The sequence below is a fragment of the Paenibacillus agaridevorans genome (assembly GCF_018604145.1).
Lineage (GTDB): Bacteria > Bacillota > Bacilli > Paenibacillales > Paenibacillaceae > Pristimantibacillus > Pristimantibacillus agaridevorans.
The window spans coordinates 611,372-669,042 of record NZ_CP075889.1; the positions used below are offsets into that span (position 1 = coordinate 611,372).

Below are 57,671 nucleotides of genomic sequence, written 5' to 3' on the forward strand. Positions count from 1 at the left end.
CAATTCGAGTATTCATAGCTCCCACAAGCATTCCTCCCGTTCACTGGTAATGTGTCCATCTTATCAAAGCGGCAAGCCCAATGGAAGGCAAGGGGCTATCAAACTTTTTGACCGTGAAGCCAAATATTCCTGATAAATCTTATGTATAAAATAATAGACCCGGAGCACTGCGGCAGGAATCGAAAGCTGCGCGCGGCTCCGGGTAAATGGTGTTTAGTGCTGTTAGGTAACGACCAGCTTCGCTTTCATCTTGGCATGTCCGCCGCCGCATGGCAAGTTGCAAATGATATCGTAAGTGCCAGGCTTGTCGAACTGAAGCGTAACGGATTCGTTGTTGCCTATCGTATGTTTGGTCTTCAAAATTTGCACGCCGTGAACGCCGCCAACGGACTTCAGTGTCAGCGCAACCGGTTCTCCTGCTTTGACTTGATATTCCTGCTGATCAAATTTCCAATCGGTTGCGGTCACAACGACTTCGGAAGTCGGTTTTACGGCAGCGTCGACGGCAACCACATCCCCGCTATTTCCGCCGTTGCTTCCCCCGCTATTGGCTCCGCAAGCCGCGATGACCAGAGCCAATGTTAGAATGGATGCGAATACGATCCATTTTTTCATCAATGATATCCCCTTTCAGCCTTAAATTGAGAGTTCAAAAAGTTCGGTTTTCAGCACCGAGAAGCGGACTTTTTGAACAACCTCTTGAATGGCTATAAATATTCTTACCCTTTCATTGTATCCTAATATTGGACATGATAAAGGAGAACAGGTGACAACTCCTTGACAAAGGATTGACAAAATTGTTAGCAAGGTGAAACGGCTCCGCGTCCTCTTCCTATATAATAAAAAAGAAAACAAACCTTTGCCCCTTTTTCTGGCAGGCAAAGGTTTGTCATCCGGCAGCGATCTTGCTGTCCATTGCGTTGCGGCGATCATCGCGATCGGCGCGGGCGAAGCTCTGATTAATCGTGGCGATTGCGACCGGCTTCATAAGGCGTGCTTACCGGGATAAACAAATCGATAATCCCGATAACAAGCGCGGCCAGAATCGCGCCGAGCCAAGTGACAGTGACGCCTCCGACGATGAACTGGGCGAGCCAGATGACGACCGCGCTGGCTATGAAGCCGACGATGCCGCGACCGAAAGGCGTAACCTTTTTGCCGAAGATGCCTTCGATAATCCAGCCCAATGCTGCGATGACAAGCGCCAGGAAGAAGGCGCTCCAGAAGCCTCCCACGCTGAACTGCGGCACGATAAACCCTACGAGCATCAAGACAAGCGCGGAAACGATAAACCTAACGACATGGCCTAGAAAAGTCACATGCATTACCTCCTTCGTGGAATGGTGAAGCTGCAGGCGAAGCCATATAAAGTCTGCCCTGAAACAGGAGATGGAACGGTTGCTGCTGTACTTAGTATGGTCATAATTTCATCAATTCATGTGAAGGCGGCAATACCCGTATTCAAAGATGCGCCGAATCGTGCATCGCGTTCAAGGTTCGGCTATAATAAAAGGGCGAGAGGAGTGTTATTTGTTGGATTCCAAAATATTGACAACGCTTGAGTATCCCAAAATTATAGATAAATTAACGAAGCATGCCAGCACGTCGCTGGGCAAAAGCATCGCGGAGGCGCTGCAGCCGGAAACGAAGCTCGAGTCCGTGAAGGCGCTGCTGCAGGTAACGGACGAAGCTTATGCGGCCGACAGACTTAAGGGCAGCGCGCCGTTCGGCGGCATCGTCGATATCCGTCCGTCCTTGCTTCGCGCTAGAATCGGAGGCACCTTAAATCCCGGAGAGCTGCTCGATATCGCCTCGACTGCACGCGGCGGCCGCAGGGTGAAACGTCATATCGAGAGCATTCACGACGAGCATCCGCTTCCGATGTTGTCCATGACGGCATCCGGCCTTGCGGAGCATAAGCCGCTGGAAGACGCCATCCTGGACTGCATCGACGAGAACGGGGAAGTGCTGGATCATGCCAGCCCGGAGCTTGCTTCGATCCGAAGGGAGCTGCGGAGCGGCGAGGGGCGCATTCGCGAGAAACTCGAGAATATGATCCGCTCGTCAAGCGTGCAGAAGATGCTGCAAGACACGTTGATTACTTTGCGCAACGACCGTTATGTCATTCCGGTGAAGCAGGAATATCGCGGCAGCTTTGGAGGGATCGTACACGATCAATCCGGATCGGGCGCCACTCTCTTTATCGAGCCGGAAGCGATCGTAGCGATGAACAACAAGCTCAGAGAGACTCGGGCAGCCGAAATGCGCGAGATTGAGAAAATTTTGCAAAAATTGACGGCCCAAGCCGCCGATCATGGGGAAGAACTGCTGATCGATCTGGAGCTGCTGGCAGAGCTGGACTTCGCGTTCGCGAAAGCAAGAATGGCGCACGAGATGAAGGCAACCCAGCCTCGAATGAACGACAGAGGGTTTTTGAAGCTGAAGCGCGGCCGGCATCCTTTGATCGATAAGGATAAGGTCGTTCCGCTCGACGTCGAGCTTGGCAATAACTACACGGCTATTATCGTGACGGGTCCCAATACGGGGGGCAAGACGGTATCGCTCAAAACAGTGGGCCTGCTGAGCCTGATGGCAATGTCGGGATTGTTCGTGCCAGCCGAGGATGGCAGTCAGTTATGCGTATTTGATGCCATCTACGCGGATATCGGCGACGAGCAAAGTATCGAGCAGAGCCTCAGTACGTTCTCCAGCCATTTGACGAACATCATTCGCATTTTGGGCTCCATGACCGCCAAGAGCCTTGTGCTGCTCGACGAGTTGGGAGCAGGAACGGACCCCGCGGAAGGATCCGCTCTGGCGATTGCGATTTTGGAGCATATTCATGCTCGGGGCAGCCGTATTATCGCGACGACGCATTACAGCGAGCTCAAAGCTTATGCTTATAATCGCAAGTCGGTTATCAACGCCAGCATGGAGTTCGACATCGCAACCTTAAGTCCAACTTACCGGCTTTTGGTCGGCGTGCCGGGTCGAAGCAATGCGTTTGCGATCGCGGAGAGGCTGGGCTTGCAGCGTTCTATTATCGATCATGCGCGAGGCGAGGTCAGCGAAGAGGATCTGCGCGTGGAGAACATGATCGCGTCGCTGGAGGAGAACCGGATCAGCGCCGAATCGGAACGTCAGAGCGCGGAGGCGCTGCGGAAGCAGATGGAGGCGCAACGCGCGAAGCACGAGGAGGAGCGTCTCCGCTTCGAGGAACAGAAGGAGAAGCTGCTGCTGAAGGCGCAGGAAGAAGCAAGGGAAGCTGTCGCCAAGGCGAAGCGGGAGGCGGAGGTCATTATCGCCGACTTGCGCAAGCTGGCGATGGAGGAGGGCGCTTCTGTCAAGGAGCATAAGCTGATCGAAGCAAAGCGGAAGCTTGATGAGGCGTCTCCGCAGGTACAGACCAAGAAAGTCAAGTCGGCGGGCAAACAAGGCAAGATCGAGCCTGGCGACGAGGTAATGGTGTACAGCTTGAACCAGAAGGGCTCCGTGCTCGAGGTGCACGGCTCGGACGCCACCGTACAGCTTGGCATTCTAAAGATGAAGGTCGCGCTGGATGATATGGAGCTGCTCAAGCCGAAGGCGGCCGACGCTGCCAAAGCCGTTCAGCCTAAACAGTCAGGGGCGAGCTTGAACCGCACACGCGACGATAACGTCAAGATGGAGCTGGATCTGCGCGGCGAAAGCCTGGAGGAAGCCATCATGGAAGTGGACCGATTCCTGGACGAGTCGTTCCTGTCGGGATTCGGTCAGGTTTATATTATTCATGGCAAGGGGACGGGCATTCTTCGCACGGGCATCCAGCAGTATTTGCGCAAGCACTCCCATGTGAAGAGCTTCCGGAACGGCAATTACGGCGAAGGCGGCATAGGGGTTACAGTTGCCGAGCTGAAGTAGGAGGTTGGGGTAATGAAGGAATCGGAGATCGATAAGCTGTTGGACAATCCGTATGCGTCCTCGCTGGTATTCGTATCCGTCACCGTGCTGTCGCTGATCGTTTTTCTGTCGGTGTTCGAGCTGGTGACGAAGTACAAGTGCTGGGACGAGATCAAGCGAGGCAACGTGTCGGTGGCTATGGCAACCGGGGGCAAAATATTCGGTATATGCAACATCTTCCGCTTCTCCGTCGAAGCGAACGACAGCATCTACGAAAGTCTGATCTGGGGAGCGTACGGCTTTATTATTTTGCTCGTGGCGTACTTCCTGTTCGAGTTCCTGACCCCCGTCTTCCGGATCGACGAGGAGATCTCGCGCGACAACCGTGCGGTCGGGTTGATCGCCATGATCATCTCCGTATCGCTTTCCTACATCATCGGAGCCACCGTCATCGTGGATTAGAGCGGTAGTTCAAAAAGTCCGCTTTCCATTACGAAGTATTTCTAGAAGCTTATTCGACATCGAATATTGAACTCAGCCGAAACTTCCGGTACTCACGTAGCGCTGCTACGCTCCGTTCCTCAGTTTCTAGCTTCATTCAATCTTCTCGGTACTGAAAACCGAACTTTTTGAACCTTTATTTTAATTCTCAGGAGTTTAGAGGAGGTTTTTTAAAAGAGTGAAGTATCTTTGGATTACGCTGCTTGTCGTGGCGATATTGTTTTTTGTGGTCGGTATTATTTACGTTATGAATACATGATGGATGTTAGATGAGAAATGAAGGAGAACTGTAGCGATGGAAGAAAAGCAAATTTGTCCTTGGTGCCAAACGGAGATTACTTGGGATGAGGAGATTGGGCCGGAGTCTCATTGCCCGCATTGCGAGAACGAACTGAGCGGCTACCGTACGATGAACATCGGCATCGGAGACGGCGGGGAAAGTGACGACATAGATGAAGAGGACATGGATCTTCCGGAATGGAACGACACGGACGACGATAGCGAAGCGGATTGGGCCGCCGAGCAGGAAGGGTACATAGGAGCTACCAGAAGCACTTTAGCAGCGCAAGGCGTCATTCAGGAGATCACGGAGGCGCAGTATGAGGTTCCGGAATGTCCAAACTGCAGGGAATATATGTTGGAAGCGGGGACGCAAGTTCTGGGCGGAGAAGGTTTCGTGCCAACTGCGCCCGAGGTCATTGGAGAACCGTTTCTGCCATCGCCATTCCGTATCGTCTGGTACGTCTGTCCATCCTGCTTCGCAACATCTTCGCAGCTGAGTGCCGGCGATCGGGAGTATATGATGGGCAAGCTGTCCGAGCGGGAATAGAAGCCGTCAGGAGGGCAGCTTCCAAGATTGGACGGGCATAGTGGGCGGCAATCGGGGCATCTTACAAAACATATTTACGATGGCCGCAGGATAAAGCTGCGGCAGGAGGTTATGTTTTGGCGAAATTAGACAAACAAGCTGCCCTGCTACTGATCGTCCAAGCGATGTACGGCGTAGCGAACGCGCTCTCGGGAACGTTTGTGCCGGTCTATCTATGGAAGGCAAGCGAGTCGTATATGCTGATCGGCTGGTTTACCTTCGCCCAATTTGTACTCGGCGGACTTACCTTTTGGGTCGTGGGCAAGTGGGTAAAGGAGCACAACAAGATGAACAGCCTGAGGGTCGGCATCGCGCTCTCGGGCGTATTCTATTGCGCGGTGTTGCTGCTGGGCACGGCCGCCAAGACATGGGCAGTCCCGCTTGGCGCCCTTAACGGCATTGCGATGGGCATGTTCTGGATTGCCTGCAACGTCGTTTACTTTGAAGTAACAGAACCGGACACGCGGGATTCCTACAATGGATGGGCTGGTCTTCTTGGTTCCACGGCAGGCATACTGGCGCCATGGATATCGGGCTTGCTGATTACGACCATGCAGGGAGAGAAGGGATACCGTCTCATTTTTACCCTTTCGCTTGCCATCTTCGCGGCCAGCGTCGTGCTAAGCTTCTGGTTGAAGAAACGCAAGGCTGAAGGAACTTATGATTGGCTGTACGGCTTGAGGCAGCTCTCCTCGAAAGGAAATTCATGGAGGCGAATGTTTCCGGCCATCGTGGCGCAAGGCGTGCGGGAGGGCGTGTTTATGTTCCTCGTGGGTTTGACGGTCTATATTGCCACAAAGGATGAAAGCAAGCTCGGTACGTATTCGCTTATAACGTCCTTTGTTGCATTGATCAGCTTTTGGGCGGTGGGCAAATGGCTGAAGCCGCATCGGCGTTTGACGGGCATGCTGATCGGTGTCGTTATGATCAGCCTTGTCATCCTGCCGTTGTTCTGGCAGGTCTCGTATACGACCTTGCTGATGTTCGGTATCGGCACCTCCTTGTTCATGCCGCTGTACATTATCCCGATGACGTCCCGTGTTTTCGATCTAATCGGCGAATCCAGGGAAAGCGCAAGCCATAGAGAGGAATTCGTCGTGTTAAGGGAAGCGGGATTGACGCTGGGACGTATGGCAGGTTTGTCGGCATATCTCATTGTTTTGCCCATTACGGATTCGCCGAGAGCGATCACATGGCTGCTGTTGGGAGTCGGCGTCGTGCCGATCGCGGGCTGGTGGTTCATTCGTCCATTCCTGCAAGAACAGCATAGCGATGTGCGAGAAGGGAACAGGAGAAGCCGCATAAAAGGGAAGGCGAAGCCGAAAACGTCATAATCAAGTCGTGACCTGCAAGACTACAATTAAAAGGCATGTAAGCAAGGGAGAAGGTTGAAACAATGGCGAGAGCAGTAAGCGATATTACGAAATTAATCGGAGAAACGCCGATCGTCCGCTTAAACCGGATCATCGAGCCCGGAAATGCCGAAGTTTATGTGAAGCTGGAGAAATTAAACCCCAGCGGCAGTGTCAAGGACCGGGCGGCATTCGCGCTTATCGAAGCAGCCGAACGCGATGGCATGATCCATCCAGGTGCAACCCTAATCGAGCCTACGAGCGGCAACACTGGAATCGGTCTCGCGATGAATGCCGCGGCTAAAGGATATAAGCTGATTCTGGTCATGCCGGACAATATGTCGACGGAGCGAATCAAGCTTCTAAAGGCTTACGGCGCAAAGGTAGAGCTTACGCCGGCAGCCGAGCGGATGCCCGGCGCTATACGCAAAGCGGAGGAACTGCAGCTTCAACACCCGGGAAGCTTTATTCCGAATCAATTCAAGAATAGAGCAAATCCCGATATTCACCGCCGGACGACTGCGCTAGAAATTATGGAGCAAACCGGCGGCAGGCTGGATGCGTTCGTGGCAACGGCAGGTACGGGTGGTACGATAACCGGTACGGGCGAGAAGCTTAAGGAGCTGCTGCCGGAATTGTACGTCGCCGTTGTGGAGCCGCAGGGCTCGCCCGTCCTCTCCGGAGGGCAGCCAGGTCCCCATAAGCTGGTCGGCACGAGTCCTGGCTTTATTCCCGACATTCTGAATACTTCCGTTTACGACGAAATCATACAGGTTTCCGACGAGGATGCCATCAGCACGATGAGAGCGCTCGCGAGACAAGAGGGTCTGCTGCTTGGTCCATCCTCAGGCGCGTCGGTCTGGGCAGCGCTCGGAATCGCCCGGAAGCTGGACGAAGGACGGCGCGTCGTATGTATCGCCCCGGATACGGGCGAACGATATTTAAGCATGGGCCTATTCGAGTAGCTTACAGGCGAATATATTCACGACAGCCAGCCGGGGTCTACAGACCGGCTGGCTTCTTTCATATTACAGGAAATATTCCTCCATCGCATGCATTCAGGCTACACGTTCTGGGCAACCTTTGGTTGTAAGGAAGTGAATGCCATATGTCAATCAAGCCGTTCGGCATATTTCCGGCCGCATGCATGATGGTTTTATCCGTTGGTCTCGTCAATCACGTACTCGTCGTACCGCTGATCTTAAGCGCCGCACATAGAGACGCCTGGATGGCGGTCTTCGTCGCCCTGATCTTTATCCTGCCCTGGACGGCCATTCCTCTCTATAGAGCCTTGTCCAAGTTGCAGGGCATGCGGCTTGACCGCTGGATGAAGGATCGGCTCCCCTTGCCCGTCGCCTGGATATTCATTGGGTACATGATGCTGTTCGCGTTCACGACGGCAACGGAAACGCTAATCATAACAGTCTCTTGGGCGGAGACAACATATCTTAGCAGTACGCCTCCCATAGCGGTTCTAATGGTGTTTATCGGCTTATGCGTGTTTGCGGCGAGTCTGGGACTGCGAACGATTGCGTTCGTAAGTTGCTTGCTGCTTCCCGTTGTGGTCCTTGTTGGCGACTTCGTCATGTCGGCCAATATGCCGCACAAGAATTACCGCTATCTGCTCCCCATGCTCGAGAATGGCATGTCCCCAGTCTTGCAAGCTTCGTTATATTCTCTTACTGCGTTCGGAGAGCTGTTCCTGCTTCTGCTTATGCAGCATCACTTCAGGTCCTCCTTTAAGCGTTGGCATCTGATTGTGCTTATCGCCTTCCTGGCGCTGCTTGCAGTCGGACCGGTAACGGGGGCGATATCGGAATTCGGTCCCTTTGAAGCAGAGAAGATGAGGTATCCGGCCTTCTCGCAGTGGAGACTCGTCACGATCGGGCGTTATTTCGAGCACGTCGATTTTTTTGCTATCTACCAGTGGTTGTCCGGCTCGATGATTCGTATATCGCTCTGCATTTATTTGATCGCAGAGTTTAGTCCAATCGGGAGGATGAAGCGGAAAAGCATCGGCCTAGTCTTAATTGGGACGATGGTTGGCGGAGTGTCCCTGTACTGGGTCCATAATATGGTCGATTATGCTCGGGTGCTCAGATTTTCATATACCTATGGAGGCATCGTGTCTTGCACTATGGTACTCGTCGTATACGGGCTAACATTTGTTAAAGCAAGGAGGAGCGGCAATGGACGGACGGGAGCTGGATCAGCGGAATGAGACGAGCGGCAATGAGAGAAGCGAGCGAATAAGCAGAGAGAAATTCCGCGAGCTCATCAAACCCTGCAAGGACGTTTTTCAGCATGTCCTGCGCGTTCCCGACGTCGAAGACAAGTCGGGCATCCAATGCGAATTGTATTATTGCGACGGCATGGTTGACGGTCAAATGTTCCAGATGGGACTTATTCCTATGCTGGAAAATTGGAAGCAGCATACATCGACATTCCGTACGGGCAACGCGCACGGTTACGGATATAAGCAAACCGACGAAATCGAGGGGCGTACCGGGCATACCGTTCAATATGGCGAGTCCGCGGAATTTTGGAGCCGCCATCCAAGCGATATGTTCAACGAAACAGAAGGTGACGGAGACCGGCTGTTCGAGTGCCTGTTCGCCGGCACCGTTATCCTTCTATTTTCCGATCGGGAATCGTTTTACGAGTTCAACATCGCAAGCTTGCCTTCCCGCAATCCCGAAGAATCTACAATGGAGTTATCTCTTAAGGGACCGAGGGACGGCTTCGTAGAGAAGCTGTCGGTCAATATCGCCCTGATTCGCATGAGATTGAGGACGCCAAACCTGCACGTAGAGTATTTTATCATCGGGACGGAGACCAAGACGGAGATAGGGTTTCTCTACATGATCGATCAAGCCAAACCGGAATTGGTGGAGGAGGCGAAGCGACGGCTTCGTTCCATCCTGATCCCCAGTCTGCAAGGGGCTGGAGAGCTGGAGGAGCTCATCAGCGACAGGCCCAAATCCTTGTTTCCGCTTATGAATTACGTGGGCCGTCCCGACTTTGTCGTCCATTCTCTGATGAAAGGAAGGGTCGCGATCGTTGCGGATGGCACGCCGGCCGCCCTGATTGCTCCTGGCAACATGACATTGCTCATCAAATCGCCTGAAGACGCACACCTCCCTTATTATTACGTCACGATGGAGAGGCTGCTTCGCTTTATCGGCTTGTTTGTCGCCATGTTCCTGCCTGGCTTCTGGGTAGCGATTTGCTCCTTCAATACGGATCAAATGCCATTTACTCTGCTTGCTACCGTAACCATGTCGCGAATCGGACTGCCTATCTCCGCCACGATGGAGATGTTCCTCATGCTGGGTATGTTCGAACTGTTCCGGGAAGCCGGCGTTCGGCTGCCTCGTCCTGTAGGCCAGACCGTGTCTGTTGTCGGGGGACTGATCATCGGTGATGCCGCGATCCGAGCCGGGATGACATCGCCGACGATGTTGGTCGTCGCGGCTGTCTCTGCCGTGTCGACATTTACGCTGGTTAACCAATCGTTAGCCGGCTCCGTCAGCGTTATTCGGTTCTACGTGCTGATTCTGTCGTCCATCTTCGGCATGTACGGCTACTTCGTATCGATGTTCTCGGTTCTGTTATACATGTGCTCGCTGGAATCATTCGGTCAGCCGTATATGGCACCTCTGGCGCCTATTCGCTTTAAGGAAGTTGCAGCCGCCGTAATTAATAAACCTTGGTCCTCTTATAAGAAAGCGAGGCGGTCATGATTACGTTATCGCGTTTGATCCGCACCGGGATTACGGCAACTGCTCTTGCTTCTCTCACCATGCTTACAGGCTGTTGGGATGAAGTGAATCTGCAAGACGTTAGTTATGTGTCGGCTCTCGGGATCGATTATGTAGACGAGAAGATCGTCATCTACGGCCAGATCATCAATTTCGCTTCCGTGGCCAAGACGGAAGCTCCGGGATCAAGTCCGGCGGAGACGTGGGTAGGCACCGGCAAGGGGAATTCCACGCTGCTCGCCTTCTACGATTTGATGCGTTCTGGATATGCGACTCTTAATCTGGAGCATCTCAAGACCGTGCTCATCCATGAGCGGGCCGCGAATCAAATCGAAGATGTCTTGGATGCGCTGAATCGTCATAGGGCTTCGAGGTACACTTCGCTTATTTTTGGGACAACGGACGATATCAAGAATGTATTGAATACAGAGAACTTTTTTAACCAATCGCCGCTCTATAGCGTTCTCTACATGCCCCAGCCGCATGAAGAACAATACACGTTCATCGAACCGCTCCAGATGCAACTGGCTGTTCAGACCTTAAGGGAACCGAAGGAACTTACGCTTCTTCCCGTCATCAACAGCAGCAGAATTCCTTGGAGCAAGAGGGGAAAGCCTATCCCCACCCAGCTCATATCGGGGGTGTTGGTCTACAAGGACTTTAAGTACAAGGGGTACTTCCCGGAAAAGACCGTTATAGGGCTCCGTTGGTTGAATCCGGAGTTCAAGCAAGTGTTCGTGGAGGCGGGACAGGGGGGATCGAAGGGCGCCGTATCGGTCAGACATGCCAAGACCAGCCTTGAGGTCTCCAAGGCGGGAGGAGATCCACGATTTACGATTACACTTAATCTTTCGGGATCGCTAATAGAAATGGACAGCGAGATGACGAAGGAGGGAATCGAGAGTTCCATAGAAGAGCTTGTACGAGGACAGATCCAATCGCTGTTTGATACGGGAAGGGAAAGAGGAGTCGACTTTCTGGAGCTCGAGCATTATCTGTATCGTTACCATAATCGTTATTGGCACGAACACATCGAGAAGAAAGATTGGCTTCCGAATAAAGGAACGCTTGCGGAGATCAAGGTGGAATTCAGGCTGACCGACTCCGGCAAGTTTGTTTTGAGGAAGGGAGCATAATTTGGAGGATTTGGCTCATAATACGGAAGGTAAGATAAGATGTTTGCGCTCCGAGGGCTAAACATCTTCACCATTCAGGATAAGGGAGGCTTCACCTTGCTACAGCCAATGACAGCCAAAGAACTGGAATACGTAGCGGATTCCATGTCGAACGAGGACCTGCTGATGAAGCAATGCGCATCAGTCGTAGCGGCGTCCATGACGCCGGCAATCCGCAACTGCTGCACGCAGATGATCAGCATGCATCAACAACATTACGATTCGCTGATGCACGCCATCCAGCATCATCAGCAAGTGGCTCCTACGCAGCCGCAATAAGAGGTCGGAGTCAAGCAACCAATACTTGTGGAGGGATAATCAATGAACCATCAAGCCAACAAGCAACTTTTATCGGAAGAGGATTTGGCTTCCATCGTGCTGTCCGATCTCAAGCGGGTTGTTCGCGAATATGCAACGGCAGCAACGGAATCCACATGCCCGGACATGAGACAGCTGTTCACGAAGCTGCTTAACAACACGCTGAACGCGCAAGGCCAGCTGTTTACGGCCATGCAGCAGGCGAATATGTATAATACGGCATCTCCGGCGCTTCGTCAGGAACTGGACAAGCAGGCGCATCAGTATAAACAGACACAGCAGCAAACGAAGCAGTTCCTTCAGCAGAATCTGGGCGGTCAGCAGCAGTCCATGTATGTGCCGGCTGGCGGGCAGCAGCAGGGAAGCCAATCGCAGCATCAGTCTTATTTCAATTAGAGACCCCGTCGGGGTCTTTTCTTTTTTCCTTTGCAGGAACCGAGTATTTCTTGTAAAATATTCGTTATAACCTTGGATCGCGAGCCGGAAGGAGAAGTGGAATGACGGAACTGCAATTAAAAGTGTTGGAGCTGCTGAAGGAAGACGCCCGCAGAGACGCGGAGTTGATCGCGACGATGTTAGGCGTGCCCCTGGAGGACGTGAAGGAAGCCATCGCGGCGATGGAGGAAAACCATATCATCGTGAAATACGCCACCGTTGTCAATTGGAGCAAGGTAGACGACGAAAAGGTAACGGCCCTGATCGAGGTTCAAATTACGCCGGAGCGCGGCAGAGGGTTCGAGGGCATAGCCGAACGTATTTATCTATATCCGGAAGTGAAATCCGTGTACTTGATGTCCGGCGCTTACGACCTGCTTGTAGAGATCGAAGGCAAAAATTTAAAGGAGGTCGCCTCGTTCGTATCGAACAAGCTTTCGCCGATCGATGCGGTGCTGTCGACCAAGACATTTTTCATACTTAAAAAATACAAACAGGACGGCATTATCTTCGATGAGCACGAAGGTGACCATCGCTTGATGGTATCGCCGTAACATAAAAAGGTGGCGCGTATGATGAAAGAGGAGCTGGAGGTTTCCTCAGGGCTCGCCCGGCGGCAATCGATGAGCGATTATTTGTCCCCGCTGGTCAGGGGGATTAAACCGTCGGGCATCCGCCGTTTTTTTGATTTGGTAAGCACGCGCAAGGACGTCATTACGCTCGGCGTAGGAGAGCCCGACTTTGTCACTCCCTGGCACGTACGAGAGGCAGCCGTCTATGCGCTGGAGACAGGCAAGACCCAATACACGTCGAACGCCGGCATGCCCGAGCTTCGGGAAGCCATCTGCCAATATTTGGACGACTCGTTTGATATCGCGTATAACCCCGCGGACGAAGTGATCGTAACCGTCGGCGGCAGCGAGGCCATCGATCTTGCGCTTCGCGCGCTGATCGCGCCGGGGGACGAGATCCTTATTCCGGAGCCTTGCTATATTTCGTATTCGCCGATAACGGCGCTTAGCGGCGGCGTTCCCGTCGGTATCGAGACGTTCTCGGCCGACGCGTTCAAGCTGACGGCGGAGTCGCTCAAGAAGGCGATCACGCCGCGCTCCAAAGTTCTTATTCTCTGTTATCCCAGCAATCCGACCGGCGGCATCATGACGTACGAGGATTGGCTGCCGATCGCGAAGGTCGTCGAGGAGAACGATCTAATCGTCATCTCCGACGAGATCTACGCGGAGCTGACCTACGGTTCGAAGCACGTAAGCTTCGCGGCGGTTCCCGGCATGAAGGACCGCACGATTCTCGTTAGCGGCTTCTCCAAGGCGTTCGCGATGACGGGCTGGCGGATGGGTTATATGTGCGGACACTCCGAACTGCTGGCGGCCATGCTCAAGATTCATCAATATACGGTCATGTGCGCGCCGATCATGGCCCAATATGCGGCGCTTGAAGCTTTGCAGCACGGGCTGGAAGAAAAGGACCGCATGGTGGATTCGTACAATCAACGTCGCCGCCTTGTCGTTAAGGGCTTCCGGGACATCGGCCTGGATTGCCACGAGCCGCAAGGCGCGTTCTACGCGTTCCCGTCTGTAACCTCTACAGGGCTGAGCAGTGAAGTATTCGCGCAGCGGCTGCTTGAGGAAGCCGGAGTCGCTGCAGTTCCCGGCGATGTGTTCGGTCTGGGAGGCGAGGGCCACCTGCGCTGCTCCTATGCAACATCCGTCACTCAATTGACGGAGGCGATCGATCGGATCGGCAATTTCGTTCATAAGTTGAAGGGATAGGTTTCAGCAGGTCGGAGTGATGTCCGGCCTGCTGTTTGCTGTCATAGAGAGGAGCTGGGTATAAGAATGCAGCTGTATACAAAAACGGGAGACAAAGGCGAGACCTCCTTGATCGGCGGGCGAGTGCGGAAGGACGATGCCCGCGTCGAGGCTTACGGCACGATCGACGAGTTAAACAGCTTTGTCGGTTTGGCGGCGGCGGAAGCTGTTAAACACGAGCAGTTGCGCGAGCTGGCAGGCAGGCTGATCGATATTCAGCAGGAGCTGTTCGATTGCGGCTCCGATCTGGCGTATGCGCAGGAAGGAGCTCCGTTAAAGATGGACGGCGAGCCGGCCGTTCGTCTCGAACAATGGATGGACGGATATGTGGCGGAGTCGCCGGAGATCACGAAGTTTATTTTGCCTGGAGGCAGCAGCGCCTCGTCGGTCTTGCATGTCTGCCGGACGGTATGCCGAAGAGCGGAGCGCAGGGTGGTGACGCTGGCGGGCGAGCATGCCATTAACGAAGCTGTTCTCGTTTACTTGAACAGGCTGTCCGACTTTCTGTTCGCGGCGGCGCGTTACGCCAATGCCAAGCTCGGCGTGCCGGATACGGAATATGTGCGAAGCGCGAACGTGTTCCGCAAGGGCAAGGGCAAAGGCAAGGGAAATAGCGAAGGAACAACAAAAGGCAAGACCGAGGGTGAAACGGAATAGAAGAAATGAGTGTTGCGTCAAATGGACGAACGAAACGTGGACATTACGCATGGCAAAGTCGTTGGGGAGACTTGGCGTTTGGGAAAGGGGGACGAAGCGATGCCGGCTTCGACCATAAACTTGGACGATCGTTATTATCCGCCTCTTGAAGTGAAGGTCGACGCGCAAGACGCCGGGAAGGAAGTTCGCACGGTACTGGAGAGACGCCTCGGCGTCTCCCGCAAGCTCTTGTCGCAAGTAAAGCTGACGGAGCATGGACTGACCGTTAACGAGCTGCGAGCGTACACATCGGCCAAAGTAGCCGAAGGAGACGTCATTCGGCTGCGGATGGAGCGGGAAGAATCGGACGACATCCTGCCGGAAAACATTCCGTTCCAGATCGTCTTCGAGGACGAGAGTCTGCTCATCGTAAACAAACCGGCAGGCATGATCGTTCATCCTACGCATGGCCATTACACGGGCACGCTTGCGAATGCCGTCGTGTATCATTGGAAGTCGCTCGGCGAGAGGGTGCGCTTCCGTCCCATTCACCGGCTGGACGAAGAGACGTCGGGACTGGTCGCGATCGCGAAGACGGGGTACGTTCACCAGCAAATTTCGGAGCAGCTCCAGGCAGGTGAAGTGGATAAGCGATACCGCGCATATGTATACGGCTCGCCCGTTCCGTCTAGCGGGGTCGTAAACGAACCGATTGACAGAGATAGTGACCGGCCCCATCTGCGAGTCGTTCGACCCGACGGATATCCGTCCATTACGCATTATGAGACGGCGGAGATCTTCGGCGCGGAGCAAGAAGGGGTAGGGGCGGCGGCCTGCATCAAGCTGAAGCTTGAGACGGGCCGGACGCATCAGATCCGCGTACATATGCGCCATCTCGGCTGTCCGCTCATCGGGGACAAACTCTATGGGCCGGACGAGGGCGGCATTGAGCGCTGGGAGCAAGCCGTCGGCAGGCAAGCGTTGCATGCCGAGACGTTAAGTTTCGTTCATCCCTTGACGAAGCAGCGCATGGTTTGGCATGCGCCGCTGCCGCCCGAGTTGATCCAACTGGAGGCAGTGTTGCGCGGCAAGAGTTGACATCGCGGCAGGACCTCGCGTATATGAAAAATCATACACAATGAGCTCGAATTGGCGTCAACGCGGCACGCGAGTATAAAAACAAGCACAACGATCGTAGAAAGGAGCATCACGATGAGCACTGCTAACAAGATCACAATCATTCAATATCCCAAATGCAGCACCTGCAAGGCTGCGGTGAAGTCGCTGAAGGAGAAAGGCAACGAAGTTGTATTACGCGACATTAACGAGGATACCCCGACTGCTGCGGAGCTCAAAGCATTGCTGGAGCTGGGAGGCTTCGAGCTTAAGAAGCTGTTCAACACTTCAGGCGAGGTTTATCGGGAGCTTGGGCTAAAGGACAAGCTCGCCTCGATGAGCGAAGACGAGAAGCTCGAGCTGTTGTCTCAACATGGCATGTTGATTAAACGTCCAATAGCGACGGATGGCAGACAAGTGACAATCGGCTATAAGGAAGAGCAATACGCGGACGTATGGGGGAAATCATGAGCCAGGTAAAAAGTCGACGATTCCGCGCGAAACGTCTTTCCCAGCTGGGCTCCTCGATTTTCTCGGAGGTGGCGGCGTGGAAGCGCGAAGCGGCGGCAAATGGCCTTGATATTATTGATCTCGGCATCGGAAGTCCCGACCAGCCGCCTGCCGCAGCGATTCGCCAGTCGCTGGCAAATGCGGCGCTAAGAGAGGATATGTATGCTTATCCGGCCACGAGCAGCGGTTTGCCCTTCCGGGAAGCGGCGGCAGAGTGGATGAACTATCGCTTCGGCGTGAAGGTGGATCCCGCCGCGGAAATCGTCACGCTAATGGGCTCGCAGGATGGACTGGCCCACCTGGCAATGGCCGTCTGCGATCCTGGCGATGCCGCTTTCGTGCCGGATCCCGGTTATCCCATCTATGCGGCTTCGCTGGCATTGGCCGACGTGGAACCCATCTTCCTGCCGCTTCGCGAGGATAATAACTTCCTGCCCGATCTGGATGCCATATCGGAGAACGAATGGAATAGAGCATCCTTCATCCTGCTCAATTATCCTAATAATCCATTGTCTGCTGTTGCGAATCTGGATTTCTTCGAGAAGCTGATTGCTAAAGCGCGTAAGCACGATGTGCTTGTCGTTCACGACCTGGCCTACTCCGAGATGGGCTTCGACGGCGTGCTGCCTCCAAGCATTCTTCAAGTCCCGGGGGCGATTGAACAGGCGGTCGAGTTCCATTCCTTATCGAAAAGCTTCAACATGGCGGGCTGCCGAATCGGCTTCCTTGCTGGCAATCGAGATGCCGTCGCCGCATTGCGCGAATTGAAAGGCAACATCGATTATGGCGTATTCGATCCTGTACAAGAGGCTGGCATAACGGCGCTTCGAGCTGCGATGTCCAATGATCGCGAATCTTATATGTCGGCTGCGAGCGCAATCTACGAGCGGAGAAGAGATGCTTTTGTTCGTGCGCTCCGAGAGGCTGGTTGGGAAGTTGAAGCGCCTAAAGCGACTATGTTCGTATGGGCCAAGCTGCCCAAGCTGATGGGAAACGACGGAGAAGTATGGAGCTCAAGAACCATTTCCCAGGAAATGCTGAGGGCAACCGGCGTCGTCGTCATTCCCGGCGAAGCGTTCGGCGCAGAGGGAGAAGGTTATGTTCGTATCGCGCTGGTAGAAAACGAAGACCGATTATTGGAAGCGGCGGCAAGAATCGGAGTATTCATCCGTTCGTCCAATGTGGTAGGATATTGAGGAGAACACAGTCGCGAAATCAAGTGTTTCAATAACTTGCACATGCAAGCATAGCAGGAGCTGATTATTGATGAACGGTCAAAAGGTTTTGTTGGTGGATGGCATGGCTATCTTATTCCGCGCGTACTTCGCTACCTCGTTTACGGGAAGCATTCGCCGGACAAGCAGCGGCATGCCGGTCAACGCCGTGCACGGCTTCGTTCGCTACTTTATGGATGCCATATCGAAGTTCGACCCGACGCATGTCATCTGCTGCTGGGATATGGGAAGCAAGACGTTTCGGACGGAGCAATACGACGGTTACAAATCGAATCGGCCTGCCGCGCCCGAGGATCTGATCCCGCAATTCGATCTTGTCAAAGAGGTCGTTGCAAGCTTTGGCGTACCCAATGTCGGCATCGAAGGCTACGAAGCCGATGACTGCATCGGCACGCTGGCTTCGCGCTTTAAGCTTCACGCGGACGTAATTGTCGTGACCGGCGACCATGATTTGCTGCAATTGGTGGATGAACGGGTATCCATCGCGATCATGAAGAAGGGCATCGGCAATTACCTGGTTTATTCGCCGGCGGTGCTGCTGGAGGAGCGTGGATTGACGCCGCTGCAGGTCATTGATATCAAAGGGCTTATGGGCGATACAAGCGACAATTATCCCGGCGTTCGCGGCATTGGCGAGAAGACCGCGCTTAAGCTTATTCAGGAGCATGGCTCTATCGATGTTCTGCTAGCTAACCTGGAGGCCGTCTCGAAGACGATCCGCGCCAAGATCGAAGCCGATATCGAGATGCTGCATCTATCCCGCCAGCTGGCGACGATTCGCTGCGATGCTCCGCTGGATACGCAGATCGACAGCTGCGGCTGGCAATATGACCGCCAGCTCGTTCTCAGCAAATTCGAGGAGTTGGAGTTCAAAAGCCTCGTTGCTTTGATTAGCTAGACGATATGATTCATTCTGTTGTAATGCTGGATTTGTTCTGATACTTTGAAGAATCGGAAGCTGAAGGGTTTGTTAAGAAACCCGGCGGCGCAGTTCCATCAGACAACCGAGCGTTTGTCCAAGGCGGCAGTTACAGATGGCTATAAACAAACAGCTCGTAAAGGGAGACCTTTACGAGCTGTTTGTTTATAGCCTTTAGTATGCGACCGAAACATTAAAAATAGGAAATTAGGCGTTCCAATTCATGTAATTAATAAGCCGGATGGGATTTTGACGGGAGCAAGTATCGCTCGACCGATACCGTCGGCCAATATAAGTAACAAAGTACAGAGCAAGCTTGATTTACGATGGATTGCCGCGTGTTACGCCCGATTATGCTTCTAAACATATGAGGGACGAATCAATATTAATGGCGACATCAGTGAAATTATCATTGATCAGTAAGATGTAAACGAATTATAATAATAACATTTTATTACAAGTGCAGAGATTGTATTTTACGAAAGTGGCGATCAGCTTTCATCCCGAGATAACAGTAGAACATTATACTGACAAAGAGCTCATGATAAACAAATATACGCAGCCTAGACAAGGCAAGGAGGTTTCCCAGATGGGGATTCATCAATATTTTTGGTCGCTTAACGAGTTAGAGAGAATCTACAGATGCCCCGGCAAGTTTAAATTCGAGGAACACAGCGTCGCGGCCCATTCGTGGAAGGTCGTTCAATACGCCAAAACGCTTGCGGACATCGAGGAAAGAAACGGCGTTACCGTCGATTGGAAGAAGCTGTACGAAATTACGAGCAGTCACGATTACGGTGAAATATTTATCGGCGATATCAAGACGCCGGTCAAACACGCGTCAAGAGAGCTCAGAGCGTTGATTCAGCAAGTAGAGGAAGGGATGGTTGATCGTTTCATCGAAGAACATATTCCCGAGGAATTCAAGCCGATCTTCCGCAGACAGCTGCAGGAAGGGAAGGACAATTCGACGGAGGGTCTGATTCTGGAGGTGGCAGACAAGCTCGACCAGGTATACGAGGCGTTTGCGGAGCTCAAGCGCGGCAACACCGAGAAGGAATTTATCGAGATGTACCGTCATGCGTTAATCAAGATCAGTCATATCCGACTGCACTGCGTCGATTATTTTTTGGATCAAATATTGCCGGACATGGTGAACGACGAGATCGTCTCTCGGGTCGACATTCGCAGTATCACGGACGAAGCGCTTGGCGGCAGGCGAAACGGGATGGAGCAATGAAGGCTACTATGTTGTATCGGAACTAAAGCTGGTTACTCGAGCCTCCATGGCGGACGAGCAGCCAGCTTTTTTGGCGTTTTAAACTGCTGGGGAGGGGAGAGCGATGCTTGGAAGATGGGAGACTATAAAGGATTTATGCGAAGAGTCGCGAGCAGCGCAATGTTACAGCAAGTCTAGAGGCGAATGTGTATGAAATACCGAGTACAATGCGACGTTGGTGGGAGAACGAGGGCGAATGTGTATGAAAAACCGAATACAAATCGACGTTGACGGGAGAACGAGGGCGAATGTGTATGAAAAACCGAGTACAAATCGACGTTGACGGGAGAACGAGGGTAAATGTGTATGAAAAAACGAGCACAATGCGACGTTGGCGGGGATATGAGGACAAATGTGTATGAAAAACCGAGTACAGAGCTGCAAAGAGCGACAAAGTTAAGTTGTTCACTATAACGAATGATTATGAATCTTTTTTCATGAAAAGCCTATCATGTCGGGTATTGACCTGTTCTCTTTAAAGAACTACAATAAAGGAAATGTACGTTATAACGACTTCCCGATAACCGTTACGTTTGCTAAGGCCATCGATACGGATCTAATCTGATTGAAGGAGACGACTATGATTGGGGAACGGATCAAATCGCTAAGGGAAAAGAAAGGATATTCGATCACGAAACTCGCGGATCTGGCGGGCGTATCGAAATCGTATTTGAGCTACATCGAACGCAACGTGCAAAACAATCCTTCCCTTCAGGTGCTGGCCAAAATCGCCTATCATCTGGACACCAATATGGAATATCTGCTCGGCGAAGAGCTTGCTCCCAAAGTATCCGTGGAGGATGTGCTCGACGAGGAATGGCATTCGATATTGCGTGACGCGGTCGACGAGGGGATGAGCTCCGGGGATTTCCGCGCGCTGAAGGAGCTGGTGAGATCGCATAAGTGGAAGGACGAGGGGCTCGTGCCCGGCAAAAAGAAAACGTCGAACATTATTATTCTCCACATCGATCACTAAAAGTTCACAAAATTTTGAAGTTCAACCGTATTGACATGTTCTATATAAAGAACTACACTTGGGTTAGTGTTCTATATAACTAACGATATGAGTGGGTGTATGAATGGAAACCAGGGAAATCGACTTGAGAATTGTATTTCAGACGATAAAAAAGAGGTTATGGTTAATCGCGCTTATTACCGGCTTGCTCACAGTACTTGGCATTCTGTACAATTCTAGGCCGGAGCCGCAAGTCTTCGTATCGTCCACTCGCGTGATCATCTCCGCCAACAGCGAAATGATGACGACTGTCAGAGCGCTCGTACGCGAGCCGATCGTTCTGAACGGAGTCATCAACGAGCTCCAGCTTAATGCTACGCCGGGACAGCTCAGAAGCCAGATTCGCGTTGACAGCGTAGACTCCTCTCTGATTACGGTTATCAGCGTGCTCGACAGTCATCCCGAACGGGCGGCAGATGTTGCGAATGCGATCGTCGATCATTACCGGGAGGTAGCGATGGATACGCTTGGCGTTCATAACATCCGGCTGCTGACCGCCGCCGAGCCCAATCCCGTTCCGATAAATACGGCAAGCAATACGATTGTGTATATCGCCTTTATCGTCGGCCTGATTCTAAGCATAACGTTGGCCTTCTTGCTGGAGTCGCTGGACGATTCCGTCCGTACGGAACAGGATGTGGAGACGAGGCTGGGACTGAATATGCTGGGGCAGGTATCGGGGATCAAATCTCGTTCCGTAGCTCAGCAGATCAGGAAGCCGAAGTCCGCGATAATAAGGAGTGAGAGTATTGGTTCGTGAGAAAGCGAAAATCGCCAAAAAAATCGTTAACCGCAGTCTGATGACGTTTTTGCATCCGGGGCACCGAGTCTCCGAGCAATTCCGTTCCATCCGCAACAATATCCAATTCGCCTCGGAGGGCAAGAGCATTCGCACTCTGATCGTTACTTCCCCCTCGGAGGGAGACGGAAAGTCGACTGCCGCCGTTAATTTGGCCATCAGCATGACGCAAAGAGGGGAGCGTGTTCTTCTTATCGATGCGAGCTTTCGAAATCCCATTCTGCACAAGCTGTTCGGCATCCAGATGTCTCCCGGCTTGTCCAGCGTGCTTGGCAACCAGCTGACGTTAAAGGAAGCGGCTCAACCGACTGAGATTGAAGGTCTGGATCTGCTTACGAGCGGCGTTCAGCATACCTATTCCACCGATATGCTGGATTCTTATCGCATGAAGGAAGTGCTGGAGGCTGCAGCTTCCCTGTACGACCGGGTCGTTATTGATTGTCCGGCCGTGCTCTCGGCCCCTGATACCAATGCGCTCGTAAACAAGTGTGACGGAGTTGTTCTTCTTCTCCGCTTTGGAAGGACATCCAAAGCCAAGGCGCTGGAAGCGAAGCAGGCGTTGACATTCGCCGGAGCGAACATTATCGGAGCGATCCTGAATAAAAGAAGCGTTAGATGATCCCGATCGGATAACGCTTTTTTTGCGACGAGGCTTAAGAAAAAAGCGTTGACTCATGTCAACATGTTCTTAATAAAGAACAACTGGTGGTTGAAACAAGAAAGGTGAGGATGAAGATGACGTATCGACGAAGGCTGTCGCTGCTCGTTCTGCTGGATTCGGCCATTGTTGCCGCTGCCGTATGGTTAGGCCGTTTGCTCCTGGAGCCTGCATATGAGAATGGAGGGACGCCCTACTTATTCGTCGCGGCGGCGCTTCTGGCTGCTCATCACGGCTTCTTTACGGTCTATAAGCTCTACAAAAAAGCTTGGGAGTACGCAAGCATTGGCGAGCTTCTCATTATTCTTAGAGCGGTCACGCTGTCGGTTGCCGTCGTCGGGCTAGCGGGACTTGCGGTCTACCAACAGGCGGAGTGGCGGCTGCTGATCGCGATATGGCTTATCCATCTCATGCTCGTCTGCGGATCGAGGCTGCTATGGAGAATTGTCAGGGGCGGATTTAACCGGCATAGCGGCAAACGCAGGCGGACGCTGATCGTCGGAGCGGGTTCGGCAGGCACGATGCTCGTCAGGCAGCTTCTGGGCAACTCCGGAACCGAGCTGTATCCGGTCGCTTTCGTCGATGACGATCCGCACAAGCTGAATCTGGATATTATGGGCATTCCGGTATGCGGCAGCGTGAAAGAAATCGTGTCGAAGGCGAAGGCGTTCGAGATCGACAACATCGTTATCGCGATACCGTCGCTTAGCAAGAAGGGATTGTACGACATCTATACGGAATGCGCGAAGACATCGGCGAAGACGCAGACGATTCCCATGCTGGAGGATCTGGCAACAGGACGCATCTCCGTAACGCAATTCCGCGACGTGCAAGTCGAGGATCTGCTCGGACGCGAGCCCGTAGAACTCGACATCGACAGCATCTCCGGTTATGTAACGGGCAAGGTGGTGCTGGTGACGGGGGCCGGCGGATCGATCGGGTCTGAGGTGTGCAGGCAAATTTCGCGGTTCCTGCCGGAGAAGCTGGTGCTTCTGGGCCATGGCGAAAACAGCATCTACGCGGTAGAGCTGGAGCTCAAGGAGATGTTCAAGGATTCGAAAATCAAGTTTTATACGGAAATAGCAGACCTTCAGGATGCGGATAAAATGATGTCGGTCATGCTGCACCATCGTCCACAGGTTGTCTACCATGCGGCGGCTCACAAACATGTGCCTCTGATGGAGCGGAATCCGGAGGAAGCGTTCAAGAACAACGTGCTGGGCACGCTGAACACGGCAAAGGCGGCGGGCAAAGCCCGCGTCGAGACTTTCGTAATGATCTCCACCGACAAAGCCGTCAATCCTACCAGCGTCATGGGAGCCACCAAGCGGCTTGCCGAGATGATCATCCAGCATATGGATCGCGTCAGCTCGACGAAATTTGTCGCGGTACGGTTCGGCAACGTGCTTGGCAGCAGGGGCAGCGTCATCCCGCTCTTTCGGAAGCAGATCGAGCGGGGCGGTCCGGTCACCGTGACGCATCCGGATATGGTTCGTTATTTTATGACCATTCCGGAGGCATCAAGGCTTGTGATCCAGGCAGGCGCGCTGGCAAAGGGAGGAGAAATTTTCGTGCTCGACATGGGGGAGCCGGTACGGATTACGGAACTCGCTCAAAACGTCATCCGGATGTCGGGTTACGCCGTCGAAGAGATCGGAATCGTGTACACCGGCATCAGGCCAGGCGAGAAGCTGTTCGAAGAAATGCTGGGGGATAAGGAAGTTACGGAACAGCAGGTATATCCAAAGATCTACGTCGGCAAGGCGTCCGTCATTCTGTTCGAGGAGATCGAAGCAATCATTGCGGATTTCCCGGCCATGAACGGCGCGGAGCTGAAAGTCAGGCTGCTGGATCTGGCGAATCATGTCGTTCCGGATTCGCAGTCGAATCTGGCGACCATTACGGGATAGATGAGAAGGGAGCGGTATAAACATGAAGGTTAGAAAAGCGATCATCCCGGCAGCGGGTCTCGGGACCCGATTTTTGCCGGCGACGAAGGCGATGCCGAAGGAAATGCTGCCCATCGTCGACAAGCCGACGATTCAGTACATCGTCGAGGAGGCGATCCAGTCTGGCATCGAGGACATTATTATCGTGACGGGCAAAGGGAAACGCGCGATCGAGGATCACTTCGACAACTCCATGGAGCTGGAGCAAGTGCTGACGGCCAAAAGCAAGTTCGAGCTGCTGCAGGAGGTGCGGAAGTCGTCGGATATGGTCGACATCCATTATATCCGGCAGAAGGAGCCGCGCGGTCTCGGCCATGCCATCTGGTGCGCGCGCAAGTTCATTGGCGACGAACCGTTCGCGGTGCTGCTAGGCGACGATATTATCGACGCTCCCAAGCCGTGTTTGAGACAAATGATCGAGAAGTATGAACAATACGGATCGTCCATCATCGGCGTGCAGCGCGTCGCGGAGCAAGCCGTCTCCCGTTACGGCATAGTAGACGGGATGGAGATGGAGCCTTCGTTCCATCGCATCAATCATCTGGTCGAGAAGCCCAGCCGCGAGAAGGCGCCCTCCAATATGGCCATTATGGGCCGCTACATTCTGACGCCGGAAATCTTTGATATTCTCGGCGAACAGGCGCCAGGCTCCGGAGGGGAGATCCAGTTGACGGACGCCATCGCCGCCCTTAATCGGACTCGGGCCGTATTCGCCTACGAGTTCGACGGGAAACGATACGATGTCGGCGAAAAGATGGGATTCATTCAGACGACAATCGAATTCGCGCTGAAGCGGGAGGAGCTCCGATTCGAGCTGCTGGAGTATATGACCCGTACGCTGGAGAAGGAGACCGCGCCTCAATAGGGCGCGGAAGAAACCGCGATGTCCATGCGACCGAAAATATTGTTCTGCGCGACGGTGGACTATCACTTCAGAGCCTTCCATCTGCCTGTCATGGAGTGGTTTCAGGAAATGGGCTGGGAAGTGCATGTGGCCGCCAGAGGCGCGCTCGACCTGCCGTATACGGATGCAAAGTTCGACTTGCCGATTCATCGGTCACCGCTAAAGAGGGAGAACGTGTCGGCCTACCGCATGCTGAAGGCCATTATCGACAAAGAAGGCTACGACATGATTCATTGTCATACGCCCATGGGAGGCGCATTGGCCAGACTTGCCGCCAGGGAGGCTCGGACAAAGGGGACCAAAGTCATCTATACGGCTCATGGCTTTCATTTCTTTAAGGGAGCTCCCTTGCTCAATTGGCTGCTCTATTATCCCGTCGAACGGTGGTTGTCGGCCCATACGGATTGTCTCGTGACCATTAATGAAGAAGATTACGGAAGGGCCGGACGAGACAAGTTCAAAGCGGGCATGATTGCGCATGTGCACGGCGTCGGAGTCGATACCGGCTGGTACGCTCCCATCGGCGAAGAAGAGAAAACGGCGAGACGCGAGAGGTTCAATTACGGTCCCGACCATTTCCTGCTGATCTACGCCGCTGAATTTAATAGCAACAAAAACCATCGTCTGCTGATCTATTCGATTGCCAAGCTAAAGGCCAAGGTACCTGGCGCAAGGCTGCTGCTTGCCGGCGAAGGTCCGCTGCTTAATGAGTGCAGAGCGCTGGCGATCCAGCTCGGCGTTGCGCATATGATCGAATTCCTCGGCTATCGGGACGATCTTGATGAGCTGTATCCCATGTGCGACGCGGCCGTGGCGTCCAGTATCAGGGAAGGGCTGCCCGTCAATGTCATGGAAGCGATGGCATGCGGTCTGCCTATCGTCGCGACCCGCAATCGCGGTCATAACGAGCTCATCGATGAAGGTCGCACGGGCTTTATCGTCGAGGCGGGAGACGTAGAGTCTTTCGCCAGCCGGCTGCAGCTGCTCTATTACTTCCGGGACTCCAGACGCCGCATGGGCGAGCGGGGAGCGGAACGGGCGCGTCGTTATTCACTGGAGCAGGTGATGGGAGAGCTGGGAGAGATGTATTTGACCTTGATGTCGGAGGTGACGCGTGAGGAATCCGAAGATCAGTATCGTCGTGCCTATCTATAACATGGAGCGATACTTGCCTCGCTGCCTTGACAGTCTGCTGAGTCAGACGCATGGAGAACTGGAGGTCATCGCCGTCAACGACGGGTCTACAGACGGAAGCCTGACTCTATTAGCGGAATACGCCGGGCGGGATCCCAGGCTGACTATTATCGATGTCCCTAATGGAGGAGTGGCTTGTGCCCGTACAACCGGCCTGCGGCGCTGCACGGGAGATTACATCGGCTTCGTGGATCCGGACGACTGGATCCATCGGCGCATGTATGCCGAGCTGCTGGATGCGGCGCAGCGGGAGGATGCGGACATCGTCATGTGCGCCTATGTGAGCGAGTTCGGCGGCTTCGCCAGGCCGAAGCGGTTCGACATGCCCGATTATGTCGTGTATCGAGGCGACGAGGTGCGATTGCGAATAGCGGACAGACTGCTTGGGCCTCTAGGCGGCGAAGTGTCGAAGCCCGAACATCTGGACGCCTGGGGAACGGTTTGGAACAAGCTGTACCGGGCAGAGCTGCTAGATGGTATCGCCTTTACCGATCTTGCCCTCATCGGCAGCAACGAAGATACCTTATTTAATCTGTCGGTCTGTACCCGAGCCCGTTCCTTCGTGTTTCTCAATCGGCCTTATTATCATTACTGGCGGGCGAACGAGCAGTCCATTACCACCCGCTATAAGTCTGACTTGGCCAGGCGGTTCCTGAACCTGTATGGGTGTCTGGAGTCGGCTTACCTGGACAATGGCGGGAGCGAAGACGAGCAGAGCCGGCAGCGGCTCTCTAATCGGATTGCGATGAACGTGCTGGGACTGGGTCTGAACATCGTCAGCGACAGCAATCCCTCCTCCATGCGGGGCAAGCTGAGAGAGCTGAGACAGTTGCTGCGGCACGAGACCTACAGTAAGGCGCTGCTGCGCTTCCGCTCAGGGCCATGCCAGCCGCACTGGCGATTATTCTATCGCATGGCGGGCATGCGATTGACGCTGCCGGTATTCGTTATGCTGATTGCCATGGAAGCTGTGCGTACCAAGAAGCCGATTGGGAGGAATAACCGTGAAACCACTCCGAATTCTGCAGGTCGTTACGATCATGAATCGCGGCGGGCTGGAGACGATGCTCATGAACTATTACCGTCAAATGCGGGAGAAAGGCATTCAATTTGACTTCCTCGTCCATCGTATGGAGGAGGGCCATTATGATGCGGAGATCCGGGCGCTCGGCGGCCATATCTACCGGATGCCGCAGATCAAGCCGGGCAACTACCGGCGTTACTTCCGCGAGCTGGATGCCTTCTTTGCGGTCAACCGGCAATACAAGATCGTCCACTCCCATATGAACGAAAACAGCGGCTTCGTGCTTCGCGCGGCCCGCCAAGCCGGCGTGCCTTGCCGCATTATTCACAGTCACCTCAGCGATCTGGGGCTGGATTACAAATATCCCTTCCGGCTGTATGCCCGGATGGCGATCAAGGACCATCCCAGCGACTATTTTGCGTGTTCGGAGCGTGCCGGAGAGTGGCTGTTCGGCAAGCGGGGAGGTTCGTCTTCCAAGGTGACGGTTTTGCACAACGCGGTGAATGCGGCGGATTTCCGGTACAACGAAAACGTCAGGCAAGCGGTTCGCGAGGAGCTCGGAGCCGGCGACGCCATCGTGATCGGCCACATAGGCCGATTTAACGAGCAGAAAAATCATCGCTTCCTGCTCCAGGTGTTCGAGGCCGTACATCGTCGCAACCCGAACACTTTGCTTGTGCTGGCGGGCGACGGCCATCTGCGGCAACTAATGGAGAAGGAGGCGGAGAAGCGGGGCATTGCGCATGCCGTGAGATTTCTGGGCGTGCGCGGGGATATTGCGGCCCTGCTGCAAGCTATGGATCTGTTCCTTTTCCCTTCGTTGTTCGAGGGCCTGCCCGTCGTTCTAGTCGAGGCGCAGGCCGCGGGACTTCGCTGCATCGTCTCCGACCGCATTACGAAGGAGTCGGACATTACGGGCCGGGTAAGCTTTCTCCCGCTCGAGCTGTCGCCGGAAGCATGGAGCGCCGCGGTGCTCGGCGCGAGCTACGAGCATGCCGACACTAGAAGCCAGCTTCGGGAAAGTGGTTATGACGCGGAATCCATGGCGGACTGGCTCGGTGCTTATTACAGAGCCCGCATTGGGGCGGGGGGGAAGGGTTCATGAACAAGGAGGATTTGCCGCCGCTGACCGTCTTTACGCCGACCTACAACCGCGCCTATACGCTTCACCTTTGTTACGAGAGCTTGCTGCGGCAGACATGCAAGACGTTCATCTGGCTGATCGTGGACGACGGCTCTACCGACGATACGGCGGAGCTTGTCAAGAGGTGGACCCTGGAAGCCGATTTCGAGATCTGGTACGTATACCAGGAAAATCAGGGGATGCACGGCGCGCACAACACGGCATACGAAAACATCGGGACGGAGCTGAACGTCTGCATCGACTCCGACGATTATATGGCGGACAACGCGGTAGAGACGATATTAACCTGCTGGCGGGAGCGGGGAGGAGACGAATACGCGGGCATCGTGGCGCTTGATGCGGCGACCGACGGCGCCGTCATCGGATCGCGCATGCCGGAGCATTTGACCCGTACAACGTTATCCGACCTGTACGCGAAACATGGGGTCAAGGGGGATAAAAAGCTGGTCTACCGTTCGGAGCTGACCCGTGATTGTCCGCCGTACCCGTTGTATGAGGGCGAGAAGTATTGCCCGCTGTCGTACAAATACATACTGATCGACCAGAGGGCTCCGTTGCTCGTTTTAAACGAGGTTGTCTGCATCGTCGAATACCGGGCCGACGGATCCAGCATGAACATGGTAAAGCAGTATCTTCGCAATCCGCGCGGGTTCGCTTTTTTTCGCAAGACGGCCATGCGTCATGCCCCGACCTACAAGGACCGATTCCGCGAGGCGGTGCATTATGTGTCCAGCAGCCTCATGCTGCGCAATGCCGCATTCGTCGCGGAGTCGCCGCGCAAGCTGACGACGCTATTGGCCTTGCCGCTGGGCATCGCCTTGTATATGTACATTCATCGAACGAAACGGCGCACGATCGTCTAGACGGGCTGACGGCCATTACACAGGGAAGGGAGGGTGCTGGAGAGGGATGGAGATGATATGGTTCGCGCTGCTTGCTGTATTTTTTAACGCCTTCATGGCGCGATACTTTGCCGCATCGACGGCGGACGGTCCGCTCGGCATTCGCCCTAATCGGTTCTACATGGCGCTTGGCGCGGCTTGCCTTATTCTGGTGTCGGGGCTTCGGAATAATATCGGGGATACGTATCTCTACATGCATAGCTACAGGGTGGAGGATTTCTCCTGGAGCAGCGTCCTCCAGAAGGACGATATCGGCTTCAACTTGTTCCAGATGCTGCTGAAGCAATATACGGAGGATCCGCAGCTCATGATTATGCTGACGGCGCTCGTTACGAACGCGCTGATCATCATCGTGTTCTGCCAATATTCCCGGATGATCGAGCTCAGCTTGTACGCCTACATTACGACGGGATCGTTTATCGTATCCATGAACGGCATTCGCCAATTTCTGGCTGCCGCCATCGTATTCACCGCGACTAGGGCGCTGCTGGAGGGTAAATGGAAAATTTATTTTGCCATCGTCATTTTCGCTTCCTTCTTCCACCAGAGCGCGCTTATTATGCTGCCCATCTACTTCCTGGTCAGACGCCGGGCTTGGACGCTGACGACCATGATGCTGCTTTCCTTGGGCATTCTGATCGTGGTCGGCTACAACTACTTTTCCAGCGCCTTGTTCTCCATCATCGAGAACACGCAATACTCGGGGTACCGGAGCTTCCAGGAGGGCGGCGCCAACGTGCTGCGAGTCATCGTCTTCGTCATTCCTCTGGCTATTGCGTTTCTGGGCAAGGATAAGCTGCGGCGTCTGTTCCCCGGAGGCGACGTGATCGTCAATTTATCGCTGGTAGGCGCGGTTATTATGATTATTTCGACGCAAAACTGGATTTTCGCCCGGCTTGGCATCTACTTTTCGCTTTACCAGCTCATCCTGCTCGGTTGGGTCATCAAGCTGTTCCGCGAGAAGGATCAGCGGCTCATGTACATCGCTTTTATCGGCTTCTACTTTCTATACTTTTTCTACGAGAACGTCATCATACTGGATATTCGGTACGCCAGCGACTATATCCGGTGGCCATTCTGATAGAGGTTGTTGAACCCGTACTAAAATTCGAATTCGAAGGAGGGACATGATGGATACACGGGAACAAATTCCCCGGATCATCCACTATTGCTGGTTCGGCCGCGGCGAAAAGCCGAGGAAGATTCAGACCTGCATGAACAGCTGGAAGAAACGGCTGGGCAGCGGCTACACGTTTATGGAGTGGAACGAAGACAACTTTGATCTGAATCGGTCCAAGTATGCAAAAGAAGCGTACGGAGCCCGCAAATATGCGTTCGTGAGCGATTACGTCCGGCTGCATGCGTTATACCATGTCGGCGGCATCTATCTGGATACCGATGTCGAAGTAGTGAAGACGCTGGACCCGCTGCTGACGCATGAAGCGTTTTCCGGCTTCGAGGACGAAAGCTTCCTGCAATCCGGAACGATGGGAGCGAGACCGGGACATCCGTGGATCGGCAAGCTGCTGGCGGACTATGAGCGAAGAGTGTTCCTGCTGCCGGACGGCACGTACGACATGCTTACCAACACCGCCGTCATATCGAGACTATGCACGGAGGAGGGCCTGGCGCTGAACGGCCAGTATCAGACGCTCCCCGGAGGCGTAGTTTTCTATCCGCGCCAATATTTCAGCCCTTACGACTATATTAACGGCGGCAGTTATCTGACGGAAGAGAGCTATACGATCCATCACTTCGCGCAATCCTGGCTGCCCGCCCATGTGCGGATAAAAAGCGGCGCCAAACGAATGATCAGCCGGATCGTTGGCCCCAAGGCTATTGCCAGGGTGCGCAAGCTTCTGACCTGAAGACGCGACTGCCCGGCAACACAAAGAGATAAAGGATAGAGAAGAGGGGCTATACGATGATCAAAAGAATGTTCGACTTAATCGCCGGAAGTCTTCTGTTGGCAGCCGCGCTTCTGCCGATGGCAGTTATCGCCTTGCTTGTCCGTTCGAAGCTAGGTTCCCCGGTTTTGTTCAAGCAGGAGCGTCCGGGGCTTCATGGTCGCCCCTTCCTGCTGTATAAATTTCGTACGATGACGGACGAACGGGACGGGGAAGGACAGCTGCTGTCGGATCATCTCCGGCTAACGCCGTTCGGCCTGCTGCTCCGCAAGTTGAGTCTCGACGAGCTGCCACAGTTGCTTAACGTCGTGAGAGGCGAGCTGAGCCTTGTAGGGCCGAGACCTCTGCTTATGGATTATCTGCCGCTGTATACGGAGGAGCAGGCGAAGCGCCATCTGGTGCGACCGGGGATTACGGGGTGGGCGCAGGTCAACGGACGCAACGCCGTATCGTGGGAGGAGCGTTTCGACAAGGATGTATGGTACGTAGAGAATCGTAGCTTCTGGCTGGATATGCGGATTCTGCTGCTGACGGTGAAGCGGGTGCTCCGCTCCGACGGAATCAGTAACGGCAGCCATGCGACGATGCCGGTATTCGAAGGACAAGGCCATAACCAGAAAGGATGATATCGGATGAGCCAGCAGCAACAAAGCGGAGGAAGCCGCATCTATCTGTCCTCTCCCCATATGAGCGGCAAGGAACAGGCTTATATCGACGAGGCGTTCCGGAGCAATTGGATCGCCCCGCTTGGTCCCCACATTAACGCATTCGAGCAGGAGCTTGCATCGTATGTAGGCTCCCGCGGCGCAACGGCGGTCAGCTCGGGCACGGCCGCCATCCATCTGGCCCTGCAATTGCTGGGCGTCGGCGAAGGCGATCAGGTCATATGTCCCAGCTTCACATTTATCGCGACGGCAAATCCTATTGTTTATCTTGGCGCGAAGCCGTTATTCGTCGATTCGGAGCCCGACACCTGGAATATGTCGCCGGTCGCGCTGGAGCGCGCGCTTCGGCAAACATCCGCGGCAGGCCGCCTCCCCAAAGCGGTCATCGTCGTTCATCTGTACGGGGGAATGGCGAATATGGAGCGGATCATGGAGATTTGCGACAGGTACGGCGTCCCTGTCGTCGAGGATGCGGCGGAATCGCTTGGCTCTACCTACCGGGGACGCCAGAGCGGTACATTAGGCCATTTCGGCATCTATTCCTTCAACGGCAATAAAATTATTACCACTTCCGGCGGAGGGATGTTGGTATCCGATCATACGGACGCGCTGGAGCGAGCCAAATTTCTCGCGACGCAGGCCAGAGACGCGGCCGTCCATTACCAGCACAGCGTAATGGGCTATAACTATCGGATGAGCAACGTGTTGGCCGGGATCGGCAGGGCGCAGCTGGAAGTGCTGGATCAACGCGTTCAGGCGAGGAGAGAGGTATACCGCAGATACGAGGAAGCGCTGGGAAAATACGAGGCTATCGCGTTTATGCCGGAGCCGGAGGGCACTTGCGGCAATCGCTGGCTGACGGCGCTTACTATTAAGCCTCCCGGCGCGGAGGCGATTATCGCGGGTTTGCTGGACGCTCTCGGGGAAGCCAATATCGAGGCCAGGCCATTATGGAAGCCGCTGCACCTGCAGCCGCTCTTCCGGGGAACAACCTTCTATGGACATTACGAGCAGGGAAGCTCCGTATGCGAAGAGCTCTTCCGCACTGGGATCTGTCTCCCTTCGGGCTCCAATATGAGCCCGGAGGAACAGGACCGGGTCATTGCCGTTATCGAGGACGCTGCGAGAGGGCTGCGTTCCGAGTCGACCGAAGCGGCGAGCTAGCCGGTTAAGGCGCCTGCTATCCATTCACAAATATCGTTCGCCGCTCGTGCGGGAGCGGACGGCACGGGCGGGCGTGCCATAGGCGACGGTATGGGACGCGATGTTGCGAACGACGGTTGAGCCTGCGCCGATCACGCAATGCTCGCCTACCGCGACGCCATGAATAATAGACGCGCCGATAGCGACTGCCGTATAGTCGCCGATGGCCGCGTTCCCGCCAGTGGCGGCCTTCGGCGCGAGGCTGACGAATGAGCCGATGCGGGAATCGTGTTCGATGCAGCTGCCGGCATACAAGACGGCATGCTCCCCAATCTCGGCGTCGCTTCCGACGACGGAGCCCGCCATCACGACGGAGCCCGCCCCGATGCGGGCTCCTCTTGCGACGGAAGCCGCGGGATGAACGGCGGTCACGAAAGGCAGCTCCGGCCGAATGCGGGAGATGCCTCGAACGACAAGCCCGCGAGTCCAGTTGTCGCCGATCGCCGCGATGGCTCCCCCAGCTTGGTTATTCCGGTCTGCAAGCCACGTCACATCCCCTATTACGCTATATCCGTACACCTGCTCTCCGACTGGCTTGCCTCCGTCCAACAATCCGATGATTTCGTACGCGCCTTGCCGCTCTATCGTATCGATCACGGCTTTGGCATGTCCGCCTGCCCCGAACACAATGATTCCATTCGACATTCCGTCATCCCCTTCGCTTATACGTTTTCTATGATTATGCACTAATTCTAGCATACCCTTGTTCCGGATGATCCGGAATTTTGTAGAATTATGGGCGGCGCAATTGACAGAACAACGGTCGGGTGATAATCTGTAAATGTGTTCGTTTTATAGAACAAAAATTATTTTTTGTTCGTTATTTGCGAATGAAGGAGACCGTCATGAAAATGGAAGCCGCGCTCAATACCGAAGATTTGTCACAAGAACTACGACTGCTGCTTGCCTTCCTTGAGATGGAGGAAGGCACGGAGATGAGCTTCGAGCTCTGGGAATTAATGAAAGACGCGAATTGGCATACCTTCATCGAGCTGGCGCGGCATCACCGCGTGTTCCCGACGATGAACAGGAAGCTGCAGGAACATAGGCCGATCAACGTGCCCGCCTTCGTTATCAGCATGTTCCAGCGGGACTACTACCGGAATACGATTACGATGCTCGCGTTGAGCGGCGAGATGGAGCGGCTTTCCTCGTTGTTCGAGAATCGCGGCATTCGCGCTTTGTTTCTAAAGGGGCCTGTAATCGCGGCCGACTTGTATGGCGATGTTTCTCTGCGGACGTCCTGTGATCTTGACGTGCTGGTGCCGCTGGAAAACCTCCAGGCAGCTGAGGAGCTTCTCGTGTCGCTGGGCTACGAGAAGGATGACTACATTACAAGCGTGCTGAACGACTGGAAGTGGAGACACCACCATATCACCTTTCTGCATCCCCGTAAGGGGATCAAGGTAGAGGTGCACTGGCGGCTTAACCCATCTCCGTCCAAGGAGCCCGGCTTCGAAGAGCTGTGGAGCAGGAAACGTCAGAGCTCGCTTATCAGCAGACCGATCTACTATCTCGGCAGGGAGGATCTGTTCTTGTTTCTCGTCTCCCACGGAGCCCGTCATGGCTGGTCAAGGCTTCGCTGGCTGCTGGATATCAAGCAGCTGATGAATCAGCGGATCGACTGGCCCAGGCTGACATCCCATCTGCGCAAGCATCAGATGCTCCATATCGGAGGGCAGGCGCTGTTTCTTGCGGCGAAGCTGCTCGCTGCGCCGCTTCGCGAGGAGATGAAGCCGCTTCTGACGTCCCGCAAGGCGGGATGGTTGGCCGAGGACACGATGTTTTATATGCGTCGAACCGTTAATCTGCATACGCCGCCCGTACCCAAGGAGGTCGAGCGTTATCATAAACAATATTTGTTCGGACTGCTGACCATGCGTCAGAAATGCCTGTATGTGCTGAGCGTCATGCATCCCTTCTACGAGGACACGGAAACTTTGCCGTTGCCGCAGAAGCTTCACTTCCTATATTTCGGCCTGCGTCCGTTTTTGTGGTTGTGGAGGAAGGCGAAGGGCGCCAGGGAACAGAAAACATGAAGACTGGATTGGAGGAGGAGCGGCGTGGGCAAGGTGTTGATTGCTTCGTACGACATGGAGGTTGGAGGCGTAGAACGCAGTCTTGCGGGATTGCTTAATGAGTTCGATTACGATCGCTATCAGGTCGATGTGATGCTGTATCGTCATCGCGGCGATTTCATGGGTTTGCTTAATCGAAGGGCCAATCTGCTGGCCGAGAGTCCGGCATACGCAACGTTCCGATCATCCATAATGGCGACGGTGAGGTCGGGGAAGCTGGGGCTGGGCATGGCCCGTGTGTTGGCCAAGGCGGTTGCGTCCGTTACGGGGGCGAGACAGGGGCTGACGGAGCCCGGGTACTTGCAAATGCAGCTGACTTGGAAGTATGCGTTGCCATTCCTGCCGAATCAGCAAGGCGAATACGATGCCGCGATCAGTTATCTGTGGCCTCATTATTACGTAGCGGATAAAGTATCGGCTAAGCGCAAGCTGGCTTGGATTCATACAGACTATTCGACTGTCGAGACCAATGTGGAGCAGGATCTGGTCATGTGGCGCAAGTTTGATGCTATCGTCGCAGTATCGGAGGCATGCAAGGAGTCGTTTCTAAGCAAGTACGGAGAGCTGAGGAGCCGGGTACGCGTCATCGAAAATATCGTATCGCTGGAATCAGTGCGTACGCTCGCCGGGGAGATCGAAGGGACGGGTGCCGAAGCCATGCTTGCGGACTCCAGGTTCAAGCTGCTGACTGTAGCGCGATTATCCCATGCCAAAGGGATTGATCAGGCTGTGCAAGCACTGAAGCTGCTTGCGGATCGCGGCATGCGGGATATCGTCTGGTACATCGTCGGTTATGGGGGCGACGAAGACTCTATTCGCGAGCTGATCCGGCAGAATGGACTGCAAAATTCATTTGTTCTTCTCGGTAAGCAGCTTAATCCTTATCCGTTCATGGCAGCTTGCGATCTATATGTGCAGCCTTCCCGCTACGAGGGCAAGGCCGTTACGGTTACGGAAGCCCAGATGCTCGGCAAACCCGTGATAATTACTCGTTATTCCACGGCGGCAAGCCAGGTGAATGACGGGTATGACGGATATATCGCGGAGCTGTCTGCGGAAGGGATCGCGGACGGCATCGAGCATCTGTATCGGAATGATGGGCTGCGAGCCGATCTGAGCGAGTATTGCCGTACACAAAATTACAGTTGCGGCGAGCAATTAGAGCAGCTCTACGAACTGATCGGCGACAGAACGGAGTGGAGGGGGTCGGCTTGACTTCGATTGCAAAAGTATCGTCTAACGAGGCAAGACCTTTTCCTTTAAAAATAACTGTCGTTATACCAGTTTATAATGCGGAACAATATTTGACGGAGTGCGTGCAGTCGCTTATCAAACAGACATTGCAGGAATGCGAGTTCATTTTCGTCGACGATGGGTCGAGTGATGGAAGCCGGACGATCCTGGAGCGTTACCGGAGGGAAGACGATCGCATTCGAGTTATTTATCAAGAGAACAGAGGCGTCAGTGCCGCACGAAATGTCGGTATCTCCGTGGCAAAAGGCGAATATATCGGGTTTGTGGACGCAGACGATTGGGTGAAACCTGAGATGTTCGAGGTGATGTTTGAAGCCGCTGTTTCCTCGCGTAGCGACATCGTTGTTAGCGATTATGAAAGCCAGATTGGAGAGCGCAAGGGATGTTCACGTCACGAATTCCCGGCAGATAGAAGGCTGGATCGGACATACATAAAGAAGGAAGTAATGCCGTTGTTTATGATGGGCTGGTCCATGAACACGGTATGGAACAAATTGTTCCGAAAGCAATTAATCTATCGGCACGACATCTCCTTTCGCAAGGGAATGACGCTTGGAGAAGATAAAGTGTTTGCGATGGAGTTGTTCGCGGTCGCCGACTCCATGATTTATTTAAATTATGTCGGCTATCACTATCGTGAAGTATACGGCAGCGCCACCAGAAATTTGGCAAAGATGGACTACTTTGCACATGCAATTGAGGTGTACGAGGAGAAGTATCCGCAAGCTTACGAGAAGCTTGTGGAGCCAGGCGAACTGACGCGATTGAAGTCAATCGAATTTATTAAGGCGATTATTTCCTATGTCCATCTCTATTATGAGCCGGCCAACGGGTTGAGCCTAAGGCAAAAGATAGGTTCGGTCAAAGAAATGCTCGCGCATCCTGCCGTCCGCGCCTCGCTCCCGGCATATGCCGATCATCGGCAAAATGCCGGCAGGTACGAGCAATGGATTTTACGAATGATGAATATGCAATCGGCATTGGGATTATATGGTCTGACCGCGTACAGCAGATTTCGAAACGATACGAACACGGGAGGTTAAGAAATGAAAATTATGATGTTTGCGCATGGCGGGAGCCAGAATCGCGGCTGCGAGGCGATTGTGCGGTCAACCACAAATCTGATCAAAGACCAAATTGGAGGATCGAAGGTCTATCTGGCTTCCGGCAAGCCTGATACGGATGAAATCATTGGCCGATTGGATGGCATATTTGACGGTTCGGCTTCCACCATTGACAAGTATTCAATGGAATGGTTCTTATCTCTCCTTCAGAACAAATTATTCCAGAGGGAATCTTATGCACTTGGGAAAATTGAGGCTAAAACGATCAGCCGCATAGCGGAAATGGATGTGGTCATGTCCATAGGCGGCGATAATTATTGTTATGGCGAGCAGCCGGGCTGGTACGAAATCGACAGAAGGGTGAAGCTTAAAGGGAAAAAGTTAGTCCTGTGGGGTTGCTCGATCGGAGAAGAGGACATGTCTGCGGAGAAGCTGGAGGACTTGCAACGATTTGATTTAATCGTAGCCAGGGAATCGTTGACCTACCAGATGCTCAAAGAAAAGGGACTCACGCAAGTTAAGCTTGCGGCCGATCCGGCGTTTACTATGGAGCAGATACAATTGCCGCTTCCTCCAGGCTGGCAAGAGGGCAATACGATCGGCCTGAATTTCAGTCCCTTGGTCTGGAAGCTGAATGAACAGTCCAGGCTCTCTGTCATGCAGCTGATCGAGCATATTCTGGATACGACCGATATGACAATTGCTTTTACCCCCCACGTCATCTATGAGGGAAATAACGATTATGAGGTGCTTCATTCCTATTATGAACAATTCCGATCTAGTGGAAGAGTGCTGTTATTGCCAGATAATCTGACCGCCATACAGTACAAAGGCTATATTGCACGCATGCGATTTTTTATCGGAGCAAGGACTCATGCGACGATTGCGGCTTATTCCAATCATGTGCCGACCATGGTGCTAGGTTACAGTGTGAAGTCAAAGGGGATCGCCAAAGATATATTCGGCGAAGAGAAGCTAGTGCTCCACCTCAAGGAACTGTCCGATTTCAACAAGCTGAAAGCGGGATTTGCGGAGTTGCTAAGAGATGAACATGTAATCAGGCAACAACTGGTCAACGCGATGCCGGGCGTTAGGCAGCGTTCTTTGCAGGCCGTCGATTATTTACGAGAGTTAGGATAAGGCGATGAAGAAGAAACTATTGTTTGTTATACCCAGTCTGGCTGCAGGCGGTGGAGAACGCAGTCTCGTGAATCTGTTGTCACAGATCGATTATTCGAAGTTCGATGTTGACGTGTTTTTGTTCCATCAGGAAGGAATGTTTCTCGAACATCTTCCTGAGCAAGTGAGTCTATTGCCGCATCCTATCAATTACCGAAGGTTTATCCTTCCTCTCTCTCAATCGCTTGCGGCTTTTTTGAGCAGGGGCCAGTTTCGACTCGCTTATCGGCGGTTAAGGTATGCCATGATACATCGTACTCCCTTAAGCGTTGGGGAAAGAGAGCAGAAAGCATGGAAACACATGGCGGAAACGTTGCAAGGCTTCACCGGCGTTTATGATACGGCAATCGGATTCCTGGAGAAAACATCCATCTATATGTGCGTGGATCATATTCGAGCCAACTCGAAAATCGGCTGGATTCACAATGATTATTTAAAATTGGAGACGAACGCCGCATTCGACCAACGATACTTCAGGCGATTAAATCATATCGTAACGGTGTCAGACGAATGTGCGGCAACCTTAAAAAGCGTCTTCTCCGAACAAAGCAACAAAGTTAGTATTATTCATAACATCGTGTCGCCAAACATAATATGCCGACTGGCGCAACATGTGCAGCAGGATTTGTTCGAGCGACGGGATCAGGAGACGGTCATCTTAACGATTGGAAGACTCCATTCCCAAAAGGGACTGGAGCTTGCCGTAGAAGCCTGCCGGATCTTGCTGGACAGGGGACTATCCATTCAATGGAACGTGATTGGGGAGGGAGAGGAGAGAGAGAGCCTGAACCGACTAATAGATCGTTTCCGATTAGGTCAATCGTTCCGTCTGCTCGGTTTACGCTCTAATCCGTACCCCTATCTTCATCAAGCTGATATTTACGTGCAGACTTCCAGATTCGAGGGTAAATCGATTGCGATCGACGAAGCGAAAATATTAAATAAGCCGATTGTGGTCACGAATTTCAGCACGGCCAAGGATCAGATCCGGCATGATGTCGACGGCTTGATCGTTGGGATGAATGCGGAAAGTATAGCTGACGGAATTATGCGATTGATCGAGAACAAGGAGCTGCGAAATCGCTTGTCTCAAGCGTTGTCCGGCATGGAGCTGGGAACGGAGGACGAGATTAAAAAGCTTTATCAGCTTCTTGCTTGATTGAGGAGGACACGCGTGAGAACAAAAGTATTATTTGTCATGAATAATTTGCAATGCGGAGGAGCAGAAAAGTCGCTTGTATCGTTGCTTAACACCATCGATCACTCCAGATTTCAAGTGGATTTGCTGCTGTTTAAGCGGGAAGGCATGTTTATGAAGCAACTACCTCCCGAAGTCAAGCTAATTGATGTTATGCCGGGCTATCAGTTATTTGATATGCCGATCAGCCAGGCACTCCGGGCATGTCTGCGGGATCGGCAGTACCGGATAGCTTTGGCGCGCATTCGGGCGGGACTTTTATTCCGTGGAAATGATAATGCGGCAAGGAAAGAGCAACGCTTGTGGAAACATCTTTCCCTGGCTCTTCCCAATGTCAGGGAGCCGTATGATGCGGCGATCGGTTTTTTGGAAAAAACGCCCGTATACTTTTGCCTGGACAAGGTGGAAGCAAAGGTGAAACTTGGATTCATACATAACGATTACGAAAAGCTAGGTATGGATCCCACCCTAGACGTTCGCTATTTCCACAAGCTCGACTATCTAGTAACAGTCTCAGACACATGTTCTGAAGTTCTTATGCGTTTATTTCCCGAGCAGACTGGAAAGGTAAAGGTCATTCAGAACGTCGTATCCCCAGCGCTGATCCGCGCGTTAGCAGGACAGAACGATTCGATAGGGGCGCTAGATGAAAGGATTACGATCGTGTCAGTTGGTAGATTGACAGCACAAAAAGGATTTGATTTGGCTGTGCATGCATGTCGCTTGCTCCGGGATCGTGGTTATCGTGTTCAGTGGAATGTTATTGGGGAGGGAGAAGAACGTCAGGAGCTGGAAAGAATGATCGAGAGGATGTCACTACAAGATCACTTTCACTTGTTGGGTCCCAAGGAAAATCCGTATACGTTCATCAGCCAGGCGGATCTCTACGTGCAGCCCTCTCGTTTCGAAGGGAAAGCGATAGCGATTGATGAAGCGAAGATTCTAGGCAAGCCGATTGTCGTGACGAACTTCTCCACTGCTTCTGATCAAATCCGGCATGGTCACAACGGTTGGATCACAGGCATGAGCGCAATTGAGCTTGCAGAAGGCATCGCGGAAGTGCTGGGCAATGAGGACTTAAAGCAATCATTTACACAAAGACTCTCAGAAGAAAACTTGGGCACGGAGGCGGAAATAGAGAAGTTGTACGAACTGCTGACCTAATCGTTAGCATATGTACGTTCTTCAATTAAGGCGGTGTGCAGATGAGCAAGAAGCTATTGCATTTTGTTCGTGCGAGATGGCGGAAATGGCTGCTTGAGGAACTGTGGATGGAGGATTACATCCGGGCTGGGATGAAGGTGGGCGAAGGTTGCTCGATACAGCCGGGCGTCGTTTTCGATTATTCGCATTGCTGGCTCATACGGATCGGCAATCATGTGACAATCGCTCCCGAAGCTTACTTGCTGGCGCATGATGCAAGCAGCAAACCGGCGGTCGGTTCTACACGGATCGGTACGGTCATAATTGAGGACTACGCTTTCATCGGCGCACGCGCAATCATTATGCCCGGCGTATCCGTCGGAAGAGAAGCGATCGTGGCGGCGGGAAGCGTGGTGACGAAGTCCGTACAGGCGCGAACCATCGTGGCGGGCAACCCGGCAAAGCCGATCGGCAGCGTCGAGGAATACGCAGGGAAGCTCGGCCTGTTGACGGAGACGGCCATCTTCTACGACGTCTCATATACCTTGGGAGGACGGATTACCGCCGGAAAAAAAGAAGAGATGTTCCGCGTTTTGGCTGAGGGCACGAACGCCGGATTTGTCAAATGAAGCAAGCGGAAGGAAGGAGATCCCACTTTGATTCAGTTTTTAGCTCTCGCCGTTGTGGCGCTCTGTTTGGCCGTTGCGCTGATCGACGGCATACCCATTGCACGAGATTGGCTGGGCCGCATTCATATCGGCCGTTACGGCAGCCGCCGGGACTGGAAAGGCGCGATCACGTCAACGGGCATGCGATGGCTGGGGCGGACGCCGACGATTAAGGTGACGGACAATACGCGGCTGATCGTCATCGACATGCTCAAGGGAAACTATAGCCGCAGCGCGATCCAGCATTGGCAAGAAGCCGCTTTATTGTTGGGACTAGCGGAATATAGAAGCTGCGGCGGAGGAGACGAAACCCTCGATCGGAGGGCGAAGCGCTTTTACAAGGAGAAGTTTCGTTCAGATGGTCATTGGCGGGAAACTCCCCAACATGTGGATGCCGGTATTTTGGCTTACGGGGTCATGAAGCTGGCAGGAAACGAGGTCGATCGCTTCAAGCCCGCCCTGGATGAGGTATGGCAGTTGATTCGCACTCATGTCGGGAGCGACGGTACCGTGAAGTACAGGTTGTCGATGCCGCATTATCGTTATGTGGATACGATCGGCTTTATCTGTCCGTTTTTGATCGCCTATGGCACGCGGTATGGGATTCAGGAGTGCGTGGAGCTGGCGGTTCGCCAATTGCGGCAATACGAAAACAACGGCATGCTGGAAGGACATTATATTCCAAGCCATGCCTATCATGTGGAGCAGAGTATGCCTGCCGGTCTGTACGGCTGGGGCAGAGGGCTCGGCTGGTTTGCGATCGGCCTCATCGATGCGTGGTCGGAGCTGCCCGACAACTCGAGCTATAGAGATGAGCTGACTGGCATGGTGAACCGTTACGCGGCTGCCGTGCTTGCCTTCCAGCGCAAGAACGGCAGCTGGAGCTGGTCGGTCAATCGAGAAGAAGCGAGAGCGGACTCCTCCGCAACTGCAACGCTCGGCTGGTTTCTGCATCAAGCGGCTTCTATACCGGAATTGCAGGATCGCTGCAGTAAAGGGGCGGAGCGTGCAGCCGGTTATTTGATGGGGGTGACGCGGCGTGGAGGCGAGGTTGATTTCTCCCAGGGAGATACGAAGGACATCGGCGTATATTCTTCTCTGTTCGGCATACTGCCCTTCACGCAGGGGTTCGCTATCAGGCTTGCTTGCGCCATGAAGTTATGAGAACAAAGCATACGCTGCTTAATATCTCCGCGGGACTTGCCAATCAACTCATCATTACGCTGCTTGGCTTCGTGTCCAGAACGGTGTTCATCCATAGTCTGGGCATCGACTACCTGGGCGTTAATGCCTTGTTTACGAGCGTATTGGCGATGTTGTCGCTTGCAGAGGCGGGAATCGGCTCCAGCATCGTATTCAACTTGTATAAGCCTGTCGCGGAGAAGAATCGCCTGCAGATATTGGCCTTGATGAAGCTATACCGCAATACGTACCGTATCATCGCACTCGTTGTGACGGCGCTGGGACTTGCGGTGCTGCCGTTCCTCGACCTGATCGTCAAGGGAGCCGACGTGCCGCATATCGAGCTTGTTTATCTCATTTTCCTGGTCAATACGGCGGTTCCGTATTTGTTCGTCTATAAGCATTCCTATCTGAACGTCAATCAGAAGAACTATATCGTTACGGCCGTCTTCTCGATTTCGTCCATTATTTCGACGGTTATCCGCATCGCCATTTTGTATTATACGGAAAATTATTTATTGTATCTGGCGGTCGACACGGTCATTACGATCGCGACTTCCATCATTTTGACGGTTATCGTGAACCGAAAGTATCCTTATCTGAAGTTCGGCAAGGCCGATACGCTGGATCCTGAGACCAAACGGAATTTCCTTCGCAATATGAAGGCGATCTTTATCCAAAATGTCGGGTCTTATTTCATATTCGGGGTCGAGAGTATTCTGATCTCAACCTTCATCAGCATTGCCGCGGTGGGGCTGTATGCCAACTATAAGATGCTTATCGATATAAGCCGGACATTCGTCAATCAAATATTCAGCAATATGTATCATAGTGTCGGCAATTTGGTAGCGAAGGAGAGCGCCGACAAAATCTACGAGGTATACAAAGCGACGATGCTGTTGAACTTTTGGTTATATTCGATGCTCGGCATCGGTATGTTTTTGTTGCTGGGGCCTTTCATTCGACAATGGCTGGGAGACTCCTTCTTGTTGTCGGGAGCAGTCGTGCCCGTGCTTGTCGCCGCATTTTATGAACGGGGCATGCGCAATTCCATTACGACGGTAAAGACGACGGCTGGCATCTTTCACGAGGATCGTTACGCGCCTTTGCTGCAGGCAGCCATTAATCTTGGCGCTTGTCTACTGCTGGTGCGCGAGTTGGGACTCGGGGGCATATTTTTAGGAGGGTTGCTTAGCGCCATCGCGGTGCCGTTCTGGACAACGCCCTATCTGGTATACAAAAAGGTGTTTGGGAAACCTCTGCTTCATTATTTCTTAACGTATTTTGCCTATACGGGAGCGGGGTTGTTGGCATTGATCGTCGCTTATACCGTCTGCCAATTATGGGCGACAGACACGATAGCTGCTTTACTGTTGCAGATAGCGGCTTGTTTGATCATTGTAAACTCGTTGTACGTCGTATTGTTCCATCGGACAGAGCCGTTCCGGTACTTGCGCGGGGTTGCAGTCATGCTGCTAATTAAGCTGCATCGATCTGGAAGAGGTTTAATCGGAAGAAAACGTGAACTGCAGACAAATGCAGATCATCGCAATTAGCGCTTTGTGCCAGATATCGGAATAAAGGCCCTTGATCGTTCCATCGGGACGATCAAGGGCTGTACTATTAAATAATAGTGGCGCAGATTTGGTTCCAGTATAAGTTGTCTTTGTCCAGGTTTTCAACGACGACACTACCGTTGGATACTTCATTTACATATTTTCCTTCTATTTTAATTTGGCTTGGTGCTCCGCGCTTCATCCATTCATACTCCAGATCAACGTGTCCGATATCGATTGCCGAATATCCTGCAAGTCCCAGATCATAGGCGAGAACAGTAGCCGTTGGACCTAAAGCGATTAATACAAGCACATTTCTATCGAATTTTTTTATAGTATCAAGAATCTGTTCGTATTTCGAAAAAGCATTTTCAGATGGGCATAATATTCTGGTTATTTTTTCTGTATTGTCAAATAAATCATTCCCGACCCCCAGCCGGCTTTTTTCTCCTTCTACAATTAAGATGGATTTGTCCTGCCAAATGCGTTTCAATAACAAACTATTTTGTTTACTCTTGTCTTTGTCGCGATAAGGTATATAGAACCGACTTATTGCTGTATTCAAGTAGGTACGATTTCGCCTAATAGATCGATACCATTGGAATCTGTAATTGGATAAGTGATCTTGCCAAAATGATTGATTTTCTGCAGTCCGCAAGCTCAACCGTTTCGTTGAAAATACATCAGGTAAACCAATTTCAATTCCCCTCTCGTCGGAGGACAGTATTTGTTTGAGTCTGCTTGCCAGAAGCGGATTAGCTTCCTGGTACCTGATCCCTCCCCCCAATAAACACATTAGCTCGCCATCGCCAAATCGACATACGGCTTTTTTGTCGCGGATGATGGCCAACAGCGATTTTTCTACGGATAATACTTTTGGAGCGGGCCAAATAAACTTCAAAATGAATTGGTTAACTAACTTAAATGAGAAATCAATGATGGCTATAACGGCTTTCTTCATTTTCTTTTCTCCCTTGCGTTTTAGATGGATCGAGGTCTATGTTGCAAATCTATTATAGTTCATTATAACGAACGATTCAATCCTTAGGTCTTAATATAATTCAGTCTATTATTGGGTAATTATTATTTTTATCCTATATTTGTTCTTTATAAGGCACAAAAGTGGAAACCTATGCTATGATGTTATTTAATGAATGTTTTAATTCATAGGTGATGTCTGGAGGTGACAGCCCATTGAGTCTGATTAGCGTCATTATTCCGATTTATAACGCCGAAAGTCAGTTGAGCCAATGTTTGGAATCCGTACTTGGGCAATCGGAGACATCCTTAGAGGTTATTCTGGTCAATGACGGATCGACGGACGGCAGTCTTGCAATATGCCGGCGTTATGCGTCAAAGGATAAGCGCATTCGACTTGTCGACCAAGCGAGGGGTGGTAGCATAGCTGCCAGGCGGAGGGGATTGGAGGTGGCTACCGCTCCGTACGTCACGTTCGTTGACGCTGACGATTGGCTGGCGCCTATGATGCTGGAGAAACTGATGAGGACTGCCCGCAGACACGACGCGGACATCACCGTTTGCAATACGTATAAGGTGCTCGGGAGTTCTGCTCTCTTTAAGCGAATGAATAAGAGTTCTTATTTCCGGGAGGCTGAGACTCTATATTTGGGGGAGACGATCCGTTCAGAACTCGTCATTTCGTTTCTGCATGGACATTCTTTCCCGGCTTTTCTGCATGGGAAGTTATACCGGAGGCAGCTCGCCGCAAGCGGAGGAATACATTTAGACAAACTTCGATTTTTCGGGGACGACCTGTACTATAATCTGGAAATGTTTTTGCTCGCACGTTCAGTAGCTGTAATATCCCAACCCTTGTATTATTACAGAGCAGGCGGATTAACGAGCCGGTACATGCCGGAGCTGCTGCATGATGCGGTTGCCGGCTATCAGATTCAACAGTCGATCATCGAACAGTATTTTGCCATCAATGAGAGAGACCAACATTGCGTCGGGAGCAATCTGATGTTATTGAACACGCTTAGAACCTACTTGCGAAAGATGTTCGAGGGCGGACTGAGCCGTGAAGAACGTTTGGCTTCGATCAAGGAGATGTGTCGGCATCCTGAAGTGATCGATTGTGTCAATCATGAGCCGACCGCCAGATTGTGCAGAATTGATTTTGTTGAGGCAGTACGAAGGCTCGATTATGATTTTTTAGAGAAGGAAGGACGCAGACAATATATTAGAAGCTGGTTGCGAAGCCGAACGATTTTTGTTGTTTCTGTGGTTGGTTCCATGAAGTTATTTTATAATTTTAGCAAGAAAAAAGAAAAGGTGACTTTGTATTAGCTAGTTTCACCTCATAAATCGATTAAGTCAGGCGTGCATAGGGAGCACGCCTTTTCTATTTAGGTTTGGCGGTTTTTAGTCATCATATACGCCTCCGTGTGTGTTAATATAACGTTAATACTGTAAAACGATAAGGTGGTTCGGATTCCCTTGAATGTGAAATCCCGAAAAAACAACGTGTTCAAACGCTTCATGGTTTCTTTTCTATTCATGTTAATCATCCCGATCGTGCTGTCCAGTTTTACCTACTACGAAGCGGTTCAAATCGTAGAGACTCAGTCCCGAGAAGCTAAGCTAAGCATATTGGAACAAGTCCGGGATGTGCTCGATAATCAATGGGCCGATATGGACGAAGCAGCTATTAAACTATCCTTCGATTCACGTCTGATGGGGCTATATCATCTACGAGCGCCGCTTGGCAATTCTCCGGAGCTCTTCGATATTTGGAATTATTATAAAGACTTTCATTCTTCAGCGCTTACAGGCAGCGCATACTCCAATACTTTTTTCGTGGTACTAAAAAATAGCGATCTCGTGTTCTCCAAAGCTCAAATGAGCGACTCATCAAAGGCATTCTATCAAGACGAGTTTCAATACGAAGGCATGTCGTACGAGGAGTGGCGCGAGCTCCTGTACGGTAAGCCGCACTTTCGAGAGATACTTCCTTCAAGGATGGTACGGACGAACGGCGAAGAGAAATCCGGCATCACTTACATGACGTCTCTTCCAATCGGCAAAAACCAAGAGGTGCAAGCCGTGGTTGTATTCGCTGTTGAGGACAAAGATATTTTGAAACTAGTCGGAATCGACGATGCTGATCATACGAACGGCCAGACTTTCGCGATCCTGGATGACAAAGGAGAGGTTGTCACGGCAAGTGCGGATGCGCCTATTCCAGCAGAAATTCGTAATGCGCCTGATCAGAACGGATTTTTGCATGCAAAAATAGGCGGAGAAGATCATCTCTTTATCTATACGCGTTCGGCTTACAACAACTGGATGTACGTTGTGTCTTTGCCGATCGAGCAAGTGATGGGCAATGTCAAATACATCCGCACCATCGCACTGTCCGTCGCAGCAGGGACGCTCATCGTCGGGACGATCATTTCCATGTGGATGGCATATCGGCACTCTAAACCATGGAAAGAAATTGTCGCAGTCCTCAGAGCGTTCTGGGCTAACGACCAGCCGGGCGGCAAGCCCGAGCAGTCTGAGAAGCCTAATGAGGTCGATTATTTACAGACAAGCATTACCCGGTTAATCGATAATAATCAATCGCTGCAACAAATGCTGCAGCGACAAGCGGATACGCTCAAGAACGTTTTCATCGAGCGCCTGTTCAAGGGCGAATTTGAGGACCGCGTACAGATGCATGCTATGCTGGTTCATGCTGGTCTGAAAACGCAAGGGAACGGTTTTGTCATCGTTGTGCTCCATATTTATAAAAATAACGAAATGCTCAATGCAGAGAGTCTGGAAGAGCTAAGCATCCTCCGGGCGTTGATTGAGGGAATCATTGATGATTATCTTCAAGACAGAGGCTACATTCACACCATGCATGAGAATGAGCTCGCCATCTTGGTTCGATCTGACGCTGCGGAAAAAGAAGCCTTTAGAAGCGATCTGCAAGACTTATTCCGTCAAATTAACCGGAATATCAAAGAGCAGTATTTGATCGTACCGATGATTGGCATTGGCAGCATCTACGAAGATCTGCTGGACGTACACTATTCTTACCAAGAAGCGAAGTTGGCTGTCACTAACAGCCATGCAACGGACAGTGATGAGACTGCCATCGCTTGGTATGCCCAGATGGCCCAGGAGCAGACCGGATATTATTATCCGACGGAAACGGAGATTCGTCTAATGAATGTCATTAAGGCGGGAAACTCCACAGAGCTCGGTCACATTTTGCAGCATCTGTACAATGAGAACTTTTTGAACCGAACGTTGTCCATAAGCATGAAGCAGCATCTATACAGCGAGTTGCGGGCTACGGAGCTTAAGCTGGAGGATGAGCTCGGACAGCATGTTCTCGCCGAGGAGAATGATCCTGGTTTCGGACAATACATCACAGGCAACGAGCAAGTGTTGCGAGATATTTTTCTTCAATTCCATTACCTTTGCCGCACGAACGAGCGGAACAAGAAAAGCAGAAATACGCATCTTCTGGATCAAATCATGGCTTACATTAACGATCACTTTCAGAATCCAAACATTAACTTATACGCGATTGCTTCTCATTTTAATTTATCGGAGTCCTACTTGTCCCAGTTTTTCAAAGAGCAATCTGGGGAAACATTCAGTTCATATCTGGAAAATCTCCGCATTTCGCTTGCGTGCCGATTAATAGAACAGGGTTCATTATCCATTGACAATATTGCGGTGCAAGCAGGTTATAATAGCACGCATTCGTTCCGCAGGGCGTTCAAAAGGACGATGGGAGTATCTCCATCGTCCTTTAAGGAAATGAAAGGTTAGCTGTTATTCGCCTTGTTGTAGGCATCCGTACGCAGCTTCACAACTTCCGCCAGTCCGGCTTTGTTCGCAGCGTCCATGAATTTTTTCCAGTCCGCGTCATTGGACGGGTCGAGCGCATCCGTAATGAATTTCAGCCAGTATTCGTCCCGCACACCGTTCAGTGTCGTTTCAAGCCCAAGCAGTTTCTTGCGATCGGCGTCGCTTAATTGGAGGATTGGTTCGATTGGTCCGTAATAGTTAGGCTTGGTTGGGATGACCTCGCTCATCTCCAACTTCGTTTTGTTGAAGGTTTGGTCGAAGTCTTTATAAGGTCTAATAAAACCGCCTAATCCGATTCCCCCGATATTGATGCCGTAGTTCGCCAGTTTGTTGCCCTCCGCCTGAGTAGGCGTGCTCATCGTTGGTAAGAAAGTGGGGGTACCTTCCTTCATTTCGTACGTAACCCCTTCCTTGCCGTACGTATACCAGAGCTGCCCTTCATCCGAAATGGCCCAATTCAAGTAATCAAGCAGACGGTCAACTTTCTCCTGGCTTATACCTTGCTTAATAGCCGGTCCCCAGAAGGAATAATACGATTCTTTTTTGTAGATTGTCTTGTTCGGGTCATTGGTCGGATGGTCGAAATTTTCGACCCACGCCCATTTGACGTCGGGAGCGGCAGTCTTTTGCTGTCCTTCCATAAAGGATGGGTCGTTGATCGTTTGTGCAATGACGTGATTGCCTTGCGCAATCAGTTTGTTCGTCTGGTCGGATGTAGCTGTCGCGAAATCCTTCATTAGTAAGCCATTCGTATACATTTTGTTTAAAAATATAAGAAGGTCGCGGCTTTGGTCGCCAGCAAGCGGATAGGCATAGAATTGTTTGGTCATAGGGTCCACGTAGGAGTTCCAGGTTAGCAGTAGGTCAGGGAATCCGAACATTTGGAAGAACGTGCTGACAGCCCACAGCGGCGACGAAGAATTCCCTGGCGATACGAATGGAATTAGACCCGTTTTGTCTTTAATCGTTGTGAGGGTTTCGATCATTTCATCCGGCGTTTTCGGAAACTCCAATTCATATTTGTCAAATAGATCCTTGCGATATTGCCATGCGTTCTGTACTGGAATCGTCCGCTTGTTAGGTAAGAAATACAGCTTGCCATCGGAGAAGCGCGTCGACTTGAATACAGTATCCCATTCCTCGTCGCTCCAAATTTTCAGGTAGTTAGGAAGTTTTTCCTTGATTTCGTCCATTTCGAACGGGCGTAGATACCCCGCTGACATCCATTCGATCGATTTCCATTGATCTCGGGAGTAGGGGATGAACTCAGGACCGTCTCCAGTGGAGAACAGAAGTGTCGTCTTAGTCGGCCAGTCGTTGCGGCTATAGTCCTCTGCTTTGAAAACAAGGTTGAATTTCTCTTTCAGCATCTTCGCTTCCAAATCATCTATGACATTCGAGGTATCCAATATCGCTCTGGACACGGTAATCGTCAGTTCCTTGTCGTATTTGCCATTGGATGCGGTAGCTTCGGCAGTCGGCGATGTTGGCGGTGCGTCGTTGTTCTTGGCACAGCCGACGACAAGCGAAAGAGACAGGATCAAGGTTAGCGCGAACGTAAATGACTTTCTTTTCATGTTTACTCCCCCTAGGCTTCGTGAGTTATGAATGTTCAACCTTTTAACGAACCAATCATGACGCCTTTGACAAAATATTTTTGAATGAATGGATACAGGATCATCATCGGCCCTATGGACACGAACAGCGTGGCGTATTTTATCGACGTTATATCGGTAGAAGCCATCTCGTTGGCCGATACCTCGCCCGCCTTAATCGATTGCATGAGCAGCTCCGAGCGGATGATGATCGATCTCAAAACCATTTGCAACGGATATTTATCCGTATCTTTCAAGTAAAGCAACGAGGAGAACCAAGCATTCCAATAGTTTACCGCATAGAAGAGGCCGATCGTAACCAACGCCGCCATCGATAAAGGCAGTGTGATGCGGAAGAAAATAACCAAATCGTTGGCTCCGTCTAAGTAAGCGGATTCATTTAATTCTTCAGGAACCGCTTGGAAGTATGACCTCATAATAATAAGATAATACGTCGATACTGCCGTTGGCAAAACAATTGCCCAGATTGTGTCGTACATTCCCAAGTTTTTCACCAGTAAGAAGTTGCTAATCATTCCGCCGTTGAAAAACATCGTGATTAGAATGAACACCATGTAGAATCGTCGCAGCGTCAGCTTTTTTCGCGAAAGGGCGTAAGCGAGCGAAGTCGTTAGCAGCATACTGATGGCGGTTCCCAGCGTCGTATAGATGACGGAATTTAGAAAAGAGTGAGGAACGGTTTGGGCTTCCCAGATGAGAAGGTATGCTTTTAATGTAAAATCAACCGGGAACAACGATACTTTGCCCATGTTGAAAGCTGTCGGGCTGCTCAGAGAAGCGGACAGCACATAAAGAACGGGGTATATCGTTGCGATTAGAACCACAATCATGACAGCATGAACGACGATGTCCAACAATTTAGACGATAGCGATTGATCTCGGATCATTGAATCACCCCCTTTACGTTTAGAATAAGCTGTTGTCTGTCGTTTTCTTAACGAACCAGTTGGCGGTCAGCAGCAGCGCGATATTAATAAGCGAGTTAAAAAATCCAACCGCCGTAGCGAAGCTGTATTCGCCGAACTCAAGGCCGCGCCGGTACACGAATGTGCTGATCACATCCGATACTTCGTATGTGACGGGAGACTGCATGAGCAACACCTTGTCGGCCCCTAGCGACATCATTTTACCAATCTGGAGCAGCAGCATGATCATGACAGTAGGCTGGATAGCAGGCAAAGTAATGTGCCAGATCATCTTTACTCGACTTGCCCCGTCAAGCGAGGCGGACTCATACATATCCGGATTCACGTTCGTCAAGGCGGCCAGGTAGATGATTGCGCCCCATCCGAGCGTCGTCCAGATCTCGGAAAGGATGTATAACGGCCTGAACCATTCCGATATCCCCATGAAGTTGATCGGTTCTATATGGAACACTTTTGTGAGCAGCATATTAAACGGGCCGTCCTGAGGGGAAAGGAACATGAACAGCATCCCGATAATCGCTGGCAATGAGATAAAATGCGGTAAGTAGCTCACCGTCTGTACGAATCGCTTATAGAAGTTTTTTCGTATCTCGTTAAGCAGGATTGCAAACAAGATTTGCAGAGGAAAAACGATCAATAATTCGAGAAGACTGAGTAGCAAGGTATTGCGGATGACCCGCCAAAAATAGATATGCTGAAAAAATGTCTTGAATTGATCGAAACCAACCCAAGTGCTGCCCCACACCCCTTTCATAGGCTGAAAATCTTGAAACGCGATTAGAATGGCATACATCGGTGCATAATTGAAAATCAAATAAAACAGAACCCCGGGCAGCGCTAATAAATGAAGATACTTTGAACGCTCCCACCCTTTTTTGAATGACGATGCCCAGCGGCTCCGCCTCTTGATAGGAGAATTGGTAAGAGGCGCTACTTGATTCAATGCATTCAACTCCTTCTGTTTTATTTTTTGCCTTTGCACTAGATGCACTAGAGGCCGCAAGTCCTTTATGGCGCTTTATAGCGATTTCGGGATTCGCGTTGCATCTCAATTTTTACATGGCATCAGAAGGACGAACAAGGTACATCTCATAAACGGAGTACTATTCATTAGATTTCGAGAAATGAAAGCGCTTTTCTAAGATATTGTACGGTATCCGATGCAAATGGAACTTGTGAACACGCGGATGCCGAAGTAAGATCGGATGCAATGGAGTGGACTGTAATCGTTAATCGTTTATTTGCGATGCGTTTGCACTCTATGTATACTCCTTTAGTTGAAAGGGGGGCGGTAAGATGGAATGAAACGGGGTTTCTTCAGTAATGAAAGGGGTTTCTTCAGTAAGGTATAAACCGTTTGGAGGAGGATCTTAATGAGGAAAAAATCAATAGCTTTGCTAACCGCACTATTGCTTGTTTTGCAGCTCCTTCCATCTTTTCCGGCAATGGCTTCGTCGATCGGCATCAGCAATCTTACCCAGAACAACCTGTGGTACGATCCTATTACCTACGTCGTAGACAACGATCTGCAGACCGGAAAGGAAATGTACGTCAACGATCCCTCCACGACATTTTCCGACATAGGTTCTTATGCCAGTTTATCATTTATTCAAACAAGCGGAGGAACAAATCATAAGAACGAACCGACCAATCCGTTCCTCACGTTCGAGATTGACCAGGATGCCACGATTTATGTGGCCATGCATGCTGATAACGCTTCGACGGATCCGTTCAACTCCGATTACTGGCTGACCCCGCAATATGGTTGGACGTTTACTGGAGATACGATCGAAACCGAAGTCAGAGACGCAGACGGCATCGTCACGACGACAGACATCTACCGCGTCTATTCACGTACCTACAAGGCGGGAACTGTCGCTTTGGGCGGGAACCAGGCTACGGGGCACATTGGTTTTGGTCGGATGTATTCTGTACTCGTCGGACCCGCAGTAGGCACGCCGCTGGATCCGCCTTCGCTGCCGCCAAGCGTAATTCCAGGAACGATTCCCGCTTTCCCCGGGGCAGAAGGCGGCGGCAAATTCGCAACGGGCGGACGCGGCCAGGATGTGTACTATGTCACGAATCTGAACGATTCCGGCCCGGGCTCGTTCCGCGACGCGGTCAGCCAGAGCAACAGAACGATCTTGTTCAAGGTGTCCGGGACGATCGCGCTGGAATCGATGCTCTACGTAACGTCCTCCAATCTGACAATTGCTGGACAAAGCGCGCCAGGGGACGGCATTACTTTCAAGAAGCATTCGGTTGTGTTCCAAGGCGATAACCTGATTGTTCGATATTTGCGCTTCCGAACGGGCGACGAAGCAGGCGTCGACATGGATGGCGTTACAGGTCGGCATCGCAAGCAGATCATTTTCGACCATATTTCGGCGAGCTGGGGAACGGATGAATCATTTTCCTTCTATCAGAACGTCGACTTCACGCTGCAGTATAGTACAATTGGCCCGACAATCGTGAAATCCAACGTGGAGGGCAAAGGATTCCACGGTTATGGCGGAATATGGGGCGGCGATAACGCCACCTTCTACTACAACCTGCTCGCCCATAACGACAGCCGCAATCCACGTTTTTCCGGCAAATCGCAGGACGTGCGCAACAATGTGATTTACGACTGGGGCTATAAGAGTATGTACGGCCAGAGCGGGCAAGGCAACATGGTCAACAATTACTACAAGGCCGGGATCAGTACTCAAAACGAAGATCGAATGGCAGAAACGGATGTGGTTGATCTTAATCCGCCGTATAGTTCAAGCATCGCGCTCACCGGCAACAAGATGGTTCATCGGGACGGCAGCTTGTCCCCCAACAGCGATCCGAACAACTTCGGCGGAATCTATAAGAACCCGCAGATGTTCGTCAGCATCCCGTTCGAAATGCCGAATCCTTCACCGCAAGATAGTGCGGACGTGGCTTACGAGAAGGTGCTGAATTACGCCGGCGCAAGCCTCAAGCGCGATGAAGTCGACCTCGAACTCGTAAACGACGTTATTAACGGAACGGGAAGCGTTATCTATACTGCGAACAATTTATCGGCAGAAGATCAGGCAACCCTTGACGCTAAACATGCGAAGAAAGTAACGCTGCAATGGCCGGTGTTGCAAACGACTGAAGTGCCGGCGGATACGGATGGCGACGGGATGCCGGATGTATGGGAGCTGGAGCATGGATTGGATCCGTACAGTGCGATGGACGGGAATGGCGATTTCACCGGCGACGGATATACGAATCTGGAAAAATATCTGAACGAATTAACGATTGGGACATTTCCGGAAGGTGTCGTTCCAACGGTACCGAAGACTATCGTGAACGGGGCGCCTAGCGATGTGCAAGCACAAGCGTTGGACAGAGATTCGATCCGACTCAAGTGGACGCCTCTGGCAGGAGCAAGCGGGTATCATGTCTATCGGGCAGCCAGCCCCTACGGCTCGTACACAAAGCTGACGACCACGGCGCTAACTGCTTCTACATTCATCAATAACGGATTAACCTCCGGGACCCATTATGCTTATAAAGTGACAGCCGTTACGTCTGGCGGAGAATCCGCCTTGTCGCTGCATGCTGCGGCCACGACGAAAGAATCGTTACAACCGCTTAGCTTTGATTTCAACGATGGAACCAATGGCGATTCTTATTTTGCGCCAGCCGAATGGCCGACGGCCTGGACGATATCGCCTACGCCGAGCAACGCTGACAAAAGCTTAAGTGTCGCGCCTAATGCGATAGGGACGTTCACGTACGACTTCACATCGACAGGAACGACTTCGCATCTCCAGTTCGATTACATGCGCGAGGCGAACTTCGATCTGGATAAACTCCTGATCTATACGGGGACGAACTTCCTTGAGACGGTGTCGGATTCGGTCTACGGATTGCGTTACCGTTTAGGGACGACGTCCGAATACCGCAATCTGATCCCAGGCTTTCAATTGAATCAATGGTATACGATAGCGATCGATCTTGATTTTGCCGCGAATACGGTGACGTTCCGCACCGGGCCAAAAGGTGGGCCGCTGACTATACAGGCGCAGGAATCGTATGCGGGAGCCAGCTCAAACATCAGTGCCATCCGAATCTACAATCAGCGCTCGAGCGGTAACGTATACTTCGATAATGTGATGTCCTGGAATGGGCCGGCCGAACCATCCGGTGTCGCGGTCCAAGCTAGAAGGAATGAAGCCGCACTCAGTTGGAATGCAATAAGCGATGCCGAGACTTACGCGATCTACCGGTCGGAGAACCCGGAAGGACCGTACCGTAAGCTGGAAGTCGGAACGATCACGGATCCCTATTACCGGAATAAAGGGCTGTTATCGGATACGACTTATTACTACAAAATCAGCGCGATTAACGCAGAGGGCGAATCGCCGTTGTCGGCTCCCGTGCAAGTGACCGTTGGCGGCCAATCCTCAGATTTGGTTGTCGATTTCAATGACGGTACAGTAGGTCAGCCGTATTCTGCCTATCCTACCGCCTGGCCGGCGCCTTGGCTGGTTGCCGCAGTGCCAAGCAGCGAGAATCGCAGTTTGAGCGTTGCGAACGGAGCGACGGGCAACTTCGTCTATAACTTCATGGCCGAGGGGGCGACTGCGCGCTTCAGCTTCGACTACATGCGAGAAGCGAATTTTAATGGCGACAAGATTTTATTGTATACCGGGACCAATTTCGTGGAGCTGCAGACGGATACGGCAAACGGTCTGAAATACCGGCTGGGCACGAGCAGCACATATCGCAATCTTCTGCCCGGTTATAGCTTGAACACCTGGTATACGGTAACCATCGAATTCGATTTTACGACCAATACCGTAACGTTCCTAACGGGACCGCAGGGCGGCACGCTGACACAGATGGCTCAAGAATCTTATACGGCAGCCAGTCCCCGAATCAGTGCCTTCCGCGTCTACAGCCAGCGATCGGCAGGCAATGTGTACTTTGATAATTTCGTAGTGAATCGAATTTAATTAGGATACTAAGGGAGGCTTCTTGAAATGGAAGTGAAAGTACTTAACAATGCGGATGAGCTTGGAAAAGCTGCGGCTGCTCATGCAACTGAAATACTGCGAGCTGCGATTAAGGCGCGCGGCAGGGCACGGCTTACGCTTTCCACAGGGGCGTCGCAGTTCGAATTTTTGAAGCATTTCGTCCAAGCGGACTTGGATTGGAGCAAGGTCGAGATGTTTCATTTGGATGAGTACGTAGATTTGCCGGAGACTCATCCGGCCAGCTTCCGAAAGTATTTGAAGGAACGGTTTTTAGCCCATGTCGGTGTCGAGCGTTATGAATTGGTGAACGGCGAAGGCGATGTTCGCCGCAATATCGAGGAGTTAAACGCAAGATTAAACGAAGCGCCGATCGATCTCGCTTTGATCGGCATTGGAGAAAACGCGCATGTCGCATTTAATGATCCGCCGGCTGATTTTAATACAGAGGAGCCTTATTTTATTGTTGATCTTGCCGAGTCCTGCAAACAGCAGCAAGTTGGCGAAGGCTGGTTCGCTTCGAACGACGATGTGCCGAAGCAAGCCATTACAATGAGTATCCGGCAAATTATGAATAGTTCCGTCATCATATCGTGCGTGCCGCATCGGGTGAAAGCGAATGCGATCAAGCTTACGCTAGAGAACGAGCGGATGAATGAAATTCCTTCCACGATTTTGAAAGACCATCCGCAGTGGACTCTTTATCTGGATCAGGAATCAGCATCGGCGTCGTTGGATGCAGGACTCTTATACAAGCTGCTTCAAACAAGTGAACGATAAGAAAGGTGAATCTATGAGATATAGAATAG

The 57,671-nt window shown here is 52.0% G+C and carries 53 protein-coding genes (2 of these 53 running past the window's edge); 45 read left to right on the forward strand and 8 right to left on the reverse strand.

Annotation, left to right across the window (positions count from 1 at the left end; genetic code table 11):
• From KJW29_RS02430 to KJW29_RS02440, 3 genes are all read right to left on the reverse strand, one after another.
• On the reverse strand, positions 1 to 16 hold the beginning of the coding sequence (locus KJW29_RS02430) for an SDR family NAD(P)-dependent oxidoreductase (protein WP_246608790.1). Its footprint begins 656 nt before the window's first position; only the first 16 of its 672 coding nucleotides appear in the window; its start codon is at positions 14 to 16; its stop codon lies beyond the left edge, outside the window.
• Positions 17 to 222: 206 nt separating this feature from the next.
• Positions 223 to 615 carry a cupredoxin domain-containing protein gene (locus KJW29_RS02435; RefSeq protein WP_214628622.1) on the reverse strand — a complete coding sequence of 131 codons (393 nt, stop codon included), beginning with the start codon at positions 613 to 615 and terminating at the stop codon, positions 223 to 225.
• Between the two features lie 344 nt (positions 616 to 959).
• The gene (locus tag KJW29_RS02440) at positions 960 to 1,319 is read right to left on the reverse strand and encodes a phage holin family protein (RefSeq protein WP_087566808.1); all 360 of its coding nucleotides are present in this window, start codon (positions 1,317 to 1,319) and stop codon (positions 960 to 962) included.
• A 214-nt stretch (positions 1,320 to 1,533) separates the two neighbouring features.
• On the opposite strand from KJW29_RS02440, the gene KJW29_RS02445 reads away from it, so the two are divergent.
• The 31 genes from KJW29_RS02445 to KJW29_RS02595 all read left to right on the forward strand — a co-directional run bounded on the left by KJW29_RS02445 (position 1,534) and on the right by KJW29_RS02595 (position 33,135).
• Positions 1,534 to 3,900, forward strand: coding sequence for an endonuclease MutS2 (locus KJW29_RS02445; protein ID WP_214628623.1), 2,367 nt, complete (start codon positions 1,534 to 1,536; stop codon positions 3,898 to 3,900).
• A gap of 12 nt (positions 3,901 to 3,912) precedes the next feature.
• Positions 3,913 to 4,341 carry a DUF350 domain-containing protein gene (locus tag KJW29_RS02450; protein WP_187104644.1) on the forward strand — a complete coding sequence of 143 codons (429 nt, stop codon included), beginning with the start codon at positions 3,913 to 3,915 and terminating at the stop codon, positions 4,339 to 4,341.
• A gap of 334 nt (positions 4,342 to 4,675) precedes the next feature.
• Complete coding sequence (locus KJW29_RS02455; protein ID WP_214628624.1) at positions 4,676 to 5,209, forward strand: hypothetical protein; 534 nt, start codon at positions 4,676 to 4,678, stop codon at positions 5,207 to 5,209.
• Positions 5,210 to 5,325: 116 nt separating this feature from the next.
• On the forward strand, positions 5,326 to 6,582 hold the full coding sequence (locus KJW29_RS02460; protein WP_246608549.1) for an MFS transporter: 1,257 nt from the start codon (positions 5,326 to 5,328) through the stop codon (positions 6,580 to 6,582).
• Positions 6,583 to 6,644: 62 nt separating this feature from the next.
• The gene (cysK, locus tag KJW29_RS02465) at positions 6,645 to 7,565 is read left to right on the forward strand and encodes a cysteine synthase A (RefSeq protein WP_214628625.1); all 921 of its coding nucleotides are present in this window, start codon (positions 6,645 to 6,647) and stop codon (positions 7,563 to 7,565) included.
• A gap of 143 nt (positions 7,566 to 7,708) precedes the next feature.
• The gene (locus KJW29_RS02470; RefSeq protein ID WP_214628626.1) at positions 7,709 to 8,821 is read left to right on the forward strand and encodes an endospore germination permease; all 1,113 of its coding nucleotides are present in this window, start codon (positions 7,709 to 7,711) and stop codon (positions 8,819 to 8,821) included.
• Entirely contained in the window at positions 8,790 to 10,343 is a 1,554-nt protein-coding gene (locus tag KJW29_RS02475; RefSeq protein ID WP_214628627.1) for a spore germination protein, read from the forward strand. The genes KJW29_RS02470 and KJW29_RS02475 overlap by 32 nt, the downstream gene beginning before the upstream one ends.
• Positions 10,340 to 11,497 carry a Ger(x)C family spore germination protein gene (locus tag KJW29_RS02480; protein ID WP_214628628.1) on the forward strand — a complete coding sequence of 386 codons (1,158 nt, stop codon included), beginning with the start codon at positions 10,340 to 10,342 and terminating at the stop codon, positions 11,495 to 11,497. The genes KJW29_RS02475 and KJW29_RS02480 overlap by 4 nt, the downstream gene beginning before the upstream one ends.
• A gap of 96 nt (positions 11,498 to 11,593) precedes the next feature.
• Positions 11,594 to 11,815, forward strand: coding sequence for a hypothetical protein (locus tag KJW29_RS02485; RefSeq protein ID WP_246608550.1), 222 nt, complete (start codon positions 11,594 to 11,596; stop codon positions 11,813 to 11,815).
• A 42-nt stretch (positions 11,816 to 11,857) separates the two neighbouring features.
• Positions 11,858 to 12,250 carry a spore coat protein gene (locus tag KJW29_RS02490; RefSeq protein ID WP_214628630.1) on the forward strand — a complete coding sequence of 131 codons (393 nt, stop codon included), beginning with the start codon at positions 11,858 to 11,860 and terminating at the stop codon, positions 12,248 to 12,250.
• 101 nt (positions 12,251 to 12,351) lie between these two features.
• Positions 12,352 to 12,843, forward strand: a complete 492-nt coding sequence (locus KJW29_RS02495) for an Lrp/AsnC family transcriptional regulator (RefSeq protein WP_087566798.1) — start codon at positions 12,352 to 12,354, stop codon at positions 12,841 to 12,843.
• Between the two features lie 18 nt (positions 12,844 to 12,861).
• Entirely contained in the window at positions 12,862 to 14,076 is a 1,215-nt protein-coding gene (locus KJW29_RS02500) for an aminotransferase class I/II-fold pyridoxal phosphate-dependent enzyme (protein WP_214628631.1), read from the forward strand.
• A gap of 66 nt (positions 14,077 to 14,142) precedes the next feature.
• Entirely contained in the window at positions 14,143 to 14,772 is a 630-nt protein-coding gene (locus tag KJW29_RS02505) for a cob(I)yrinic acid a,c-diamide adenosyltransferase (RefSeq protein ID WP_214628632.1), read from the forward strand.
• A gap of 99 nt (positions 14,773 to 14,871) precedes the next feature.
• Entirely contained in the window at positions 14,872 to 15,849 is a 978-nt protein-coding gene (locus tag KJW29_RS02510; protein WP_214630957.1) for an RluA family pseudouridine synthase, read from the forward strand.
• A 114-nt stretch (positions 15,850 to 15,963) separates the two neighbouring features.
• Positions 15,964 to 16,338, forward strand: coding sequence for an arsenate reductase family protein (locus KJW29_RS02515; protein WP_214628633.1), 375 nt, complete (start codon positions 15,964 to 15,966; stop codon positions 16,336 to 16,338).
• Positions 16,335 to 17,573: an aminotransferase class I/II-fold pyridoxal phosphate-dependent enzyme gene (locus KJW29_RS02520; RefSeq protein WP_214628634.1), complete on the forward strand. Its 1,239-nt coding sequence runs from the start codon at positions 16,335 to 16,337 to the stop codon at positions 17,571 to 17,573. The genes KJW29_RS02515 and KJW29_RS02520 overlap by 4 nt, the downstream gene beginning before the upstream one ends.
• 70 nt (positions 17,574 to 17,643) lie before the next feature.
• Positions 17,644 to 18,510 (forward strand): 5'-3' exonuclease, encoded by an 867-nt coding sequence (locus tag KJW29_RS02525; RefSeq protein WP_214628635.1) that lies wholly within the window; start codon positions 17,644 to 17,646, stop codon positions 18,508 to 18,510.
• A gap of 610 nt (positions 18,511 to 19,120) precedes the next feature.
• A complete protein-coding gene (locus KJW29_RS02530; protein ID WP_108993836.1) occupies positions 19,121 to 19,771 on the forward strand; it encodes a YfbR-like 5'-deoxynucleotidase in 651 nt (216 codons plus the stop codon).
• A 619-nt stretch (positions 19,772 to 20,390) separates the two neighbouring features.
• Entirely contained in the window at positions 20,391 to 20,786 is a 396-nt protein-coding gene (locus tag KJW29_RS02535; RefSeq protein ID WP_214628636.1) for a helix-turn-helix domain-containing protein, read from the forward strand.
• Between the two features lie 103 nt (positions 20,787 to 20,889).
• A complete protein-coding gene (locus KJW29_RS02540; RefSeq protein WP_214628637.1) occupies positions 20,890 to 21,585 on the forward strand; it encodes a YveK family protein in 696 nt (231 codons plus the stop codon).
• Positions 21,575 to 22,243 (forward strand): CpsD/CapB family tyrosine-protein kinase, encoded by a 669-nt coding sequence (locus KJW29_RS02545; protein ID WP_087566701.1) that lies wholly within the window; start codon positions 21,575 to 21,577, stop codon positions 22,241 to 22,243. The genes KJW29_RS02540 and KJW29_RS02545 overlap by 11 nt, the downstream gene beginning before the upstream one ends.
• A 116-nt stretch (positions 22,244 to 22,359) precedes the next feature.
• The gene (locus tag KJW29_RS02550; protein ID WP_214628638.1) at positions 22,360 to 24,192 is read left to right on the forward strand and encodes a polysaccharide biosynthesis protein; all 1,833 of its coding nucleotides are present in this window, start codon (positions 22,360 to 22,362) and stop codon (positions 24,190 to 24,192) included.
• A gap of 22 nt (positions 24,193 to 24,214) precedes the next feature.
• On the forward strand, positions 24,215 to 25,096 hold the full coding sequence (gene galU / locus KJW29_RS02555; protein ID WP_087566699.1) for a UTP--glucose-1-phosphate uridylyltransferase GalU: 882 nt from the start codon (positions 24,215 to 24,217) through the stop codon (positions 25,094 to 25,096).
• Between the two features lie 24 nt (positions 25,097 to 25,120).
• Positions 25,121 to 26,290, forward strand: a complete 1,170-nt coding sequence (locus KJW29_RS02560) for a glycosyltransferase family 4 protein (protein ID WP_214630958.1) — start codon at positions 25,121 to 25,123, stop codon at positions 26,288 to 26,290.
• Positions 26,250 to 27,443 carry a glycosyltransferase family 2 protein gene (locus KJW29_RS02565; protein ID WP_214628639.1) on the forward strand — a complete coding sequence of 398 codons (1,194 nt, stop codon included), beginning with the start codon at positions 26,250 to 26,252 and terminating at the stop codon, positions 27,441 to 27,443. Before KJW29_RS02560 ends, KJW29_RS02565 begins: the two co-directional genes overlap by 41 nt.
• On the forward strand, positions 27,334 to 28,458 hold the full coding sequence (locus tag KJW29_RS02570; RefSeq protein WP_214628640.1) for a glycosyltransferase family 1 protein: 1,125 nt from the start codon (positions 27,334 to 27,336) through the stop codon (positions 28,456 to 28,458). The genes KJW29_RS02565 and KJW29_RS02570 overlap by 110 nt, the downstream gene beginning before the upstream one ends.
• Positions 28,455 to 29,360 (forward strand): glycosyltransferase family 2 protein, encoded by a 906-nt coding sequence (locus tag KJW29_RS02575; protein WP_214628641.1) that lies wholly within the window; start codon positions 28,455 to 28,457, stop codon positions 29,358 to 29,360. Before KJW29_RS02570 ends, KJW29_RS02575 begins: the two co-directional genes overlap by 4 nt.
• A 46-nt stretch (positions 29,361 to 29,406) precedes the next feature.
• Positions 29,407 to 30,480, forward strand: a complete 1,074-nt coding sequence (locus KJW29_RS02580; RefSeq protein ID WP_214628642.1) for an EpsG family protein — start codon at positions 29,407 to 29,409, stop codon at positions 30,478 to 30,480.
• A 49-nt stretch (positions 30,481 to 30,529) separates the two neighbouring features.
• Positions 30,530 to 31,267, forward strand: coding sequence for a glycosyltransferase family 32 protein (locus tag KJW29_RS02585; RefSeq protein ID WP_214630959.1), 738 nt, complete (start codon positions 30,530 to 30,532; stop codon positions 31,265 to 31,267).
• A 59-nt stretch (positions 31,268 to 31,326) separates the two neighbouring features.
• Positions 31,327 to 31,932, forward strand: coding sequence for a sugar transferase (locus KJW29_RS02590; protein ID WP_281426372.1), 606 nt, complete (start codon positions 31,327 to 31,329; stop codon positions 31,930 to 31,932).
• Between the two features lie 6 nt (positions 31,933 to 31,938).
• On the forward strand, positions 31,939 to 33,135 hold the full coding sequence (locus KJW29_RS02595) for a DegT/DnrJ/EryC1/StrS family aminotransferase (RefSeq protein WP_214628644.1): 1,197 nt from the start codon (positions 31,939 to 31,941) through the stop codon (positions 33,133 to 33,135).
• A gap of 24 nt (positions 33,136 to 33,159) precedes the next feature.
• On the opposite strand, the gene KJW29_RS02600 is transcribed toward KJW29_RS02595, so the two are convergent.
• On the reverse strand, positions 33,160 to 33,819 hold the full coding sequence (locus KJW29_RS02600) for a NeuD/PglB/VioB family sugar acetyltransferase (protein ID WP_214628645.1): 660 nt from the start codon (positions 33,817 to 33,819) through the stop codon (positions 33,160 to 33,162).
• A 200-nt stretch (positions 33,820 to 34,019) separates the two neighbouring features.
• Here KJW29_RS02600 and KJW29_RS02605 point away from each other — a divergent pair, with 200 nt between their 5' ends.
• From KJW29_RS02605 to KJW29_RS02645, 9 genes are read left to right on the forward strand one after another with little or no spacing between them, the layout of a single operon-like run.
• On the forward strand, positions 34,020 to 35,213 hold the full coding sequence (locus KJW29_RS02605) for a nucleotidyltransferase domain-containing protein (protein ID WP_214628646.1): 1,194 nt from the start codon (positions 34,020 to 34,022) through the stop codon (positions 35,211 to 35,213).
• 54 nt (positions 35,214 to 35,267) lie between these two features.
• On the forward strand, positions 35,268 to 36,467 hold the full coding sequence (locus KJW29_RS02610; RefSeq protein WP_425517546.1) for a glycosyltransferase: 1,200 nt from the start codon (positions 35,268 to 35,270) through the stop codon (positions 36,465 to 36,467).
• The gene (locus KJW29_RS02615; protein ID WP_214628648.1) at positions 36,464 to 37,549 is read left to right on the forward strand and encodes a glycosyltransferase family 2 protein; all 1,086 of its coding nucleotides are present in this window, start codon (positions 36,464 to 36,466) and stop codon (positions 37,547 to 37,549) included. The genes KJW29_RS02610 and KJW29_RS02615 overlap by 4 nt, the downstream gene beginning before the upstream one ends.
• A gap of 3 nt (positions 37,550 to 37,552) precedes the next feature.
• The gene (locus tag KJW29_RS02620; protein ID WP_087566690.1) at positions 37,553 to 38,710 is read left to right on the forward strand and encodes a polysaccharide pyruvyl transferase family protein; all 1,158 of its coding nucleotides are present in this window, start codon (positions 37,553 to 37,555) and stop codon (positions 38,708 to 38,710) included.
• A gap of 4 nt (positions 38,711 to 38,714) precedes the next feature.
• The gene (locus KJW29_RS02625) at positions 38,715 to 39,908 is read left to right on the forward strand and encodes a glycosyltransferase (protein ID WP_214628649.1); all 1,194 of its coding nucleotides are present in this window, start codon (positions 38,715 to 38,717) and stop codon (positions 39,906 to 39,908) included.
• 15 nt (positions 39,909 to 39,923) lie between these two features.
• Positions 39,924 to 41,111 carry a glycosyltransferase gene (locus KJW29_RS02630; RefSeq protein ID WP_214628650.1) on the forward strand — a complete coding sequence of 396 codons (1,188 nt, stop codon included), beginning with the start codon at positions 39,924 to 39,926 and terminating at the stop codon, positions 41,109 to 41,111.
• Between the two features lie 41 nt (positions 41,112 to 41,152).
• Positions 41,153 to 41,719, forward strand: a complete 567-nt coding sequence (locus KJW29_RS02635) for an acyltransferase (protein ID WP_214628651.1) — start codon at positions 41,153 to 41,155, stop codon at positions 41,717 to 41,719.
• A 27-nt stretch (positions 41,720 to 41,746) separates the two neighbouring features.
• Positions 41,747 to 42,922 (forward strand): glycoside hydrolase family 88 protein, encoded by a 1,176-nt coding sequence (locus KJW29_RS02640; RefSeq protein WP_214628652.1) that lies wholly within the window; start codon positions 41,747 to 41,749, stop codon positions 42,920 to 42,922.
• The gene (locus KJW29_RS02645; protein WP_214628653.1) at positions 42,919 to 44,496 is read left to right on the forward strand and encodes a lipopolysaccharide biosynthesis protein; all 1,578 of its coding nucleotides are present in this window, start codon (positions 42,919 to 42,921) and stop codon (positions 44,494 to 44,496) included. The genes KJW29_RS02640 and KJW29_RS02645 overlap by 4 nt, the downstream gene beginning before the upstream one ends.
• Positions 44,497 to 44,563: 67 nt before the next feature.
• Here KJW29_RS02645 and KJW29_RS02650 read toward each other — a convergent pair whose 3' ends face one another.
• Complete coding sequence (locus tag KJW29_RS02650) at positions 44,564 to 45,457, reverse strand: SP_1767 family glycosyltransferase (protein WP_214628654.1); 894 nt, start codon at positions 45,455 to 45,457, stop codon at positions 44,564 to 44,566.
• A gap of 233 nt (positions 45,458 to 45,690) precedes the next feature.
• Here KJW29_RS02650 and KJW29_RS02655 point away from each other — a divergent pair, with 233 nt between their 5' ends.
• Together KJW29_RS02655 and KJW29_RS02660 are read left to right on the forward strand one after the other, a co-directional pair.
• Positions 45,691 to 46,806 (forward strand): glycosyltransferase, encoded by a 1,116-nt coding sequence (locus KJW29_RS02655; protein WP_214628655.1) that lies wholly within the window; start codon positions 45,691 to 45,693, stop codon positions 46,804 to 46,806.
• 156 nt (positions 46,807 to 46,962) lie between these two features.
• A complete protein-coding gene (locus KJW29_RS02660) occupies positions 46,963 to 49,287 on the forward strand; it encodes a helix-turn-helix domain-containing protein (protein WP_246608792.1) in 2,325 nt (774 codons plus the stop codon).
• Here KJW29_RS02660 and KJW29_RS02665 read toward each other — a convergent pair.
• From KJW29_RS02665 to KJW29_RS02675, 3 genes are read right to left on the reverse strand one after another with little or no spacing between them, the layout of a single operon-like run.
• The gene (locus KJW29_RS02665; protein ID WP_214628657.1) at positions 49,284 to 50,903 is read right to left on the reverse strand and encodes an extracellular solute-binding protein; all 1,620 of its coding nucleotides are present in this window, start codon (positions 50,901 to 50,903) and stop codon (positions 49,284 to 49,286) included. The genes KJW29_RS02660 and KJW29_RS02665 overlap by 4 nt on opposite strands.
• 35 nt (positions 50,904 to 50,938) lie before the next feature.
• The gene (locus KJW29_RS02670) at positions 50,939 to 51,829 is read right to left on the reverse strand and encodes a carbohydrate ABC transporter permease (RefSeq protein ID WP_087566680.1); all 891 of its coding nucleotides are present in this window, start codon (positions 51,827 to 51,829) and stop codon (positions 50,939 to 50,941) included.
• 19 nt (positions 51,830 to 51,848) lie between these two features.
• Entirely contained in the window at positions 51,849 to 52,811 is a 963-nt protein-coding gene (locus KJW29_RS02675) for an ABC transporter permease (protein ID WP_246608551.1), read from the reverse strand.
• Positions 52,812 to 53,241: 430 nt separating this feature from the next.
• On the opposite strand from KJW29_RS02675, the gene KJW29_RS02680 reads away from it, so the two are divergent.
• The 3 genes in view from KJW29_RS02680 to KJW29_RS02690 are tightly spaced (at most 27 nt apart) and all read left to right on the forward strand, a layout consistent with a single transcriptional unit that may run on beyond the window.
• On the forward strand, positions 53,242 to 56,844 hold the full coding sequence (locus KJW29_RS02680) for a fibronectin type III domain-containing protein (RefSeq protein ID WP_214628658.1): 3,603 nt from the start codon (positions 53,242 to 53,244) through the stop codon (positions 56,842 to 56,844).
• A gap of 27 nt (positions 56,845 to 56,871) precedes the next feature.
• Positions 56,872 to 57,642, forward strand: a complete 771-nt coding sequence (locus KJW29_RS02685) for a glucosamine-6-phosphate deaminase (protein WP_214628659.1) — start codon at positions 56,872 to 56,874, stop codon at positions 57,640 to 57,642.
• Positions 57,643 to 57,655: 13 nt separating this feature from the next.
• Positions 57,656 to 57,671, forward strand: partial view of a Gfo/Idh/MocA family protein gene (locus KJW29_RS02690; RefSeq protein ID WP_214628660.1) — the start only. It continues 986 nt past the right edge of the window; the window shows 16 of its 1,002 coding nt (coding positions 1-16); the start codon lies at positions 57,656 to 57,658; its stop codon lies off the right edge, out of view.

Excerpts from the sequence above, each read along its gene's own strand:
- KJW29_RS02535 (WP_214628636.1), top strand. The coding sequence starts at position 20,391 with ATGATTGGGGAACGGATCAAATCGCTAAGGGAAAAGAAAGGATATTCG.
- KJW29_RS02495 (WP_087566798.1), top strand. The coding sequence starts at position 12,352 with ATGACGGAACTGCAATTAAAAGTGTTGGAGCTGCTGAAGGAAGACGCC.
- KJW29_RS02505 (WP_214628632.1), top strand. The coding sequence starts at position 14,143 with ATGCAGCTGTATACAAAAACGGGAGACAAAGGCGAGACCTCCTTGATC.
- KJW29_RS02470 (WP_214628626.1), top strand. The coding sequence starts at position 7,709 with ATGTCAATCAAGCCGTTCGGCATATTTCCGGCCGCATGCATGATGGTT.
- KJW29_RS02525 (WP_214628635.1), top strand. The coding sequence starts at position 17,644 with ATGAACGGTCAAAAGGTTTTGTTGGTGGATGGCATGGCTATCTTATTC.
- KJW29_RS02595 (WP_214628644.1), top strand. The coding sequence starts at position 31,939 with ATGAGCCAGCAGCAACAAAGCGGAGGAAGCCGCATCTATCTGTCCTCT.
- KJW29_RS02550 (WP_214628638.1), top strand. The coding sequence starts at position 22,360 with ATGACGTATCGACGAAGGCTGTCGCTGCTCGTTCTGCTGGATTCGGCC.
- KJW29_RS02625 (WP_214628649.1), top strand. The coding sequence starts at position 38,715 with ATGAAGAAGAAACTATTGTTTGTTATACCCAGTCTGGCTGCAGGCGGT.
- KJW29_RS02530 (WP_108993836.1), top strand. The coding sequence starts at position 19,121 with ATGGGGATTCATCAATATTTTTGGTCGCTTAACGAGTTAGAGAGAATC.
- KJW29_RS02475 (WP_214628627.1), top strand. The coding sequence starts at position 8,790 with ATGGACGGACGGGAGCTGGATCAGCGGAATGAGACGAGCGGCAATGAG.
- KJW29_RS02500 (WP_214628631.1), top strand. The coding sequence starts at position 12,862 with ATGATGAAAGAGGAGCTGGAGGTTTCCTCAGGGCTCGCCCGGCGGCAA.
- KJW29_RS02685 (WP_214628659.1), top strand. The coding sequence starts at position 56,872 with ATGGAAGTGAAAGTACTTAACAATGCGGATGAGCTTGGAAAAGCTGCG.
- KJW29_RS02455 (WP_214628624.1), top strand. The coding sequence starts at position 4,676 with ATGGAAGAAAAGCAAATTTGTCCTTGGTGCCAAACGGAGATTACTTGG.
- KJW29_RS02600 (WP_214628645.1), bottom strand. The coding sequence starts at position 33,819 with ATGTCGAATGGAATCATTGTGTTCGGGGCAGGCGGACATGCCAAAGCC.
- KJW29_RS02670 (WP_087566680.1), bottom strand. The coding sequence starts at position 51,829 with ATGATCCGAGATCAATCGCTATCGTCTAAATTGTTGGACATCGTCGTT.
- KJW29_RS02680 (WP_214628658.1), top strand. The coding sequence starts at position 53,242 with ATGAGGAAAAAATCAATAGCTTTGCTAACCGCACTATTGCTTGTTTTG.
- KJW29_RS02560 (WP_214630958.1), top strand. The coding sequence starts at position 25,121 with ATGCGACCGAAAATATTGTTCTGCGCGACGGTGGACTATCACTTCAGA.
- KJW29_RS02490 (WP_214628630.1), top strand. The coding sequence starts at position 11,858 with ATGAACCATCAAGCCAACAAGCAACTTTTATCGGAAGAGGATTTGGCT.
- KJW29_RS02515 (WP_214628633.1), top strand. The coding sequence starts at position 15,964 with ATGAGCACTGCTAACAAGATCACAATCATTCAATATCCCAAATGCAGC.
- KJW29_RS02620 (WP_087566690.1), top strand. The coding sequence starts at position 37,553 with ATGAAAATTATGATGTTTGCGCATGGCGGGAGCCAGAATCGCGGCTGC.
- KJW29_RS02580 (WP_214628642.1), top strand. The coding sequence starts at position 29,407 with ATGGAGATGATATGGTTCGCGCTGCTTGCTGTATTTTTTAACGCCTTC.
- KJW29_RS02635 (WP_214628651.1), top strand. The coding sequence starts at position 41,153 with ATGAGCAAGAAGCTATTGCATTTTGTTCGTGCGAGATGGCGGAAATGG.
- KJW29_RS02540 (WP_214628637.1), top strand. The coding sequence starts at position 20,890 with ATGGAAACCAGGGAAATCGACTTGAGAATTGTATTTCAGACGATAAAA.
- KJW29_RS02650 (WP_214628654.1), bottom strand. The coding sequence starts at position 45,457 with ATGAAGAAAGCCGTTATAGCCATCATTGATTTCTCATTTAAGTTAGTT.
- KJW29_RS02520 (WP_214628634.1), top strand. The coding sequence starts at position 16,335 with ATGAGCCAGGTAAAAAGTCGACGATTCCGCGCGAAACGTCTTTCCCAG.
- KJW29_RS02605 (WP_214628646.1), top strand. The coding sequence starts at position 34,020 with ATGAAAATGGAAGCCGCGCTCAATACCGAAGATTTGTCACAAGAACTA.
- cysK (WP_214628625.1), top strand. The coding sequence starts at position 6,645 with ATGGCGAGAGCAGTAAGCGATATTACGAAATTAATCGGAGAAACGCCG.
- KJW29_RS02480 (WP_214628628.1), top strand. The coding sequence starts at position 10,340 with ATGATTACGTTATCGCGTTTGATCCGCACCGGGATTACGGCAACTGCT.
- KJW29_RS02645 (WP_214628653.1), top strand. The coding sequence starts at position 42,919 with ATGAGAACAAAGCATACGCTGCTTAATATCTCCGCGGGACTTGCCAAT.
- KJW29_RS02575 (WP_214628641.1), top strand. The coding sequence starts at position 28,455 with ATGAACAAGGAGGATTTGCCGCCGCTGACCGTCTTTACGCCGACCTAC.
- KJW29_RS02450 (WP_187104644.1), top strand. The coding sequence starts at position 3,913 with ATGAAGGAATCGGAGATCGATAAGCTGTTGGACAATCCGTATGCGTCC.
- KJW29_RS02510 (WP_214630957.1), top strand. The coding sequence starts at position 14,872 with ATGCCGGCTTCGACCATAAACTTGGACGATCGTTATTATCCGCCTCTT.
- KJW29_RS02610 (WP_425517546.1), top strand. The coding sequence starts at position 35,268 with ATGGAGGTTGGAGGCGTAGAACGCAGTCTTGCGGGATTGCTTAATGAG.
- KJW29_RS02665 (WP_214628657.1), bottom strand. The coding sequence starts at position 50,903 with ATGAAAAGAAAGTCATTTACGTTCGCGCTAACCTTGATCCTGTCTCTT.
- galU (WP_087566699.1), top strand. The coding sequence starts at position 24,215 with ATGAAGGTTAGAAAAGCGATCATCCCGGCAGCGGGTCTCGGGACCCGA.
- KJW29_RS02435 (WP_214628622.1), bottom strand. The coding sequence starts at position 615 with ATGAAAAAATGGATCGTATTCGCATCCATTCTAACATTGGCTCTGGTC.
- KJW29_RS02585 (WP_214630959.1), top strand. The coding sequence starts at position 30,530 with ATGGATACACGGGAACAAATTCCCCGGATCATCCACTATTGCTGGTTC.